The following is a 52475-nucleotide window of genomic DNA, read 5'->3' on the forward strand; positions in this document are numbered from 1 at the left end:
GGCCCACAAACTGATAGTGCACCCCGTCCTGCTCCCCCGGTCGCGGATCACGCGTGGTGGCGGAGACGGAGAGCCACACCTGCGGGTAGTTCTCGCGGATGTAGGCGGACACGGTGCCCTTGCCCACGGCCGTGGGGCCGGCAAGGACGGTGACGCGGTGCGGCGTGGTGGGCTGGTCAGACATACGGTGTGGGGCTCCTGGGCGGGAGGAGGCAACGGCGAAGGGGCCGATGCGACGGATTGATCCATCTTACCGGCCCCCGCCGTCCCGCGGTGCGCACGCGCGCCGCTGGTGGTGCGGCTCACGCCGCGGTTCGGTGCCAGAGCGGGCCGTTTTAGGCGGCCAGGTCCCGCGCGGCCTCCACCACACACTGCACGACGCCGCTTGGCCCGTTGTGCGCCAAGGAGCGGCTCGCCGGGACCAAGACCTGGTCCCACACCCCAGCGAAGTCCCGCCGCAGATCCGCGGCAGTGGCACCTTGCGCTCCATAGCCCGGGGTCAGCAGCGGCGGCCTTCCGGCACCCAAATCGATGCCAAGGTCCTTGGCCGCGGAGCCGGTGGTGGCACCCACCACCAGCCCCACCGAGCCCAGAGGAACATCCCCGTGCTCGCGGTTCCAGGCGGCCACATCAGCGACCACCCGCCCCGCAGCCGAGTCAGGGCCACCGGCGTGTTGCACGCGCTGGCCCTCCGGATTGGAGGTCAGCCCAAGCACCCACACGCCCCGGCCCGTCTGCTCCGCCAGCTCAAGGGCCGGCATCAGGGCACCCACGCCAAGGTACGGCGAGAGCGTGACCGAGTCCGCCCGCAACGGGGAATCCTCCCCCAACCAGGCCTGCGCGTAGCCGGCCATCGTGGAGCCAATGTCCCCGCGCTTGGCGTCCGCCACGCTCAGCACGCCCGCCTCGCGGGCCTGCTCAAGCAGCTCCTCCAGCACGGCAAGACCGCGCGAGCCGTGGCGCTCGTAGAGCGCCACCTGTGGCTTGATGGCGGCCGCGCGCCCCTCTGCCGCACCGAGCAACACGGAAGAGAAGCGCCGCAGCCCCTCCGCGTCGTCGGGCAGTCCCCAGGCCTGCAACAGGCCCGGGTGCGGGTCAATCCCGACGCACAGGTGACCGTGCGTGGAGATGGCCTGCGCCAGGCGGGCACCGAAGGGAACGGGAGTCACGCTCAGGCCTCTGCCTTGGCGCGCGCGATGCGCAGGCGCTCCGCGTGCTCCTGCAGGCTCGCCACATCCCACGGGTAGGCGCGCAGTGCCTCGATGGCCTGCACCGCCGCCGTGAACTCCGCCACCGTCGTGATGACCGGCGTGCCGACGCTGGTCGCGGAGGCGCGCAGTTCGTAGCCATCCGAGCGGGCGTCGCCGCCGGAGGGCGTGTTCATGATCATCGCGATCTCCCCGGATTCCACCATGTCAACGATGTTGGGGGTGTCCGTGCCGTCCTCGTGCACCTTGCGCACCAGGGTGGCAGGGATGTCATTGCGGCGCAGCACGTCCGCGGTGCCGCCCGTGGACACGATCTCAAAGCCCATGTCCTTGAGCACCTTCACCGGCATAATCATGGCGCGCTTATCGCGATTGGCCACGGAAACAAAGACCTTGCCGCTGGTGGGCAGCGGATTATTCGCCGCGGCCTGGCTCTTGGCGAAGGCCGTGTCAAAGTGCTTGTCAATTCCCATGACCTCGCCCGTGGAGCGCATCTCCGGGCCAAGCAGGGAGTCAACAACGCGACCCTCCGGGGTACGGAAGCGGGCAAAGGGCATGACCGCTTCCTTGACCGAGACCGGCGCGTCATCCGGCAGCGACGCGCCGTCGCCGGACAGGGGCAGGATGGTGCCGCGCAGCGAGGCAATCGTGGAGCCGACGCCGATGAGGGCGGCGGCCTTGGCCATCTGCACCCCGGTGGCCTTGGACACAAACGGGACGGTGCGCGAGGCGCGGGGGTTGGCCTCGATCACGTAGAGCACGTCAGAGGCCAGCGCGAACTGGATGTTGATCAGGCCGCGCACGCCCACCCCCTCGGCGATGGCTCGGGTGGCCTCCGCCACCCGAGCCAACGTGTCCCGGGCCAGCGTGATGGCGGGCAGCGTGCACGCCGAGTCGCCGGAGTGAATGCCGGCCTCCTCGATGTGCTCCATGATGCCGCCCACGTAGATGTCCGTGCCGTCAAAGAGCGCGTCCACGTCAATCTCCACCGCATCCTCAAGGAAGCGGTCCACGAGCATGGGATGCTCCGTGGTGATCTCCGTGGCAGTGGAGACGTAGCGGGCCAGGTTGGCCTCGTCGTAGACAATCTCCATGCCGCGCCCGCCCAGAACATAGGAGGGGCGAACCAGGACCGGGTAACCGATCTCGTCGGCAATCTTCTTGGCGTCCTCGAAGGACACGGCGGTGCCGTTCTTCGGGGAGATCAGCCCGGCCCGGTCAAGGACGCGGGAGAACTCCCCGCGATCCTCCGCCAGGTCAATCGCGGCGGGTGAGGTGCCAAGGATCGGCACGCCGGCGTCCTGGAGCTGCTGGGCCAGCTTGAGCGGGGTCTGGCCGCCCAGCTGCACAAACACACCCAGCACTCCGCCTGAAATCTCCTCCGCGTGAATGACCTCAAGCACGTCCTCCAAGGTCAGCGGCTCAAAGTACAGGCGCGTGGAGACGTCGTAGTCCGTGGAGACGGTCTCGGGATTGCAGTTGACCATCACGGTCTCGTACCCGGCCTCGCGCAGCGCCATGGTGGCGTGCACGCAGCTGTAGTCAAACTCGATGCCCTGGCCAATGCGGTTGGGCCCGGAGCCAAGGATCAGGATCGAGGGCTTCTCGTGCGGGGCAATCTCCGTCTCGAGGTCATAGGTGCTGTAGTGATAGGGCGTGAACGCCTCAAACTCAGCGGCGCAGGTATCCACGGTCTTATAGACCGGGCGGATCCCCATCGCGTGGCGAATGCCGCGCACCACGTCCTCTCGCTGATGAGAGAGCGTGGCGATCTGGGCGTCGGAGAAGCCGTGGCGCTTGGCCTCGCGCAGCGTCTCTGGGCGCAGGTCCCGATCAGCTGCGATGGCGGCGGCCGTCTCGTTGATGAGCACCAACTGATCCAGGTACCAGGGGTCAATGCCGCTGGCCTCGTAGAGCTGCTCAATCGTGGCACCGCCAAGCAGGGCGCGCTGGGCGTTGGCCAGGCGGGCGGTGGAGCCAAGGATCGTGGACTCCACGAGCGCGTCCACCTCCTCCGGCGCCGGCTTCACAAAGGAGAGCTCCGAGTCCTTCTGTTCCAGGGAGCGCAGGGCCTTTTGCAGCGCCTCGGTGAAGTTGCGGCCAATCGCCATGGCCTCTCCCACCGACTTCATGGTGGTGGTCAGCGTGGCGTCCGCTGCCGGGAACTTCTCAAAGGCAAAGCGAGGCACCTTCACGACCACGTAGTCAAGGGAGGGCTCAAAGGAGGCCGGCGTCTTCTGCGTGATGTCGTTCGGGATCTCGTCCAGGGTGTAGCCAAGGGAGAGCTTGGTCGCGATCTTGGCGATCGGGAAGCCGGTGGCCTTGGAGGCCAGGGCGGAGGAGCGGGAGACGCGGGGGTTCATCTCGATGACCACCACGCGGCCGGTGGCCGGCTCAATAGCGAATTGGATGTTGCAGCCGCCCGTATCAACGCCCACGTTGCGGATCACCGCGATGGAGATGTCACGCAGCTTCTGGTACTCGCGATCCGTCAGGGTCATGGCCGGGGCCACCGTCACGGAGTCGCCCGTGTGCACGCCCACCGGGTCAAAGTTCTCGATGGAGCAGACCACCACAACGTTGTCGTTGCGATCCCTCATCATCTCCAGCTCGTACTCCTTCCAACCAAGGATGGACTCCTCCAGGAGCACCTCCGTGGTGGGCGAATACTGCAGGCCAGCGCCGGCGATGCGGCGCAGATCCTTCTCGTTATAGGCCATGCCGGAGCCCAGGCCACCCATGGTGAAGGACGGACGCACCACACACGGGTAGTTGAGCACCTCCGCGGCGGCCAGCGCCTCATCCATGGTGTGCACAATGATGGACTTGGCTGACTCGGCGCCGGAACGCTCCACCACGCCCTTGAACTTCTCGCGGTCCTCGCCCAGCTCGATGGCCTCGATGTTGGCGCCGATCAGCTCCACGTTGTAACGCTCAAGCGCGCCGGACTTATCCAGGGCAATCGCGGTATTGAGGGCGGTCTGGCCGCCCAGCGTGGGAAGGATCGCGTCCGGGCGCTCCTTGGCGATGATCTTCTCCACCACCTCAGGGGTGATGGGCTCCACATAGGTGGCGTCCGCGAACTCGGGATCCGTCATGATCGTGGCCGGGTTGGAGTTCACGAGGATGACGCGCAGCCCCTCTTCCCGCAGCACTCGCAGGGCCTGGGTGCCGGAGTAGTCGAACTCGGCAGCCTGCCCAATGACGATGGGGCCCGATCCAATGACGAGGACGGACTTCAGGTCTTCACGCTTGGGCACGGTTCAGCCTTCCTGGGTGGTCGCGGAGGCGGCGGAGTGCGCTGCCATCACGTCAACAAAACGGTCAAAGAGATACGCGGCATCGTGCGGGCCGGCCGCGGCCTCGGGGTGGTACTGCACGGAGAAGGCCGGCAGGTCCAGGCAGCGCAAGCCCTCAACGACGTCGTCGTTCAGGCAAATGTGTGAGACCTCAACGCGGCCAAAGCGCGCCTCGGGTGCCGTCACCGGGCCATCCAGCGGCGCGTCCACGGCAAAACCGTGGTTCTGCGCCGTGATCTCCACCTTGCCTGTGGTGCGATCAAGGACCGGCTGATTGATGCCACGGTGGCCAAAGGGCAGCTTGTAGGTGCCAAAGCCCAGGGCCCGGCCCAGGATCTGGTTGCCAAAGCAGATGCCAAAGAAGGGCAGGCGGCGCTCCAGCACGTCCTGCGTCAGCTTGACCTGGACGTCCGCGGTCGCGGGATCACCGGGACCGTTGGAGAGGAACACGCCGTCCGGCTCCAGCTCAAGCAGCTGCTCCAGCGTGGAGTCCGCCGGCATCACGCGCACGCGGACGCCGCGCTCGGCCAGACGCTGCGGGGTCATGCCCTTGATGCCAAGGTCAAGCGCGGCCACGGTAAAGCGGGGCGCGGCGTCCCAGCCGTGCTGGGCGGGCTCCACCCAGTAGGCCTCCGTCGTGGAGACCTCTTCTGCCAGGCGGGAACCGGCCATGGGCTGCTGCTGGGCCACCTGCTTCACCAGCTCCGCGACGGGCTGCTCCGCGGCCTCGCCGGAGAAGATGCCGGAGCGCATGGCGCCCTTGTCCCGCACATGGCGGGTGATGGCGCGGGTGTCCACACCCTGGATGCCGACGATCCCGTCCTTGCGCAGCTCTTCATCCAGCGTGCCCTCGGAGCGCCAGTTGGACGGGCGGCGTGCCGCGTCCCTGACCACATAGCCGGCCACCCAGATCCGCACGGACTCCTCATCCTCAGCGTTCACGCCGGTGTTACCGATGTGCGGCGCGGTCTGCACCACGATCTGGCGCGCAAAGGAGGGATCCGTGAGGGTCTCCTGGTACCCGGTCATGCCGGTGGTGAAGACCAGCTCACCGAAGGTGGTTCCGGTCTGGCCATAGGCGCGGCCGGAGAAGACCTTCCCGTCCTCGAGGACAAGCAACGCCTCGGGGGTGTTGGTGATGCTCACTTGGCTTCCTTCCCGGTGGTGGCCCCGGCAGCGGCCGGGATCAACGTCTTGATGGCCTGGATGAGTCCGGCCTTGTCTGTGTGGTAGCGGGCGCGGAATCCGGTATCGAAGCCGAATCCGTCCTGGTGGTGGCGAAGCACAATGATTCCGTCCTTCTCCACCGCCTTGCCCACCATGTTGCTGGTGGTGTCCACGAGTTCAAGCGCGGACGCGGGGATGAAGAAGTTGGTGCCGCCCTCACGCAGCACTGCCACGCCGTCCTGGCCCACGGAGAGCAGCGCGTTGCCGCGCAGGCCAAGCCCGTGCACCGCGATGCGATCAAGGCGATCCCCTGCGGCGGTGGTCACCACGTAGGTGCCCTCCACCTCCGTGCGGGGCTCCGTCAGCGTGCCCGGGATGCTCGCGGGCGTCGGCACGTGGGACTGGCGTCGCTTGCGATTGCTCCAACCCACCAGGATCAGGACGATGACGCCAAGCACCACCAGGATGGTGATGATGACGGCGGGGACGTAATCGGGACTCATGCAGAAGCCTCTTCGTAGGGGGTGGCCAATTCGCCGTCCACGACGGTGGGGTGGCCGTGGTAAAACACGTGCATCACGCGGCCGGGCAGCTCCAAGCCGCGGAAGGGCGAGTTGCGGCCCTTGGTGGCGTGGGATTCCGGGTTCACGACGGTCTTGGCCGCCGGATCCACGAGGGTCAGGTGTGCGGGCTCCCCCGCACGGATGGGCCGCCCCTGGTCGGGGAGGCGCCCAATCAGCGCCGGGGTCGCGGACATGATGCGGGCCACGTCCTCCCACTGGATCAGGCCGGTATCCACCAGCGCGTGCTGCACCACCGGAAGGGCGGTCTCCAGCCCGGTCATGCCCATGGCTGCGGCCGCCCACTCGCATTCCTTGGCCTCAGTGGGGTGCGGGGCGTGGTCCGTGCCGATCACGTCGATGGTGCCATCCGCCACCGCCTCGCGCAGCGCCTGCACATCGGCGGCGGTGCGCAGGGGCGGGTTGACCTTAAAGACCGGGTCATAGTCCCTGGCCAACTCATCCGTGAGCAGCAGGTGGTGCGGGGTGACCTCCGCGGTCACGTCCACTCCGCGGGCCTTGGCCCAGCGCAGGATCTCCACGGAGCCCGCGGTGGAGACGTGGCACACGTGCAGGCGCGAGCCCACATGCTGGGCCAGCAGCACATCCCTGGCGATGATGGACTCCTCCGCCACGGCCGGCCAACCGGCCAGCCCCAGCTCGGCGGAGACCACGCCCTCGTTCATCTGAGCGCCCTCGGTGAGGCGCGGCTCCTGCGCGTGCTGAGCAATCACGCCGTCGAACGCCTTGACGTACTCCAACGCTCGGCGCATCAGCACCGGGTCGGAGACACAGATGCCGTCGTCTGAAAAGACGCGCACCCCGGCGCGGGACTCGGCCATGGCGCCCAGCTCCGCCAGGCGCTCACCCGCCAGGCCCACGGTCACGGCGCCCACCGGGCGCACGTCAACCCAGCCGGACTCGCGGCCCAGGCGCCAGACCTGCTCCACCACGCCAGCCGTATCTGCCACGGGAAGGGAGTTGGCCATGGCGTGCACGGCCGTGTAACCGCCCTTGGCCGCGGCGCGCGTGCCGGTCTCCACCGTCTCCGCGTCCTCGCGGCCCGGCTCACGCAGGTGCGTGTGCGGATCCACCAGGCCGGGCAGCAGCACCAGGCCCTGCGCCTCCACGACGGTGGCGCGCTCTGGGGCGCTCAGCGTGCCGCCGGGGCCAATCTCCTGGATGCGCCCCTTAGTGATCAAGAGGTCCTGCGGGTCGCCGCCGAGGATACGGGCGTTGCGGATCAGGGTAGATGCCGACATGTCAGGCTCCTTCGGGGGTGTTGGCTCCGGAGAGCACAAGGTAGAGGACGGCCATGCGCACGGAGACGCCGTTGGCGACCTGCGCCAGCACCCGTGAGCGCGGCGAATCCGCGGCGGCGGCACTGATTTCTAGGCCGCGGTTCATGGGCCCGGGATGCATCACGATGCTCTGTGGGGGCAGGACAGCCAGGCGCGGGGCGTCCAGGCCCCAGCGGCGCGAATACTCCGCGACGGACGGGAAGAAGGAGCTCTGCATGCGCTCCGCCTGCACCCGCAGCATCATGACGGCGTCCGGGCCGGCCGCGAGGGCGCGGTCAAGATCCAGTTCGACGTCGCAGGGCCAGCTCTCCACGCCCACGGGCAGCAGGGTGGGCGGGGCCACCAGGGTGACGCGCGCGCCGAGGCGGTGCATGAGCCACACATCGGAGCGGGCCACGCGCGAGTGCACCACGTCCCCCACGATGACCACCCGCGCGCCGTCGAGCCCGCGGCCGGTGGGAGAGACGCCGTCCCGTGCGGCCAACTCGCGGCGCAGCGTGAGGGCGTCCAGCAGCGCCTGGGTGGGGTGGGCGTGGGTGCCGTCCCCCGCGTTGACCACCGCCGCGTCAATCCAATCGGTGCGCGCCAACCGCTGGGCCGCGCCGGAGGCCGGGTGACGAATCACCACGGCGTCAGCGCCCATGGCCTGCAGGGTCTGCGCCGTGTCCTTCAGGGACTCCCCCTTGGACACGGAGGAGCCCTTAGCGGAGAAGTTGATGACGTCCGCTGAGAGGCGCTTGGCCGCTGCCTCGAAGGAGATGCGGGTACGCGTGGAGTCCTCAAAGAAGAGGTTCACCACGGTGCGGCCGCGCAGCGCGGGGAGCTTCTTGACCTCTCGCCCGGCCACATCCCCCATGGTCTCAGCGACATCCAGAATGCGAATGGCGTCCTCGCGGGACAGGTTCACGGTGTCTAGAAGATGCCTCACCGGATCACCACCCGGTCCACGCCGTCCATCTCGGTGAGCTCAACGTGCACCGACTCGCCCTTGGCGGTGGGCAGGTTCTTGCCCACGTGGTCCGCGCGAATGGGGAGTTCGCGGTGGCCGCGATCCACGAGCACGGCCAGGCGCACCACGGAGGGCCTGCCAAGGTCGTTGAGCGCGTCAAGCGCGGCGCGGATGGTGCGGCCGGAATAGAGCACATCATCCACCAGCACCACAGTGCGGGCGTCGATGCCTGCCGCGGGCACCACGGTGGGGGCCGGCGTGCGGGCTGCCTGGTGGCGAAGGTCGTCCCGATACATGGTCACGTCCAGGCTCCCGAGGAGATGATCAACGGGGCGGGAGGTGATCTGGGCCAGCTTGTCAGCCAGGCGGGCGGCGAGGTGAACGCCGCGGGTGGGGATGCCGAGCAGGACCAAGTCCTGTGCACCCTTGGTGTTTTCCACGATCTCGTGGGCGATCCGGGTCAACGCCCGATCGATTTCGGCTGCGGTCAGGACCTCACGGCCGCGCTCCTCTTCGGGAGTGCTTGCACCGGTGTTCTGGCTCATCTGCCGACCTCCTTCCCCGCCTCTCCGGACGGAATTTAAAGGGTGTCTGCCGCCCACGAATCTATCACGGGGCCCAGTTCCGACTTGAATCGGGACACCCGTGTGACCTGACGCCCGCGTCACACTCACGGCCCTAAGGTAGAGCCCATGAGCTACCCTCCTCCGCACGGCCACCAGGGCCCACCCGCGCAGTACTCCCACGCGCCCATGCCCGTTGCTCCGGTCCAGGTGGCCCCCGTGCGCACCACCGAGGCCGCAGTGCGTCGCGGCGGCGGCGTGATCACCGCCTGGATCCTGTTGGGCGTCGCCGCGTTGGTGATGGCGGGGTTCCTGCTGCTGGCCGTTGGCCCCGCCGCGACCGTGGTCTCCGGGCTGCTTGGCCTGATCCCGTTGGCCATCTGCCTGGTGGGCCTGCGCTGGGTGGATCGCTGGGATCCGGAGCCGGCGCGTTGGGTCATCCTCGCGCTGCTGTGGGGCGGCGGCGCGGCCACCTTTGGCTCTCTCATCATTGAGGGTCTGGTGGGCGCCGCGCTGAACCTGGGAGAGACGGCGTCCGCGGTGGTGTTGGCGCCCGTCGTGGAGGAGGTCATGAAGGGGCTGGGCGTCCTGTTGCTGGTCCTGGTGGCCCGGCGGTACTTCCACGGCCCGGTGGACGGGATTGTGTACGGCGGCCTGATCGGCGCGGGTCTGGCCTTTACCGAGAACATCCTCTACCTCTCCTCTGCCCTGCAGGACGGCTCGGTGTTGCAGACCTGGGTGGGCAGGGGTCTGCTTGGGCCCTTTGCGCACGTGCTCTTTACGGCATGGACCGGTGCCGCGGTGGGCTGGGCCACTGAACGACGCCGCGGGCTCATCTTCCCTGCCTGGCTGGGCGGCCTGGTGCTCGCGATCCTTGGACACGCGCTCTGGAACGGCCTGGCGTCAAATCTCTTGTTCGGCAACTTCCTGGTCGGTTACGCCGTACTCCAGGTCCCGTTCTTTGTGGGCGCCGTCATCACGTGTGTGCTGCTGGCCCGGCGCGAGCGCAGGCTCACTAAGGACTCGCTGCAGGCCTACACCCAGGCCGGTTGGTACCTTCCGCAGGAGGCGGTGGCGCTCTCCACCCCGGCCATGCGGCGAGAGAGCCTGCGGTGGGCGGCCAAGCGCGGCGCCCGCCCGCAGATGAAGTCGGTGATCCGCACCGCGGATGCCCTGGCGGCCGAGCACCAGCGCATCCGGGCACGCGGCCCGGAGCCGGAGCTGCTGAGCCACCAGGCGGAGCTGTTGCAGCGCAGCCTCAGTGCACGCGAGTCGCTGCGTGGCGCCGTGGCCCACGGGCCAGGTGGCTGGACGGCGTCCTAGCCCGGCCCCACAGAACACAGCAGCGGCCCCGCCTTCAGGCGGGGCCGCTGCTGTGTGCGGTTGATCAGATCAGGTGACCAGGTCAGGTGATTAGGCCAACAGGGAGGGCTTGAGCCGCTGCAGGCGCCCCAGCAGGCCGTTCACGAACTCCGGGGAGTCATCCGTGGAGAGCTCGCGGACCAGGCCAACGGCCTCTGACACGGCGACCGCGTCCGGGACCTCGTCGTTGTAGAGCAGCTCCCACAGACCAAGACGCAGGGCGGCACGGTCAACGGCCGGCATGCGATCAAGCGTCCAGCCCTGGGCGTAGGTGGAGAGGATCTCATCCAGGCGGTCCTGGTGATCAACGACCCCGCCCACGATCTCCCGCGTGTACGGGTTAATGAACTCATCCTCGTCAACGCGACGGATGAGCACCTCACCGGGGCGCACATCGCGTTGTTCGGCCTCAAAGAGCACCTCGAGGGCGCGCTTGCGGGCCTTGCTGCGGGCGCTCACTCGGAGACTCGGCCCAGGTAATCGCCGGTGCGGGTATCCACCTTGACCTTGGTGCCCTGCTCAACAAACAGCGGAACCTGGATCTCGTAGCCGGTCTCCAGGGTGGCCGGCTTGGTGCCTGCGGAGGAGCGATCTCCCTGCAGGCCGGGCTCGGTGTAGGTGATCTCCAGGATGACGGAGGAGGGCAGCTCGACGTAGAGGGGGGAACCCTCGTGCATCGCGATGACCACGTTGAGGTTCTCCAGCATGAAGTTGGAGGCATCCCCGACGGTCTCCGGGGCCACGGTCACCTGGTCGTAGTCGGCCAGATCCATGAACACGTAATCGGTGCCATCCAGGTACAGGTACTGATAATCGCGGCGATCTACCGTGGCGGTCTCGATCTTGGCGCCGGCGTTGTAGGTCTTATCAACCACCTTGCCGGAGACCACGTTGCGCATCTTGGTGCGAACGAAGGCGCCGCCCTTACCCGGCTTCACGTGCTGGAACTCGATGATGGACCAGAGCTGGCCATCGATCTTGAGCACGGTCCCGTTCTTGATGTCGCTACTGGTCGCCACTGATTCCTCTTTCGTGCGCTACCCCTGCCGGCACGCGCACAGCGCGGCGCAGGGTGGAGTGTTTTTGGGGTGTTGATCCGCAGGAGATTCTACCGCAGGGGCGAACCGCTCGGGTTCAGGCCGATTCCAGCTCCAGCTGGACCAGCTCATAACTGCGCCGCGAGCACTCGATCAGCCGCTCGTCCGCGCCAGCAGCTTCGCGGCCCTCCCAGGCGCCGCGGAAGCGGGTGGCCGCTGCCTTCATGTCTCCCTGGGTGTAGAAGTCCGCGCCCAACTGTTGGAGCACATCGGCCTCCGTGCTGGTGCCGGCAAACTCCTCCAGCAGGCGACGCAGGCGGTTGATGGCCCGCTCCGTGTCACCGTTCCAGCGCGTCACCTCCGTGTCCAGCAGGCGCAGCCGGGGGTTGGAGGGGTCCATCAGGCGGGACTCCGCCACCACCTCGGCCGCATCGGCAAAGCGCCCCATGGCAATGAGGACCACCACGCGGTGGCCGGCCTCCTGCTCCACCAGCACGCGGGCTGCCTGCTCCTGATCCACAATCACGGGGCGCAGGGAGGGCAGCTGGAAGCGGACGCCGGGCACGCCTGTGTCCATGAGCTGATCCACGACGTTCACGCGATCACCTCCTGGTAGGCGGTGAAGAGCAGGGCATCATCGGGGGCCTCAAGCACGCCCGGGCGTCCCTGGCCGTCCAGGACGATGAAGCGCAGGTGGTCCCCGCGCGCCTTCTTATCCCGGCGCATGGTCTCCAGCAGGCTCTTCCACCGATCCCCGCGGTACTCCACCGGAAGGCCAAGCGAGGACAGGATGGTGCGGTGACGATCCGCCGTCGCGTCGTCAAGGCGGCCCACCAGGCGGCCAAGCTCCGCGGCAAAAACCATGCCAACGGACACCGCGGCGCCGTGGCGCCACTGATACCGCTCAGCGTGCTCAATGGAGTGGGCCAAGGTATGCCCGTAATTCAGGATCTCCCGACGCCCGGACTCCCGCAGGTCCTCGGAGACCACCTCTGCCTTGACCTTGATGGTGCGCTCCACAATCTCGCGGAACGCAGCGGAGTGCGGGTCCGTCGCGGCGGCCACATCCTCCTCAAAAAGCTCCAGGATGCGCTCGTCAGCGATGAAGCCGGTCTTCACGGCCTCTGCCATGCCCGTGACCAGCTCGTTCTGGGGCAGAGTCTCTAGGGCGTCAAAGTCCACCAGCACGCCGACCGGCGGGTGGAAGGCTCCCACCAGGTTCTTGCCCTCTGCGGTATTGATCCCGGTCTTGCCGCCCACGGCGGCGTCCACCATGCCAAGGAAGGTGGTGGGGACGTGAACCACGCGAACGCCGCGCAGCCAGGTGGCCGCCACAAAGCCGGCCAGGTCGGTGACGGAGCCGCCGCCGACGGACACCACGGCGTCCGTGCGGGTGAAGTCCGACTGACCCATGATCTGCCAGCAGAACGCGGCGACCTCCACGCGCTTGCCCTCTTCGGCGTCCGGGATCTCTGCGGTGATGGCCTCCAGGCCGTCCGCAACCAGCTGTTCCCGGACGGCCTCTCCCGTGGCGCGCAGCGCGCGCGGGTGCACCACGAGGACGCGCTTGGCCTGCTCGCCGAGCAGCGGGCGCAGGCGGCCCATGAGGGAACGGCCCACGATCACGTCATAGCCGGGACCGTCAGGCGTGCCGACGTGGATGGTGCTGGGCTCGGTGGCCGTCATGGGGTTCTCCTTGTGACTGTGTTCTGGGGCAGGCGGGCGGCGATCGCCGAGGCGACCTCCGCGGCCGTGCCTGCCGCCGCGTCCACCGTGATGGTGGCAAGGCTGCTGTAGTGCTGTGCCCGGTCCGCCAGAACGGCGCTCCAGGCTGCGATGGGGTCCGGGCCGGCCAAGATGGGCCGGCTTGAGTCCTGACCAAGGCGGCGCTGGGCCGTCGCGGCGTCGATCTGGAGTTCCACCACGGTGGAGCCCGCCAGGTCCGCGCGGTTGCGCGGATCCAACACCACTCCGCCGCCCGTGGCGATCACGGCGGGCTCCCCGGCAAGCGCCGCCAGGAGCTCCCCGCGCTCCAGGGCCCGGAAGTGCTCCTCGCCGTGCCTGGCAAAGATCTGGGTAATGGCCCCGTGGCGCGCCACGATCCCCGCGTCGAGATCGCTGAGGGGCAGGCCCAAGAGGCCGGCCAGCTCCCGGCCCACGGCGCTCTTACCACTGGCCATGGGGCCCACGAGGACCACATGCGCGTTGACTGGGGTCATCACTGACCTGGGGTGAGATTCTGCGGAATCGAGTCGGTGAAGCTCGCGATGTTGGCCGCGGTCTGGCTGATGTTGTCCCCACCAAACTTCTCCAACACGGAATCCGCCAGCACCAACGCCACCATGGCCTCTGCCACCACGCCGGCCGCGGGCACGGCGCACACGTCTGAGCGCTGGTGGTGGGCGTGGGCGGCCTCTCCCGTGGACACGTCCACGGTCGCCAGCGCCTGCGGCACCGTCGCGATGGGCTTCATGGCGGCGCGGACCCGGATGGACCCGCCAATGCTCATGCCGCCCTCGATGCCGCCGGCCCGGTCGCTCTCACGCAGCAGGCGCCCCTGGGCGTCCGCCGTGATCTCGTCGTGGGCCACGCCTCCGCGGCGGCGCGCGGTCGCGAAACCGTCCCCTACCTCCACGCCCTTGATGGCCTGGATGCCCATGAGTGCCCCTGCCAGGCGCGCGTCAAGGCGGCGGTCCCAGTGCACAAAGGAGCCAAGGCCAACGGGCAGGCCGGTGGCGATGACCTCCACCACGCCGCCCAGCGTCTGGCCCTGGTCGTGGGCCTGGTCCACCTCTGCCACCATGGCGGCGGCAGTGGCGACGTCAAAGCAACGCAACGGATCTGCGTCCAGCGCCTCCACGTCATGCGGAGTGGGTCGCGGGGCGTCCGCCGGCGAGGCGATGGTGCCCACCTCAACGGTGTGGGAGACCAGGCGAATGCCGAGCTGCTCCAGGAAGGAGGAGGCCACGGCGCCGAGTGCCACGCGCGTTGCGGTCTCGCGGGCGGAGGCGCGCTCCAGCACGGGGCGGGCCTCGTCAAAGCCGTACTTCTGCATGCCAGCCAGGTCAGCGTGGCCGGGGCGCGGGCGGGTCAGCGGCGCATTGCGCGCCTTGCCGTCCAGGCTTCCGGGCTCCACCGGATCCGCGCTCATGACCTGGGACCACTTGGGCCACTCGGTATTGGCGACCTCGATGGCGACCGGCCCACCCAGGGTGAAGCCGTGCCGGACCCCACCCACGAGGGTGACCTGGTCCTGTTCAAACTTCATGCGGGCACCGCGCCCGTAGCCAAGGCGCCGTCGGGCCAGGGCAGCCTGCACGGTCCCGGTGGTGAGGGGGACGCCGGCGGGAAGTCCCTCAAGGATCCCGACGAGGGCGGGTCCATGGGATTCGCCAGAGGTGAGCCAACGCAACATAGGCCCTATCCTCCCACGGCGCCCCGCGGCTCCCCCCGCACAGTGATGTCGGCTGCGTCACACAAAGCGCCAAGAATCTGGGGCGATCGAGCGGCCTCTAGCCCAGTAAAGAGGGCGATCTGCTCCACCGCCTGGTGCACCAACATGGCCAACCCATGCACCACCACCCCGCCCCGCGCGGCCCACGCCGTGGCCAGCGCGCTGGGCCATGGAGCGTAAGCCACGTCCATCAGGAGGGAGCCTTGAGCGGCGCGCTGGGCGACGGCGTTCGCGAACGGATCTGCCGCGCGCGGCGGCAGGGTGGAGATCACCACCCGCGGCTCGGGCCCCGTCATGGTCGTGAGCGAGGTCACAGCGACCTTGACGCCGAGCGTCTGCCCTAGCGCGGCCAGGCCGGCCGCGCGCTGGGGTTCACGCACGGCCACGCTCACGTCGGTGCAACCAAGGAGCTGCACGCCGGCCAGCGCAGCGGCGGCCGTCCCGCCCCCACCAAGAATCAGACAGTGTTCCCCCTCCAAGGAGGCCACCCCGCCGCCTGCCACCGCTTGCTGCACGCCCACGACGTCGGTGTTGGCGCCATGTAAACGCACCCCACCGCCGTCGGGCAGGTGAGAGACCACCACGGTATTGAGCGCGCCAAGCGCGCGTGCCAACGGGTCAAGGGTGTCCATGTGCGCCAGCATGGCCGCCTTCATGGGCATGGTGACGGAGAGCCCCACCCAGCCCGGCTCGGTGCGCAGCCGCCCGGCCACCGTGGCGGCGTCCGCCTCCTGGGCGTCAAGGCGCCCGTAGTCGATCTGCGCCCCGAGCAGCGCATACGCCGTGGAGTGCAGCAACGGGGAACGCGAGTGATCAATCGGATGACCGATGACGGCGGCGCGGTTCACGAGGGTATGCTCACGCGATCACTTGCAGACGTCCGCGTTGGCATCACACCAGGTGCGGTACTCGGCCACGTTCTTCAGGTGGGCCGCGTACGTCGGGGCAAACTTGGTCTCGCCGGTCGTCAGGTTCACGGTGACCCAGTAGAAGTCATCGTTCTTGTCCGGCTTGGCCGCCGCCTCGATGGCCGAGTCCCCGGGGGAACCGATCGGCGTGGGCGGCAGGCCGGTGTGCTGGTAGCTGTTGTACTCGTTGTCCTTGTCCGCCTTCTGCGCCTTGGTCAGGTGGATGGAGGTCTGGCCCAGGCCGTAAGAGACCGAGGAATCCACCTCCAGGCGGCCGCCGGTCTCCTTGTTCTTCGGCGAGAGGCGGTTATCGATGATTCCGGCCACGTGCTTAAAGTCATTCTGGCGCGCCTCGGCAGCCACGATGGAGGCGATGTTCAGGATGCGGTACTGCTGCGTGGGATCGGTGACACCCTGGTCCTTGAGGGAGTCCTGGGTGGCCTTGACCAGCGCGGCGAGCACGGCCTTGGCGTCCGCCTCCTGCGGCAGGCGGTACTCCCCCGGGTGCAGGTAGCCCTCAAGGCTGGTCACTGCCGCGGGAAGCCCAAAGGCTGAGGGACGGTTCGCCAGGCTTTCCAGATCCTTGATGGGCAAACCGGTGCCCTCGGAAATGAGCTTGAGTGCCGCCGGCATGCGCGTATTGGCCGGGAGTGAGAAGTAGGAGACCTTAGCCCCGGACTTCCCGGTCAGGCTCGCCAAAACATCCGGGGAGGTCATCTCCCGCTTGAGGTCAAAGGTGCCAGGCTGGTACGCCGGGTCCTGATCCTTCGCGGCGGCCTCGAAGGCCGCAGCGCTCTTGACCACGCCCGCCTCTGCCAGCCCCTTCGCGATCTGCTTGGTGCCCCAGCCCTTCTTGACCTCAAAGGACACCGAGCCGGTGCCCGGTCCCGGATAGTCCTCCGGGGCGGCGGTGAGGTTGCGCAACACAAAGAAGCCCGCCAGCCCCAGCACCACAATGATGACGGTCACGACGGAGGTCACGGTGATGGCACGCTTGCGGCGGCGCCGGCGACGATCCGCCAGGTCAACCTCGAAATCCTCCTCGGCAAAAATGTCCTCAGCGGGCAGGTAGCCGGCCGGAACGGAGCCATGGCGGGCCATGGCATCGGCAAATCCGGAACGCACGTGCGGGGCGGCCTCCGCCTCCTGCTCAGCGTCCTGAAGCCAGTTCTCCTCCGGGTCCGTCAGCGACTCTGCTGCGACCCCCTCGCCCAACGGCGCGTTCTCCAATGACGGGTCCGGCGTGTCCGTCTGCGGCAGCGGCTGGTCAAATTCATCCACCGGCGCCACGGCGACGGGTGAGGGTTCCGCGGCTTCCTCCGCGACGGCCTGCGCCATCAGCACAGCCTCGTTATCGCCCATCCCGTGACGCCCGACGCCGTGGAAGCGGCGGGCTGGGGTCTGGCGACGGGCACGACGGCGACGGCGGGGGGTGCCCTCGTTCTCCTCGGGGCTCTCGCCTCCGGTCGGATACATCGTCACGGGTTTGTCCTTTGGATCGGGGTGGCTGACCGGGGGGACGGCCTGGGGATGGCCGGTGGGTCAGGAATGCGTGGTGCGCAGCGCCTGGCCGGCGCGCTTCTTGCGAGAGTGCTCCAACTCCAGCGCCTGCTGCAGGATCGACACGGCCGCGGCCTGGTCAATGATGGAGCGCGAGGACTTGGTGGTGTGCCCATTCTGATGCAACTGACGCTGAGCGGAAACGGTGCTGAGACGCTCATCCACCATGCGCACCTGCGCCGCAGACCCGGTCTCCTGCAAAGCCTGCACCAACTCCCCCGCGTAATCCAGGGCATCCTGAGTGGAGGGCGTGTGCTCGCCGGAGAGGTTCTTGGGAAGACCGACGTAGACGGTGGTCACGTCCTCCTCCAGGATCAGCTGGAGCAACACCCGCTGATCGGAGTGCTTCTTGAGATCCCGGGACAGGGTGCGCACCGGGGTGGCAATCATGCCGTCCGGGTCGGAGCGGGCCACGCCTACGCGGGCCTTGCCCACGTCGATCCCCAGCCGCACTCCACGGCCAAGGGAGGCCGTCTCCTCAGAGACAGCCCCCCTCAGATCCTGTGAATCAGGCACGCTCTGCCACCAGGCGGGTGACCTCGGTCAGCGCCTCGGCAACCTTGGCGGGGTCCTGACCGCCGCCCTGGGCCGTGTCATCCTTGCCGCCGCCACCGCCGCCAAGCACCTTGGCGCCTGCTCGCACCAGGGCGCCGGCCTTGACGCCAGCATCACGCGCGGTCTGCGTGGTGGCCACAAAGAGCACGGGCTTGCCGCCCACCACTCCGGTCACCGCAACCACCGCGGCGTTGGAGGCCAGGCGGTCACGCACCGGAAGCGCCAGCGTGCGCAGGTCATCAGCGGAGTCCACCACACCGGCGTCGTGAGCCACGAGGAGAACACCAGCCAGGTCCTTGGCGCTGGCGGCAAGGCCGGCGGAGGCCGCGATCAGCTTCTCGTGACGCAGGCGCTCCACCTCCTTCTCCGCCGCACGCAGCTTGGACACCGTGGACGTGATGCGCTCCCGCAACTCCCCAGAGGGGACGCGGAACATCTCCGTGAGTTCGTTCACCAGGGCACGCTCGGCGGCGTTGTGACGGAAGGCCTCCATACCCACCAACGCCTCAACGCGACGGTTGCCGGAGCCCACGGACTGCTCACCGAGCAACGTCAACGAGCCGACGTTGGCCGTCTTGGTGACGTGCGTGCCGCCGCAGAACTCACGCGACCAGGCGCCGTCGATCTCAACAACGCGCACCGTGTCGCCATACTTCTCGCCAAAGAGGCTCGTGGCGCCAAGGTCCTTGGCCTCGTCCTTCTTCATGACCCGGGTCAACACCTCAAAGTCGCGGTTGATCGCCTGATTGACGACCTCCTCAACCTCTGAGCGCGCGGAGGAGGACATGGCGTCCTGCCAGGTGAAGTCAAAGCGCAGGTAGCCGGCCTTGTTGAAGGAGCCGGACTGCAGGGCTTCCTGGCCAAGCACCTGGTGCAGCGCGGCGTGCACCAAGTGCGTCGCGGTGTGCGCCTCCTCGCCAGCACGGCGGCGGGCCCGGTCCACCTCAGCCAACACCGTGGCGTTGGCGGGCAACTCGCCCTCGCGGACAATGGCGCGGTGCACGGACAGGCCGCGCATGGGGGTCTGGACGTCCAGGACCTCCACCACAAAGCCGTCTCCGGTGATGAGACCCGTATCCGCGGCCTGACCGCCGGCCTCCGCATAGAACGGGGTGGCGTCCAGGACGACCTCCACCTCTTGGCCCTGCTCCGCCACGTCAATCCGGGCGCCGTCGCGGACCAGGCCGCGCACGCCGGACTGGGTGGTGAGCTCGTCGTAGCCCGTGAAGTGGGTGGCTCCTGCGCCGTGCAGCTCGCGGTAGACCGTCAGGTCGGCGTGGCCGCTCTTCTTGGCCTTGGCGTCCTGCTTGGCCCGCTGGCGCTGCTCCTCCATGAGGGCGGTGAACTGCTGGCGGTCCACGGAGAGGCCCGCCTCGCCGGCAATCTCCAACGTGAGGTCAATCGGGAAACCGAAGGTGTCGTGCAATTGGAAGGCGTCCTCGCCGGAGAGCGCGGTGCCCGCCTGCTTGGCACCGGCCAGCGCCTCGTCCAGGCGCGTGGTGCCAGAGGCGATGGTGCGCAGGAAGGAGCGCTCCTCCGCGTAGGCCACGCGGGAGATGCGAGCAAAGTCGGTCTCCACTACGGGGTAGACGCCCTTCATGGCGTCCCGTGAGACGGGGAGCAGCTCCGGCAGCACCGGATCCTGCACGCCGAGCAGGCGCATGCCGCGGACGGCACGGCGAATCAGGCGGCGCAGCACGTAGCCGCGGCCCTCGTTGGAGGGGGTCACGCCGTCGGAGATCAGCATGAGGGAGCTGCGCACGTGATCCGCCACCACACGCAGGCGCACATCGTCCGCGTGGTTGGGGTGGGCCGGATCGTCGGTGCCCGCGTAGGGCTTGCCGGAGAGCTCCGCGGCGCGATCAAGCACGGGACGGACCTGGTCCGTCTCATACATGTTCTCCACGCCCTGCAGGATCATGGCCAGGCGCTCCAGGCCAAGGCCCGTGTCGATGTTGCGCTGGGGCAGCTCGCCCGCCACGTCAAAGTCGGTCTTGGAGCGCACGGCGGAGAGCTGGTACTGCATGAACACGAGATTCCAGATCTCGATGTACCGCGTCTCGTCAACGGCGGGGCCGCCCTCGAGTCCATAGGCGGGGCCGCGGTCGTAGTAGATCTCCGAGCAGGGGCCGCCGGGGCCGGCCTGGCCGGTGCTCCAGTAGTTATCTTCCTTGCCGGTGCCCACCACGCGCTCGCGCGGGACGCCGATCTTGTTCTCCCAGATCTCCCGGGCCTCGTCGTCGCGCTCGTCCCCGTCCTGGTACACGGTGACCCACAGGCGCTCCGGGTCAAGCCCAAAGCCGCCCGCCTCCACGGAGCTGGTCAGCAGCTCCCACGCGAAGGTGATGGCGCCTTCCTTGAAGTAATCGCCAAAGGAGAAGTTGCCCGCCATCTGGAAGAAGGTGCCGTGGCGGGCCGTCTGGCCCACCTCCTCAATGTCCGCGGTACGGATGCACTTCTGCACGCTCGTGGCGCGCGCGTACGGCGCCTGCTCCACCGCGGTCAGGTACGGGATGAACGGGACCATGCCCGCGACCGTGAACAGCAACGAGGGATCGGAGGAGACCAGGGAGGCGCTGGGCACTGCGGTGTGACCACGGGCCACAAAGAAGTCGATCCAACGCTGGGCAATGTCCTGGGATTTCATGCTGCTGAGACGCTCCTTGGAGGAGAGGGATGGAGATTAAGAGCGGGGCTGGTCGGCGTGGCGCCCGCGGGGAGCGGTGTCGAGGCCCAAGGCCTCGCGCAGCTCCGACTCACGGGCGCTCATGCCGTCCTTGAAGGCGCCGCTGGCGCCCTCCACGATGGAGGCGACCCGGTCTAGGACGGAATCGCTGGCCCTCAGGGGGGTGGTGGATCGTGCCTTAGCCCATTGCTGCGCTGCCAACACGCCGATGCCAATGCCAAGGCCAACCCAGAACAACTTCTTCACGGAACAGACTCCTTGTTGAGTGCCGTCGCGACCGCGCTTAGCGGGTGCGGCGGTCCTTGGTGCGGGAGGACGAGGAGAACACGGCGCGGACGCCGGCGCTGAAAGAGGCAATCTTGATCAGCGGCTTGCCCAACACGGCGGCGGTCAGCGAGGACACGGCGGTCAGGTTGGCGGTGGCGTCCTGGACGTTGGAGGTGATGGCGTCCACGCGCTCCAACTGCTGGTGGCTGCTGGCCACGGTGGTGGAGACCTCGCCCAGGATGGGGGTAGTGGACTCGGTGACCTCACGCACGGCGCGCCGCAGCTCGTCGAAGACCTTCCCCAACTTCAGGATCGGTACGGCGAGCAAGAGCACGAGGAGAAGGAACACCCCGGCCGCGATGAGTCCGGCGATGTCTGCTCCACTCATAGTGACTCCTTGACTGATAAAGAATGCTTGGCGCCCGGGCACGTGAAAGACGCACGCGCAGGCCGTGTCCACCTTACCCGTATGGGCCATGCCGCTGTCGCATTCCCACCACGCCGGAGTCCGGGGAACCCAGTGGACTGGGCAAATGTTCCCCTGGATGCGGAAAAGCCCGCGATCCAGAAGGATCGCGGGCTTGACCTCGATTCGCGAGCGAATCGATGAAGATCAGCGGGCGTAGTACTCCACGACCAGGTTCTCTTCGCAGGTCACGGGGACCTCGGAGCGCTTGGGGCGACGAACCAGCTTGGCCTGAAGGGCCTCCAGCTTCACGTCCAGGTACGGCGGCAGCGTCGGGAGGACGTCGCGGTGCGAACCGTGGGCGGCCAGCTGGAACGGGACCATGGTCTCGCTGCGCTGGTGCACGTGGATCAACTGACCCTCCTTCACGCGGAAGGACGGACGGTCAACGCGGGCGCCATCAACCATGATGTGACGGTGCACAACCAGCTGGCGGGCCTGCTGGATGGTGCGGGCGAAACCGGCGCGCAGCACGAGGGCGTCAAGACGCATCTCCAGCAGCTCGATCAGGTTCTCACCGGTCAGACCCTTGGTGCGACGAGCCTCTTCGAAGACGATCGTCATCTGAGCCTCGCGGATGCCGTACTGGGCACGCAAACGCTGCTTTTCGCGCAGACGCACTGCGTAGTCGCTGTCCTGCTTCTTGCGGGCACGGCCGTGCTGGCCGGGACCGTACGGACGGCGCTCCATGTACTTCTCGGCCTTCGGCGTCAGTGCGATGCCGAGGGCACGGGACAGGCGCACGGTAGTGCGTGCGCGATTGCTGGCCACGATAGTGTCCTTTTCTGTCTGCGAGCTCGTGCGGTCTGGCCTCCGAACGGAGAGTGGGGGGAACTCGCTTCCCACCGATCTACAGCCCGTATCCCACCGTGAAGTGGGCAGGGCTTGCCAGCCAAGGATCAATCTTAGCAAAGGACTGCCGCGCACCGCGCACCCGGCTGGGGTGGCGCGCCTCACGTGGCGTGCGGGCCCAGGCGATGCGGAGTGTTAGTTTCCGCGACGGCCGCGGATGATCTCGCGCAGGCGCGCCAGGCGTTCGCGGATGCTGTGCTCCACACCGTTGCCGGTGGGCTGGTAGTAGTCCACCCCCACCAGGTCATCCGGCGGGTACTGCTGCTGAGCCACCGCGTGGGGTGCGTCGTGGGCGTAGACGTAGCCCTTGCCGTGGCCCAATTGCTGGGCGCCCTTGTAGTGCGCATCGCGCAGATGGGCCGGGATGCCGTTACCCTTTCCGGCCCGCACGTCTGAGATGGCCGCGTCGATGGCCAGGTAGGCGGCGTTTGACTTGGGGGCCGTGGCCAGGTGCACCACGGCCTGCGCCAGCACGATGCGCGCCTCCGGCATGCCGATCAGCTGCACGGCCTGGGCGGCGGCCATGGCGGTCTGCAGGGCGCTCGGATCCGCCATGCCCACATCTTCCGAGGCGGAGATGATGAGCCTCCGGGCCAAGAAGCGGGGGTCCTCCCCCGCCTCCATCATGGTGGCGGCGTAGTGCAGGGCGGCGTCCACATCGGAGCCGCGGATGGACTTGATCAGGGCGCTCACAGTGTCGTAGTGGTTATCCCCCTGCTTGTCGTAGCGGCGCACAGCCACGTCCATGGCGCGCTCGGCGTCCTCGGCCGTGATGATCGCCGCGCCCGCGTCAGGCTCCGCCGCCTGGGCCTGCCGATCCAGCGCTACGGCCGCCGCCGCCTCGAGACCGGTCAGCGCCTTGCGGGCGTCACCACCAGAGAGCTGGATCAGGTGCTCCAACACGCCCTCACCCGCAGCCACAGTGGAGCCCAGGCCGCGCTGGTCCTCGACGGCGCGCGTGAGGAGCTCCAACAGGTCCTGCTCGGTGAGCGAGTGCAGCGTGAGCATCAGCGACCGCGAGAGCAGCGGGGCCACGACGGAGAAGGAGGGGTTCTCGGTGGTGGCGGCGACCAACACCACCCAGCCGTTCTCCACTCCGGGCAGCAGCGCATCCTGCTGGGCCTTGTTGAAGCGGTGGATCTCGTCCATGAACAACACGGTGGTGACCCCGCGCAGGTCCCGGTCCTCCAACGCCTGGTCCATGACGCGGCGCACGTCCTTGACGCCGGAGGTGATGGCAGAGAGCTCAACAAAGCGGCGGTGCGGGCCCCTCGCAATCACGTGGGCCAGGGTGGTCTTGCCCGTCCCTGGTGGGCCCCACAGGATGACGGAGCTCAGGCCGGCCGGGCCGCCGGCCTCGGATTCTGCCAGCTGACGCAGCGGGGATCCGGGGCGCAATAGATGCTTTTGCCCCGCGATCTCCTCCAAACTCTTGGGCCGCATGCGCACCGCGAGGGGCGGGCGCGGGCGCGCGCCCGTGGAGGCACCACGCCGAAGGGACGTGGGCGTCTCGTCCAGCTCGTCGTCATCCTGGTTGAAGAGGTCACTCACTCCCCCAGGCTATCGCCAGAGCCTGACACCACGGCCCACTAGGCTGAGAGCCGGGTCCCGGAGAGGCCGTGACCCGAGGAGGAGAGCATGCGCGCGTTGATCCAGGTCGCAGATGGCGCCCACGTGGAGGTTGACGGGGACGTGGTGGGCGGATTCGACGACACCGGCCTGGTGGTGCTGCTGGGCGTGACCCACAGCGACGACGAGGCCATTGCCGCCAAGATCGCGACCAAGATTGCGCACCTGCGCATCCTCCCCGGCGAAGAATCCGTGCTGCAGGCCGGCGCTCCGGTCCTCCTGATCAGTCAATTCACCCTCTACGGGGATGTGCGCAAGGGGCGCCGCCCCGGTTGGACGGCCGCCGCTCCCGGCGCGGTTTCGGAGCCCCTCTACGAGGAAGTCGGCGCCGTGCTGCGCGGGCTCGGCGTGGACGTGAGCACCGGAGAGTTCGGCGCCCAGATGCGCGTGGGCCTCATCAACAACGGCCCGTTCACGATCTGGCTGGACTCGGCGGAGCTCCCGGCCTCTTGACGCCAGCACCGTAGCCCCTGCACGACGGCGTGCCGTCACCTTTCGCGAAAAAGGTGACGGCACGGCGTCGAGCAGTGTGTTGCCTAGTGGTTCGGGATCAGGCCTTGATCTCCTCAGCCGTGGGCTCCTTGGGGCCCTTGGCCGCGTCCGGCTTGGCGTCCACGCCGGCCTCCTTGCGCTGCTGCGCCGTGATGGGGGCAGGGGCCGCCGTCAGCGGGTCGTAGCCGGCGCCGGTCTTGGGGAAGGCGATGACCTCGCGGATGGAGTCCTCGCCGGCCAGCAGCGAGACCACGCGGTCCCAGCCAAGGGCGATGCCGCCGTGGGGAGGCGCACCAAACTTGAAGCCCTCTAGCAAGAAGCCAAACTGTTCTGCGGCCTGCTCGTCGCTGACGCCCATGACCTTAAACACGCGCTCCTGCACATCCGCGCGGTGAATACGGATGGAGCCGCCGCCAATCTCGTTGCCGTTGCAGACAATGTCGTAGGCGTAGGCCAGGGCCGAGCCGGGGTCGGTATCAAACGTGTCCACGAACTCGGGCTTGGGCGAGGTAAACGCGTGGTGCACCGCCGTCCACTTGCCGCCGCCCACGGCCACGTCGCCGGAGGCCACCGCGTCAGCGGCGGGCTCAAACATGGGCGCGTCAACCACCCACACAAACGCCCAGTCGCCGTCCTTGATCAGGCCGGTGCGCTTGGCGATCTCGTTGCGGGCCGCGCCGAGCAGGCCGCGGGTGGCCTTGGTCTCGCCCGCACCGAAGAAGATGCAGTCGCCAGGAGCGGCGCCGACGGTCGCGACCAGGTTCTCGCGCTCCCAGTCGGTGAGGTTCTTGGCCACCGGGCCGGTGAGCTCGCCGTCGGGCTGGACCAGGACGTATGCCAGGCCCTTTCCTCCGTGCTGCTTGGCCCATTCCTGCCAGCCATCCAGCTGGCGGCGGGGCTGCGAGGCGCCACCGGGCATCACCACGGCGCCCACGTACGGGGACTGGAACACGCGGAAGCTGGTGTCCTTGAAGAACTCCTTGAGCTCGGTGAGCTCCAGGCCAAAGCGCAGGTCCGGCTTGTCTGAGCCGTACTTGGTCATGGCCTCTGCGTAGGTCATGCGGCGGATCGGCGTCTGGATCTCCACGCCAATCAGGGACCACACGCGCTTCACCAGCGCCTCGCCCAGCTCGATGATGTCTTCCTGATCCACGAAGGACGCCTCAACGTCCAACTGCGTGAACTCCGGCTGACGATCCGCGCGGAAATCCTCATCGCGGTAGCAGCGCGCAATCTGGTAATACTTCTCCACGCCGCCCACCTGCAGCAGCTGCTTGAAGAGCTGCGGGGACTGCGGAAGGGCGTACCACTTGCCCGGCGCCAGGCGGGCCGGGACCACAAAGTCGCGGGCGCCCTCCGGGGTGGAGCGCGTCAGGGTCGGGGTCTCGATCTCGAGGAAGCCCTTCTCATGCAACAGCTCACGCGCCACGCGGTTGGCCTCGGAGCGCAGCACCAGGTTGGCGGCCGGCTTGGGGCGGCGCAGGTCGATGTAGCGGTACTTCAGGCGCGCTTCCTCGCCCACCTCCACGTGCTCATCCACCTGGAACGGCAGCGGCGCCGAGGTGTTGAGCACCTCGAGGCTGTCCGCATGCAGCTCAATCTGACCGGTGGGCAGCTCGGGGTTCTCGTTGCCCTCGGGGCGGGCCTTCACCACGCCCGTGACGGCAACCACAAACTCGTTGCGCAGCGGGGAGAACACCGCTTCGTCGTGCACCACCACCTGCGAGACGCCGGAGCGATCTCGCAGATCGAGGAAGGCGACGCCGCCGTGATCGCGGCGGCGGGCAACCCACCCGGCGAGGGTGACGATCTGCCCGATGTGCTCGGCGCGGAGGGAACCCGCGTCATGTGTGCGCAGCACGTTAGTCCTTTCGAGACAAGGTGAGAGTGTTTAAGATTCTACGCCGCGGCGGACGACGGCGTTGAGGTCCGACGCCGCTGGGGCCCAGTTGGAGGGGTCGGCGTCACGCTGCTCGCCGCTGCGGATGTCCTTGACCTGATCCGCTGCCTCCGCCTCCCCCAGGAACCACACGAACGGGATGCCGCGCCGATCCGCGTGGCGGATCTGCTTGCCAAACTTCTCCGCGGTTGCCATGACCTCGGTGGGGATGCCGCGGGAGCGCAGCTGGCGGGCCACATCCTGGGCGCGCAGCCATTCGCCGTCGTTGGGCAGGGCCACCAGCACGGCGGTGGGGACCTCGCGGTTGGGCACCAGCGTCTGTTCCGCCAGCAGGCGCGAGACCAGGCGGGAGACGCCGATGGAGAGGCCGACCCCGGGGTAGCTCTTGCTGCCCTTGGAGGCCAGGGACTCGTAGCGGCCGCCGGAGCAGATGGAGCCCAGCTTCTCGTGACCCACCAGGACCGTCTCGTAGACGGTGCCGGTGTAGTAGTCCAGGCCGCGGGCGATGGACAGGTCTGCCATCACGCGCCCGGGCGCGGCCACCGCAGCGGCCTCCACCACCTGTCGCAGCTCGTCCAGGCCCTCCTCCAGCAGGGGGTGCTGCACGCCAAGGGCGCGCACCTCGTCAACAAAGGAGCCATCGCTGGCCCGGATGGCGGCAAGGGCCAAGGCTTGAGTGGCCTGCTCGGGACTGAGCCCGGCGGCCTGGAGCTCCTCGGAGACCTTGGCGGCGCCCATCTTCTCCAGCTTGTCGATGGAACGCAGCACCGCGGCCGTGTCCGTGAGGCCAAGTCCCAGGTAGAAGCCCTCGGAGAGCTTGCGGTTATTCACGCGCAGCCGGAACTCTCCCAGGTCAAGGGCCGAGAGCGCCTCGGCGATGACCAGGGCCAGCTCCACGTCGTAGCGGAAGGGCAACGCGCCGTCCCCCACAATGTCCACGTCCGCCTGGGTGAACTCGCGAAAGCGCCCGTCCTGGGGCCGCTCGCCCCGCCAGACCTTCTGCATCTGATAGCGGCGGAACGGGAAGTGCAGATAACCGGCGTTCTCCACCACGTACCGGGCAAAGGGGACGGTGAGGTCAAAGTGCAGCGCCAGAGCGTTGGGGTCGTCCTTCAGCGCAGAGTCATCCTGCAGGCGGGAGACGCCGTACACCTCTTTGTCGATCTCCCCCTTGCGCAGCAGTTGGCCCACCGTCTCCACCGCGCGCGTCTCGATGTTAGAGAAGCCGTGCAGCTCAAACACCCGGCGCAGGGTGTCAAGGACGTGCTGCTCCACGATGCGCTCCGCGGGCAACCATTCGGGGAATCCGGTGAGCGAGGGCTTGCGTGCCATGAGGTGCGGCTACTCCTTCAGGAGGGGCGGGGGTCCACTAACCCGTCAATCCTAGGCCAAACGCCCCGTCATGACCTGCGCGCGGGGCACTTGCACCGGTAAGGTGAACAACGTACGTGTGTGTCTCGGGACCTTGCGCGCCAGAAATGGGGCGGTCCCCACCCCGAGACGGTCTTCTTCAGAAAGTGACACCGCGGTGAGCGAGCAGCAGTCCCCAGAGCAGACTCCGCAGGCCCCGGAGGTCCCCGTGACCCCCGCCGAGCAGCTAGCGGAACCCCAAGCCGAGCAGGCTACCCCGCAGGAACAGGCTGTCCCGGAGCCGGTGGCAGCCGAGGACGCGTCGTCGGGCAGTGCCCCGGCCCCCGCGCCCGTGGTCCCCGCGCCCGTGAAGCCGGCCGCACCGCGTCCCATGCCTACCCCGGCCGCCGCGCGCGTCACCGCCAAGCCGGCCCAGGCCAGCCCGGCACCCGCCGCGCCGAGCACCTCGCTGGAGGAGGCCCGCAAGTTTGCCCGCGTGACGGAGGACGGCCACGTCTTTGTGATCGTTGACGGCGCTGAGCAGCCCGTGGGGCAGTACCCGGACAAGACCCCGGATGAGGCGCTGGCGTACTTTGTGCGCAAGTACGACGATCTGGTGGCGCAGGTCGCGCTGCTGGAGCAGCGCGTGGTGGCCAAGGCCCCCGCTGGTGACATGCCCAAGACCCTGGACACGCTGGAGGCCCAGGTCAAGGAGCGCAAGGTCGTGGGAGACATCCCGGCCCTGGAGGCGCGCGTGGAGACGCTGCGCGTCGCGGTTGACCTGCTGCGCACCGAGGAGCGTCGCAACGCAGATCAGCTCCGAGAGAAGTCCCTGGCTGCCCGCGAGGCCATCGTGGCCGAGGCGGAGGAGCTCTCAGGCCGTCCGCCGGCCCAGGTGCAGTGGAAGCAGGCCAGCACCCGCATGGCTGAGCTGTTTGAGCTGTGGAAGGTGGAGCAGAAGTCCGGTCACCGGATTGGCCGCTCCACGGAGGATGCCCTGTGGAAGCGCTTCCGCGCCGCCCGCACGGTCTTTGATCGTCACCGCCGCACCTTCTTCTCCAAGCTGGATACCGACAACGCGGAGGCCAAGGGCCAGAAGGAGGCGCTGATCGCGCGCGCTGAGGCGCTGCAGACCAGCACCGACTGGGGAGACACGGCACGCGAGTACCGCCGCCTGATGGACGAGTGGAAGGCCTCTAAGCGGGCCTCCCGTCGCGATGACGACGCCCTGTGGACGCGCTTCCGCGCCGCTCAGGACGTGTTCTTCGAGGCTCGCAAGGCCGCCAATGACGAGATTGACGCGGAGTTTGGCGCCAACCTTGTGGTCAAGGAGGCGCTGCTCACCGAGGCGCGCGCTCTGATGCCGGTGAAGGATCTGGCCAGTGCACAGCGTGCCCTGAACAGCATCCGTGATCGCTGGGAGGCCGCGGGCAAGGTGCCCCGCGGAGACCTGCAGCGCGTCGAGGCCGGCCTGCGTCAGGTGGAGGACGCGGTGAAGTCCGCAGAGGATGAGCAGTGGCGCCGCAGCAACCCGGAGACCAAGGCCCGCTCCAACTCCATGCTGGCTCAGCTGGAGGACGCCATTGCGGATCTCGAGGCGGATCTTGCCAAGGCTCAGGCCAAGGGTGATGCCCGCCAGATCAGCAAGGCGCAGGACGCGCTTGATGCTCGTCGTCAGTGGCTGGAGACGGTGCGCCGCTCCGCCTCAGACCTGGGCTAACGTCCCTCACAGCACGCCGATTGGTGCCCGGTCATCCACAGGATGGCCGGGCACCGTCGTGTTCGAAGGCATTCTCGGGGACCATGAGGCATGAGCATGAACGCGCAGTCTCAACTGGTGGATCTGAGATCCCTTGGCTATACCGCCACGGAGCAGGCGCTGTTGTTGCAGCGCCTGGTGGTGCGCACCGTCCTTGGCCCGTGGGTGGTCGTTGGTGCGGCCACGGCCGGCTCCTCGGAGCGCTGGGAGGCGTTGGCGCGCGTGGTGGGAGAGGAGCTGCCCGCCCACGCGGTGATCAGCGATCACACGGCGGCCTGGGTGTGGGTGGGCGGTCCGGCGCCGGAGCGCGTGGAGTACCGGGTGCCGCGCATGCACCGCGAGAGCGTGCTGGCGCAGTTGCCCTGTTGGGGGCGGGATGGGGTGCCGCCGGATTCCTGCGTGGTGCGCCGCGGCCGCCTGGCCGTGACGGATCCGTTGCGCACGGCGGTGGACCTGATGGCCGACGCCGCGCGGCTGGCTCGCGCGGACGCCGTCACCTTGCACCGGCTGATTGAGCCCTGGGGTGGGCTGCACCGCGCGCTGCCGCCGGAGCGGACGCTCGAGGGCCTCTCCCCCCGCCGCCGCGGGTTGGCCGGGCGGGTGTGGAGGGAGCTGCCTCAGGCCTTTCGCTGACCGGCCACGGTCCTGTAGACGTCGTACACGCCGTCGATACGCCGCACCGCGGAGAGGATATGGCCAAGGAAGCGCGGATCCCCCATCTCAAAGGAGAAGCGAGAGAGCGCCGTGCGCTCCTTGGTGGTGCTCACCGAGGCGGAGAGGATGTTCACGTGGTTTTCCGAGAGCACCCGCGTCACGTCTGAGAGCAGCGCTGCGCGATCAAGGGCCTCCACCTGGATCTCCACCAAGAACACGCTCTTGGCGGTCGGCGCCCAATCGACGTCCACCAGCCGCTGGGCCTCCTCCCCCTCAAGGTGCATGATGTTGGGGCAATCAGAACGGTGGATGGTGACGCCGGAACCACGGGTCACGTAGCCGCGGATGGGGTCTGGGGGCACGGGCGTGCAGCAGCGCGCCAGCTTGGCCATCACGTCGCTGGTGCCCTGGACCATCACACCGGAATCCGAGGACGTGGGGGAAGCCGGCTGACCCTGATGGCTCAGGATCTCTGGCGTGTCATCCTCTTCATCCACCTCAGGCGTTCCCATGAGGGCCACGAGGTGCTCCAGCACGTTCTGGCTGGAGATGTGCCCGTCTCCCACGGCGGCGTACAGCCCAGCGACGTCCACGTGGTGTAGCTGCTGAGCCACCGCCGTGAGCGTCTCATGGGTCATGAGCTTTTGCAGGGGAAGGCCGTTCTTGCGCAGGGCGCGGGTGAGTTGCTCCTTGCCCTTCTCGATGGCCTCCTCGCGGCGTTCCTTGGTGAACCACTGGCGGATCTTGTTCCTGGCACGCGGGGACTTCACGAACTGCTGCCAGTCCTGGCTGGGCCCGGCTCCCTCTGCCTTGGACGTGAAGATCTCCACCCAGTCGCCGTTGTGCAGCTCCGAGTTCAGCGGGATCAACTTGCCGTTGACGCGCGCGCCGATGGTGCGGTGGCCCACCTCCGTGTGGACCGCGTAGGCAAAGTCCACGGGGGTGGAGCCGGCCGGCAGCGCCATGACCTCACCCTTGGGGGTGAACACAAAGACCTCCGCAGTGGCGATCTCGTAGCGCAACGAGTCGAGGAACTCCCCGGGATCGCGGGTCTCCTTCTGCCAATCCACGAGCGAGCGCAGCCAGCCCATGTCCTGGCCGTCCGCTGCCGTGTCCCCGCGATTGCTCGCCTTGTACTTCCAGTGTGCCGCCACGCCAAACTCGGCCCGGCGGTGCATGTCCCGCGTGCGGATCTGAATCTCCACGGGGCGCCCGCCCGGCCCAATCACGGAGGTGTGCAGTGACTGGTACATGTTGAACTTGGGCATGGCGATGTAGTCCTTGAACCGGCCCGGGAGCGGGTTCCATCGCGAGTGCACAATACCGAGCACGGCGTAGCAGTCCTTGACCGTGTCCACCAGCACGCGCACGCCCATCAGGTCGTGGATCTCGTCAAAGTCTTTTCCGCGCACCACCATCTTTTGATAGATGGAGTAGTAGTGCTTGGGGCGTCCTGTGATGGTGGCCTTGACCTTGGAGACTCGCAGATCCTCATCAATCGCGGTGCGAACCTGGCCAAGGTAGCGCTCCCGCTCTGGGGTGCGATCCCCCACCATGCGCACAATCTCCTCATACACCTTGGGGTGCAACACCGCGAAGGAGAGGTCCTCCAACTCCCACTTGACGTTGTTCATGCCAAGGCGGTGGGCTAGGGGTGCGTAGATCTCCAGGGTCTCGCGCGCCTTCTTGGCGGCGGACTCCGGGTTCACGTAGCGCCAGGTGCGCGCGTTGTGGGTGCGATCAGCCAGCTTGATCACCAACACGCGAATGTCCTGGGACATGGCGATGATCATCTTGCGCACGGTCTCCGCCTGAGCGGCCGCGCCGTACTTGACCTTGTCCAGCTTGGTGACGCCGTCCACCAGCAGGGCGATCTCCTCGCCGAAGTCAGCCTGCAGCTCCTCCACCGAATAATCGGTGTCCTCCACCGTGTCATGCAACAACGCGGCGGCCAGCGTGGAGCCGGTCATGCCCATCTCCGCCAGGATCGTCGCGACGGCGACGGGGTGGGTGATGTAGGGATCTCCCGACTTACGCTTCACGCCGTCGTGCAGGCGCTCTGCCGTGGCGTAGGCGCGCGTGATGAGGTCCAGGTCCTCCTTGGGGCTGTTGGCGCGCACAGTGCGCAGCAGCGGCTCCAGGATGGGGGGCGCGGAGGATTGGCTCGAACGGCCGGCAAAACGCACTAGCCGGGTGAACGAACGTCCCCCGCGTGCTCCGCTGGCATTGGGCTGATCCGACGCCATGGCACCCCCTTTTCCGTGACCCACGCACACACGTGGAGAACAAAAACGTCATCCGGCCCGCGATGGGACCGGATGACGTTTAATCCTAGGTCACTCCGAGGGGTGCTAGGTGCCGATGACGCTCAGGGCGTCCAGCGTGTCAGGCGTCGACGAGCTCTGCCTCGCGCTCCTCAAGGATTTTCCTGTCGTGTTCCTTGATGGCCGGCTCGTTATTGCGCAGTTGCGCGTAGAGCGGGGCCTGCACAAAGAGGGTGGACAGTGCGGAGACGATGATGCCAACAAAGATGGCCAGCGACAGGTCCTGCAGCGTGCCCGCACCCAAGATGATGGAGCCAAGGATCAGGATGGCGCCCACCGGGAGGATGGCCACAACCGAGGTGTTGATGGAACGCACCAGGGTCTGGTTCACCGCGCGGTTGACCTGCTCCGCGAAGGTGAGCGTGGCCTGTTGCGAGTGATCGTGCGTGTTCTCCCTGACCTTGTCAAAGACCACCACCGTGTCATAGAGCGAGTAGCTCAGGATGGTGAGGAAGCCGATGATGGCACTGGGAGTGACCTCAAAGTTGGTCGCGGAGTAGATGCCGGCGGTGACCACGACGACCACCAGGAGGCCGATGATGGCCGCAAGGGACATCTTCCACGTCCGGAAGTACACGGCCATCAGCAGCGCCACGAGGACGATGAAGACGACCAGCCCAATGGCGGCCTGACGGGAGACGTCAGCGCCCCAGGTGGGGCCAATGGAGCTGTCAGAGACCGTGCCAACCTCCGTGCCGTAGGCCTTGGCGAGGGCCTGCTTGACCTTGGTGGTCTCCTCGCCGCTGAGGACGTTGGTCTGCACGCGCATGGTGGTTCCCGCCTGGACCGTCACCTCTGGGTGCTTGTCCGGGACCACCTCATTCACGGCGTTCTTGCCCAGGTCAACGGCCTGCGAGCTGGAGCCAGGAACCTGGAACTCGCTGCCACCGCGGAAGTCGATGCCGAGGTTGAAGCCTCCCTTGATGACGGGCACCAGGATGGAGGCAATCACCAGGACCGCGGCAATGATGAACCAGATCTTGCGATGCGCGACAAAGCCGTAAGAACGCTTGCCGGTGTAGAGCTCGTTGCCCCACGTTGCGAGTTTAGGCACGGGAATCCTCCTGGGTGTTCTGCTCGTCCTCGTCGTGATCCAGCACGGCAGTAGATGACTTGCCCTTGCCCCCGCGCCGCTCCAGTTCCTCTGCGCGGCGACGCTCGGCGATGGTCAGGCGGCGCTGCGCCTCCTTGGAGGCACCACGCTCCTTGCCCTTGGGCGCCTCGTTGACGCGACGCTCGCGGAAGGTGCCCGCGCCGCGGTAAAGCGGCTCGGCACCCAACAGGGAAGGGTCAAGGCCGGAGGCCCGGTGACCCTCACCGAAGAAGCGCGTGCGTCCCAGGATTTGCATGATCGGGTGGGTGAAGAGGAACACGACCACGAGGTCGGCGATGGCGGTGAGGCCAAGCGTGAACGCAAAGCCCTTCACGCTGCCGACGGAGACGAAGTACAGCACCACGGCTGCCAGCAGGTTCACTGCCTTGGACGCCAGGATGGTGCGCTTGGCTCGCGCCCAGCCGTTCTCCACGGCCAGGGTGAGCGAGCGCCCGTCTCGTAGCTCGTCACGGATGCGTTCGAAGTAGACGATGAACGAGTCAGCGGTCAGACCGATGGCGACGATGATGCCCGCCACGCCGGCCAGCGACAAGCGATAGTTGGCGCTCCAGCCAAGCAAGGCGATGGCCAGGTAGGTCAGCGCGCCGGCGATGATCAGCGAGCTGATCGTCACCAGGCCAAGCAGGCGGTATTGGAAGAAGGAGTAGATGGCCACGAGCGCCAGGCCAATCAGGCCGGCGATGATGCCGACCCGAAGCTGGTCGGTACCGAGGGTGGCGGAGATCTGGTGGTCCGTCTGCACCTGGAAGCTCATGGGCAGCGCGCCGTACTTGAGCTGCTGTGCCAGTTCAGCGGCGGAGTCCTTGGTGAAGCTACCGGTGATCTGCGACTTGCCATCGGTGATGATGGCCTGCGAGACCGGCGCGGACACAATCAAGCCATCCAGCACAATGCCGAACTGGTTGCGGGGGCTCTCCAGGGCCGTGATGCGCGTGGTGACCTCCTTGAAGGCCTGCGCTCCCTCGCCATTGAAGGAGAGGTTCACGGCAAAACCGCCGGAGACATACCCCTGCGAGTTGGTGGCCTGGCTGCTCGTGGCGTCTGAGATCCAGTCGCCCTTCACCTCCACCGGGCCAAGGATGTACTTCATGCCCTGGCTGAAGTCACAGGCGATGGAAGGCTCATCCGCGGGGAAGCTTGCGCGGGGGGCCTTGGCCGCCTCCGCCATGCAGTCCCAGGCCTCAAAGCGCTTCTGTAGATCCGCAGTGATCCAGTTGGGATCCGAGCCATTGGCCGGCTTGGCCGTGGGCTTGGGCAGCTGGGCCGCCTTGGTGCGGTTGGCCTCCGGGATGGCCTCCACCGACTGGATGCCCGTGATCACCGGGCGGAACTGCATCTGTGCGGAGGAGGAGATGAGGCGCTTGGTCTCATCGCTTGGCACGCCGGGCATGGAGACCACGATGTTGCGACCGTTTTGAGTGGTCACCTCGGTCTCTGACACGCCCGCACCGGAGATGCGCTCGCGGATAATCTGCACGGCCTGATCAAGCTGCTCGGCAGGAATCTGCTGATCGGAACCGTTCTCAAGAACCGGCTCCAGCACCATCTCGGTGCCGCCCTGCAGGTCAAGGGCCAGCTTGGGGTTGAAGGACGCGGCGTCCTGTCCCATGGTGCCGTTGTTGCTCAGGACCACGCCTGAGGTCAGCACTGCAAACAGCACAAGGTGGATGATGCCCAGCCACAGCAGCGCTTTGCGCGCGTGGCGTACGGGGGCGGTGGATGCCATGGAGGTCCTCCGAAGGGATGGCTACGGGCTCCACCCGGGCTTAACGGGTGGCCGGGTGGAGCGGACGGTTGGTCAGGGGCGGGGCTGCTGGCCCTCGGGGCCATCCTCATCGCGTGCGGGGGTCTCGGTGGCGTCCGTGTCCTTGGACAGGTTCAGCTCACCGCGCGCGGCGGCGGCGTCCGCCGGGGAGTCTGCCACCACCGGGGCCGGCTCCTCCACGAACTGCGAGATGGCGCGAGCGTCGAAGGTCATCTGCGTGCCGGGGGAAACCTCGAGCACCACGCGGTTGGCCTCTGCGTCGATGGAGACCACGGTGGCAAAGAGCCCCGCGGTGGTCATGACCTCTGCGCCGGGCACCAGCTTGCTCTTCTTTTCCTCCTGCGCGGCCGCGGCCTTCTTGCGGTTGCGCATCATCATGAAGATCAAAAAGACGACCATGATGCCCAGGACAATCATGATGGGGTCGATGCCGCCGGCTGCTGCCTGCTCGCCCTCGGCGAGGATATTGCTCGTAGTCACGTGAAGTCCCGTACCTGTTCAAAGATTGAGTCTGCGCCCATATCCCAAAAAGACAGGGCACACGTGCCCACCAGCATAGCGGTGACGGGACGCATTTCACACGAACCCACCGCAGGGTGCACCTGCGAATCGGCTTAGAGAAGTGGCTCCTGAGCGGAATCGATGCCGGCCCATCCACCCGGCGCGCCCTCAGGGGCGCGCAATCCCAGGTGCTGCCACGCGGCGGCGGTCGCGATGCGCCCTCGCGGCGTGCGGCCAAGCAGGCCCTCGCGCACCAGGAACGGCTCCGCCACTTCCTCCACGGTCTCCGTCTCCTCTCCCACGGCAATGGCCAGCGTGGACAGGCCAACCGGCCCGCCGCCGAACTTGACGCAAAGGGCGTGAATCACCGCGCGGTCAAGGCGATCAAGGCCGCGCTCGTCCACCTCATACATGTCCAGGGCGGCGGAGGCGGACTCCGCGTCGATCAGTTCCTTGCGGTGCACCAGCGCCCAGTCACGCACACGGCGCAGCAGGCGGTTGGTGATGCGAGGGGTGCCACGGGAGCGCCGGGCAATCTCGGTGAATCCCGCGGAGGTCACGCGCAGGTCCATCAGCACGGCGGAGCGGCGCAACACCAGCTCCAGCTCCTCGCGGGCGTAAAAATCAAGGTGTCCGGTGAAGCCAAAGCGATCACGCAACGGGCCGGGCAGCAGGCCAGCGCGCGTGGTGGCACCCACGAGGGTGAATGGGGGCAGATCAAGCGGAATCGCGGTGGCGCCGGCGCCCTTGCCCACGATGATGTCCACCCGGAAGTCCTCCATGGCCAGGTAGAGCATCTCCTCCGCGGGGCGGGAGAGCCGGTGGATCTCGTCGAGGAAGAGCACCTCACCCTCCGTGAGGGAGGACAGGATGGCTGCCAGGTCCCCGGCGTTTTGGATGGCCGGGCCGGAACTGATGCGCAGCGGCGCCTGCATCTCCGCCGCGACGATCATGGCCAGCGTGGTCTTGCCCAGCCCTGGAGGGCCGGAGAGCAGCACGTGATCAGCCACGCGCCCGCGCATCTTGGATGCCTCCAGCACCAGGGAGAGCTGATTGCGCACGCGGTGCTGGCCCACAAACTCATCCAGGTTCTTGGGGCGCATGGCCGCCTCCATGGCGCGCTCCTCCGGCTCGGAGGTGGAGTCAACCAAGGTGCGTGACTCGTCCATCTCAGCGCACCGCCCTGGTGCCGACGCCGCGACCGATGCCGCTCAACACGCTGCGCAGCAACTCTGACACGCTGGCCTCCTCCAGGCTCGGGTCGTCCTTGAGGGCCGCGGCCACCGCCTTGCCCGCGTCCTTCTCGCTCCAGCCCAGGCCGGAGAGCCCCTCGATGACTTGCGCCACCCGCTCCTCGGCGCCGGCCAGCACGGGCGCGGCCGGTGCCGCGCTGCGCTCCCCCGTGGGGACCAGCTTGCCCTTGAGCTCAAGCACAATGCGCTGGGCCCCCTTGGGACCAATGCCAGAGACCTGCGTGAACGCCTTGGTGTCCTCCGTGGCCGCGGCCACCGCAATCTGCTCCGACTCATGCACGGACAGAATCGCCAGCGCCAGGCGCGGACCAATCCCCTGCACCGACACCAGGATCTCGAAGGTGTCGCGATCACGCGCGGAATCAAAACCAAAGAGCGTCATGGAGTCCTCGCGGACCACCAGCGCGGTAAAGACCGTGGCCGGCTCACCCACGCGCAATGAGGCCAGGGCCCGCGGAGTGGAGTTGACCAGGTAACCCACCCCTGCGACGTCGAGCACCAAGGAACTCAGCGTCGCGGAGGCGACGGTCCCGGTGAGTTGCGCGATCATGCGTGGCCCTTCCGCAGTGCGGCCCGCGGCGCGGGCCATCCGAACAAGTCTTCGAACAGCCTACCGCGCCGAACGCTTCACGAGCGCCCTCAGCCGCGCCTCCTCGGCGCGTTTCCCTGTACTACCGGCCTTGGCCTGTGCCTGCGCCCAGGCGCGCTGGGCGGCGGTCATGCCGCTTTGAGCGCCCGACGACGCGGCGGCAAGTGAGCCGGGAGCGGCACCTCTCCAGGCGTGCGCCAGGGCAATCGCGATGGCATCCGCCGCGTCCGCTGGCTTAGGCGGGGCGTCCAGCTTAAGGATGCGAGTGACCATGGCGGTGATGGTGGCCTTGTCCGCGCGCCCGTCTCCCGTCACCGCAGCCTTCACCTCGGTGGGTGTGTGCAGCGCGACCGGAATGTTCCTGCGTGCGGCGGCCGCAATCACCACGCCGGTGGCCTGGGCGGTGCCCATGACCGTGGAGACGTTGGTGTAGGTAAAGACCCGCTCGATCGCCACGGCGTCCGGGCGGTGCGTATCCAACCACTCGTCGATGGCATCAGCGATCGCCAGGATGCGCTGATCAAGCGGCTCACTCGAGGCGGTGCCTACCACCTTGACGGCCACCAGCTGTGCGGAGCGGTTGCGCTCCACGTCCACCGCGGAGAGGCCGCAGCGGGTCAGGCCGGGGTCCACCCCGACCACCCGCAGCGGCACGGCCTAGTCCTCCTCGAGCTGAGCCAGCACCTCAGCGGGGATCTCCACGTTGGAGTAGACGCTCTGCACGTCATCCAGCTCCTCCAGGGCCTCCTCCAGCTTGAGGAACTTACGTGCCCCGTCCAGGTCCAGCTCCACCTTCATGGAGGGGATGAACTCCACCTCGTCCGTCTCATAGTGGATACCGGCCGCGTCAAGGGCCTCTGCCACGGCGCGCAGATCGGTGGGCTCCGACTGGATCACGAAGTTTTCCCCCGCGTCCTGGATCTCCTCTGCGTCCGCGCCGCCCTCAAGGATGGCCTCCAGGAGGTCATCCTCGCTGCGCTCCTCCTTGGGCGCCACCACAATGCCCTTACGGGCAAAGAGGTACTGCACCGAACCCGGGTCCGCGATGGTGCCGCCGTTGCGGGTGATGGCCACGCGCGTCTCAGACGCGGCGCGGTTCTTGTTGTCCGTGAGGCACTCCACCAACAAGGCGGAGCCCTGGGGGCCGCGCGCCTCATAGATGATCTCGGTGTAGTCAACGACCTCACCGGTCAGGCCAGCGCCGCGCTTCACCGCGCGGTCAATGTTCATGATCGGCACGGAGTTCTTCTTGGCCTTAGAAACGGCCAGCTCCAGGCCCGGGTTGCCGGCCATGTCGGCGCCGCCGGCACGAGCCGCGACCTCGATCTTCTTGATGAACTGGGCGAAGGCCTTGGCGCGCTTGGCGTCGATAGCAGCCTTCTTGTGCTTAGTGGTGGCCCACTTGGAATGCCCGGACATCGCGCTCCTTGCTCACTGATCTACGAAAAAAGCTCACTGACCAACCAAAAAATCTTTGGCGTCTCAGTGAATCAGTCTAGCCCTTAGCACTGCGCGGCCGTGGATTTGGTGGCAGGGTGAGACGCATGACAACAGTGTTTTCTCAGCCAAGCACCTTGCCCTACGAGCTCCCGCCGTTGGATACCATCACCGCCCAGGACCTCATCGATGGCGTGCGTGAGGGGATCGAAGACCACTCCGCGCAGATCAGGGAGATTGCCGATAGCACCGAGCCGGCCACCTTCCAGAACACCTTCGTGGCACTTGAATTGGCCGGCCAGCCCCTGCGCCGGGCCGTGGCGACCGCGTGGAACATCATCCCCTCCCACGGCACGCCAGAGATGCAGGCCGCAGAGGTGGAGATCATGGCGATGATCACCGCGCACAACGACTCGGTGGAGATGGACCCAGCCCTGACGGCGCGCCTGGCGCAGGCGGACGTGTCCGCCCTCAGCGGCGAGGACGCGCGGCTCGTGGAGGTCGTGACGCTGCACCGGCGCCTGGCCGGCGCGGAGTTGGGCGAGCACGAGCGCACGCACCTGGCCGCGCTGAACGAGGAGATCTCCCGGCTCTCCACCGCCTTTGGGCAGCGCACCAGCGCAGATCTGAATGAGGCCGGAGTCCTGCTCAGCGAGGAAGAGGCCGCCGGGCTCTCCGCGTCCCAGCTGGCTGCCACCGCCGCAGCCGCGCGCGAGGCAGGCCACGAGAGCGGTCACCTGCTCACGCTGATTCTGCCCAGCTCCCAGCCGGCCCTGTCCGTGCTCGAGTCCTCGGAGGCGCGTCGCCGCCTTCACGAGTCCTCCGTCTCGCGCGGAAGCGCCGAGGAGGGCGGCACGCTCAGCCTTGCCCTACGGGTAGTGGCCCTGCGCGCCCAACGGGCCCAACTTCTCGGCTTTGCCGACCACGCCGCGCTGACGCTGGCGGAGCGCTCGGAGACGGACCTCAGCAAGGTCACCGCCTTGCTGGACGCCGCCGTGCCCGCCGCGCTGGTCAACGCGACCTTGGAGGATGAGCGGATCGCCGAGTTCCAGGGCGCGCCGACCCAGCCCTGGGACCGGGCGCGTGGCCTGGCCGGCATTGCCGCCAAGGAATATGGAGTGGACGGCGCGGCGTTGCGTGAGTGGTTTGAGCTGGATCGCGTCCTGGAAGACGGCGTCTTCCGCGCCGCCAAGTTGGTGTACGGCGTCACTCTCACCCCGCGCCCGGACCTTCCTGTGCACCACCCGGACGCCCGCGTCTGGGAGGTCTTTGACGAGGACGGCAGCGGACTGGGGCTGTTCATCGGCGACTTCTTCACCCGTCCCACCAAGCGGGGCGGGGCCTGGATGAACTCGCTACGCGACGGCGCATCCGCGCTGGATGAGCGCCCGGTGGTCATGAACAACCTCAACATTCCCGCTCCGGCGGAGGGCGAGCCGGCCCTGTGCACCCTGGATGACGTCCACACGCTCTTTCACGAGTTTGGCCACGCGCTGCACGCGCTCTTTTCCACCGCCCGCTACCCCTCACTGGCCGGCACCGCCGTGCCACGGGACATCGTGGAGTACCCCAGCCAGGTCAACGAGTTGTGGGCGGAGCACCCCCAGATCCTGCCGCACTACGCGGTGCACGTGCGCACCGGGGAGCCGCTGCCGGAGGGCACGCTTGACGCGCTGAAGGCAGCGGCGACGTGGGGCGAGGGCTTCGCCACGAGCGAGTACCTGGCCGCCGCGCTGCTTGACCTGGATTGGCACGGGTTGGCCGCCGGTGAGGAGGTGGAGGACGCCCTCGAGTTTGAGGAGCGCGCCCTGGCCTCTCACGGCTTTGACCCGGCCACGCTGCCCCCGCGCTACCGCACCGGCTACTTCCAGCACATCTTCGAATCCGGGTACTCAGCCGGGTACTACTCCTACTTCTGGGCAGAGGTCCTGGACGCAGACACAGTGGAGTGGTTCGAGGAGCAGCCGGATGTCCGCGCCGCAGGCCAGCGCTTCCGCGAGGAGTTCCTGGCCCGCGGCAACACCCGCGACGCCCTGGAGTCCTACAGGGCGTTCCGTGGGCGCGACGCAGGCACCGAGCCGTTGCTGCGCCGCCGGGGGCTGTTGGAGTCATAGCCCTGCGGAGCACGGCGGGTCAGAGGGTTCAGAGCTGCGCCACCAACGCGCGGTGAAAACGCAGCTCCCCCGCGGACTCCGGATGAAAGGCCGTGGCCAGCAAGGACCCCTGGCGTACGGCGACGGGGTGCTCGCCCACCGAGGCGAGCACCTCCACGCCGGGCCCCGCGCGCTCCACGCGTGGGGCCCGGATGAAGACGGCCCGCACCGGTCGCGGATCTTCCGCGATCAGCAGGTCCGCCTCGAAGCTCTCCACCTGACGTCCAAAGGCGTTGCGCCGCACCGCGACGTCCAGCCCTCCCAGGCTCTCCTGGGGCACGCCCTCGCCGTCCGCAGCCGGGTCCAGGATGGAGTCCGCGAGCAGGATCATGCCGGCGCAGGTGCCCAGCACCGGCAGCCCGGCGGCGATCCGCTGCTGCAGTGGCACAAAGAGGCCAAAGACGCGCGCCAGGCGCGCCATCACGGTGGACTCGCCACCGGGGATCACCAGCGCCGACACGGACTCCAACTCCGAGGCGCGCCGCACCAGCACTGCCTCCGCCCCCACGGCGCGCAGGGCCTCCACGTGCTCGCGCACGTCACCCTGCAACGCCAGGACACCGACGCGCGGTGCGCTCACCAGCCGCGCTCGGAGAGGCGGTGCGGCACGGGGATGTCCGGGACGTTGATGCCCACCATGGCCTCACCCAGCCCGCGTGAGACCTCCGCAATCACGGACGGGTCGTCGTAGAAGGTGGTGGCCTTCACGATCGCCGCGGCACGTTGGGCCGGGTTGCCGGACTTGAAGATGCCGGAACCAACAAACACGCCCTGCGCGCCCAACTGCATCATCATGGCCGCGTCCGCCGGGGTCGCGATGCCGCCGGCAGTGAAGAGCACCACGGGCAGCTCGCCGGTGCGCGCCACCTCCGCGACCAGCTCGTACGGGGCCTGCAGCTCCTTCGCGGCGACGTAGAGCTCATCCTCAGACAGGGTGGTCAAGCGGCCCATCTGCGAGCGGATCTTGCGCATGTGCGTGGTGGCGTTGGAGACGTCCCCCGTGCCGGCCTCACCCTTGGAGCGGATCATGGCCGCTCCCTCCGTCAGGCGCCGCAGCGCCTCCCCCAGATTCGTGGCACCGCAGACAAACGGCACCGTGAAGGCGTGCTTGTCGATGTGGTTCTCGTAGTCCGCAGGGCTGAGCACCTCGGACTCGTCGATGTAGTCAACGCCCAGGCTCTGCAAGACCTGCGCCTCCACAAAATGGCCGATGCGCGCCTTGGCCATGACCGGGATGGAGACCGTGTCGATGATGCCCTGAATCATGTCCGGATCAGACATGCGAGAGACGCCGCCTTGCGCGCGGATGTCCGCCGGCACGCGCTCCAGCGCCATGACGGCCACCGCTCCGGCGTCCTCCGCGATCCGGGCCTGCTCCGGCGTGACCACATCCATGATCACGCCGCCCTTGAGCATGGTGGCCATGCCGCGCTTGACTCGGGTGCCGCCAAAGCTGCGGTCAATGGGGTTCTGGGGCGTACTGCTCATGTCTTGCTCCTGTGGCTGACGTGCGCTTCCGGGGGGTTGTCCCACCACGCTAGGAACCCGGCCCGCCGCGGCCCCAAGGGTGCGCGTCATATGTGACGGGCCACCGGGGGTTGCGAGTTGACAGCGCAAGATGCCCCGCTCACCTTCCCTGTGGGGAAGGTGAGCGGGGCATCCTCGGTGACCACGCGGCGTCGGGCAGGGGATCTAATCCCTGGTCTGCGCCCGCACCAATCCGACGCGCTGGAAGATCGTGAACAGGCTGGCCAGGGCCAGCAGCCACAGCACGCCGTAAAGCACCCACGGGGAGAGGCCAAGGCCAACCAGGCCCGCGAAGAGCAGCACCGCGAGGATGCGTTCGCCGCGCTCGGCAATACCGACGTTGGCCTTCAGGCCCAGGGCCTCCGCCTTGGCGCGGGCGTACGAGACCACTGCGCCGAGGCAGAGGCACAGCAGGCACAGTGCCGCAATATCCACGCGCTGACCGCCCGTGAAGTACCAGAAGGCCAGCGAGCCGAAGATCGCAAAATCCACCACCCGATCCAGCGTGGAGTCGAGGAAGGCCCCCCACTGCTGGGCGCCCTCACTGCGGATCGGCGGGTTGCCGTCCGCATCCGGAAGCCGGGCAAGCACGCCATCCACGATGTCGGAAAAGATGAAGATCGTGATGACCAGCGTGCCCCAGAACAGCTGTCCAAGCGGATAACCCACCAGGGCACCAAGGCACGCGCCGAGGGAACCGATCAGGGTGACCATGTCCGGGGTGACGCCCATGCGCTGGAGCAGACGGGCCACCGGGGTGAAGATCGCAGAGAAAAGCTCGCGGGCGTATCTATCAAGCATGGCTCTACTCGACCTCTTCCCAACCGCGCTTGAGCAGACCGAGGGTCTCACCAAGCACCACGGGGATGGCTTTGGTCTTGGCAATGATCGGGAAAAAGTTGGCGTCGCCGTTCCAACGCGGAATCACATGCTGGTGCAAGTGCGCCGCGATGCCCGCTCCCCCGGCCTGGCCCTGATTCATCCCGAGGTTGAAGCCCGCGGGCGCAGAAACATGACGCAACACCCGCATGGCCTTCTGGGCCAGGGCGGCCATCTCCGCGGTCTCCTCCACGCTGATGTCCGTGTAGTCAGGCACATGACGGTAGGGCAGCACCATCATGTGGCCCGGGTTGTACGGGTACAGATTTAGGTTCACAAAGCAGTGCTTCCCACGGTGAACTATCAGGGCATCCTCGTCGCTGCGCTCGGGCGCGGCGCAGAACGGGCACGACGCCCGGTCCGTAACCTGGTCCTGTCCGGCCTTGATGTACGCCATGCGGTACGGGGTCCACAAGCGGCCAAAGGCGTCAGGGTCGGAGGGCAACTCAAAGCTGTCCGTCGCCGCGGCGTCAGCCGATTGCGTCGCGTCCGCTGCGGACTCAGACATGGTCGGAGTTCACCCGGTTGCGCACGTGAGCCACGATGCGCTCCACCGCCTCATCCACCGGAACCTGATTGTCCTGGCTGCCATCGCGATAGCGGAAGGAAACGGCGTCCGCCTCCGCGTCTTCGCCGCCAGCGATCAGGACAAAGGGAACCTTCTCCTTGGAGGCGTTGCGGATCTTCTTGGGGAAGCGATCAGTGGAGTCATCCAGTTCGGCGCGGATGCCCTTGGCCTTGAGCTTGGACACCACCTCCGCCAGGTAGTCGTTAAACGCCTCCGCCACCGGGATGGCGCGGACCTGCACCGGCGAGAGCCACGCCGGGAAGGCGCCGGCATAGTGCTCCACGAGCACGCCCATGAAGCGCTCAATGGAGCCAAACTTGGCGGCGTGGATCATCACCGGCTCCTGGCGGGTGCCATCCGCCGCCTGGTACTCCAGGCCAAAGCGGGCCGGCTGGTTGAAGTCGTACTGCACGGTGCCCATCTGCCAGGTGCGGCCAATCGCATCCTTGGCCTGCACGGAGATCTTGGGGCCGTAGAAGGCGGCGCCGCCGGGATCCGCCACCAGCACCACACCGGATTCGGTGGCCACGCGCTCCAGCACCTCCGTGGCTTCATCCCACTGTTCCTCGGAGCCGATGAACTTATCTGACTCCGGATCGCGGGTGGAGAGCTCCAGGTAGAAGTCATCCATGCCAAAGTCACGCAGCAGCGAGAGCATGAACTTGAGCAGGTGCTCCACCTCGGCAGGGGCCTGCTCCTTGGTGACGTAGGAGTGCGAGTCATCCTGGGCAAAGCCACGCACGCGGGTCAGGCCGTGGACCACACCGGACTTCTCGTAGCGGTACACGTGGCCAAACTCGAACATACGCAGGGGCAGCTCGCGGTAGGAACGCCCACGGCCGCGGAAGATCAGGTTGTGCATGGGGCAGTTCATGGCCTTGAGGCGGTAGTCCTGGCCAGGCTTGGTGACGTTGCCCTCTTCGTCATACTCCTCATCCACGCGCAGGGCGGGGAACATGGTGTCGGCGTAGTACGGCAGGTGACCCGAGGTGTGGAAGAGGCCGTCCTTGGAGATGTGCGGGGTCCCCACGTACTGGAAGCCCTCCTCCACGTGGCGGTCGCGGACGTAGTCCTCCATCTCACGCTTGATGATGCCGCCCTTGGGGTGGAACACCGGCAGACCGGAGCCCAGCTCATCCGGGAAGGAGAACAGGTCCAGCTCGGAGCCCAGCTTGCGGTGATCGCGGCGCTCGGCCTCCGCCAGGCGCTCCTGGTAGGCCTTCAGGTCAGCCTTGGTGGGCCAGGCGGTGCCGTAGATGCGCTGAAGCTGCTTGTTCTTCTCGCTGCCAAGCCAATAGGCGGCGGCGGAGCGGGTCAGCGCAAAGGCGTTGGAGATGATCTTGGTGTTTTGCAGGTGCGGGCCGCGGCACAGATCGCACCACACCATGTCCCCGCTCTTACGGTCCACGTTGGAGTAGATGGTTGTCTCCCCCGCGCCAACCTCAACGGAGACGCCCTCGCCGGATTCGTCATCCGCGGCGGCCTTGTCCAGCAGCACCAGCTTGTAGGGCTCATCCGCCATGGCCTCGCGGGCCTCTTCCGGGCTCACCACGCGGCGCTCAAACTTCTGGTTCTGGTTGACGATCTTGAGCATCATCTTCTCCAGCGTCTTGAGGTCCTCCGGAGTGAAGGGTTCCTCGACGTCGAAGTCGAAGTAGAAGCCGTCCTTGATATAAGGACCAATGCCCAGCTTGGCATCCGGGCGCAACTGCTGCACGGCCTGAGCCATAACGTGCGCGGTGGAGTGGCGCAGGACGTTGAGGCCGTCCTCCGAGTTGATGTTCACACCCTCGATGGTGGTGCCGGCGACCAACTCACGGGAGAGATCCTGCAGGGCGCCATCCACGCGCATCACGACGATCTCGCGGTTCTCGAAGAAGAGCTCGGCGCCGGTGCTTCCCTGGGTCACCTCCTGCTGGTTTCCGTCGACATTGAGCGTGATGTTCTGCGACACAGGAGGTCCTCTTTCGTGGATTCAGGCTTCAAGGCATGTGGCGTACTGTGGCCACGGCCAGCCGCAGTCAATCCTAGTGCAGGCGGGCCCGCCCCGGTTCCGGCACCGGTACCCCAGGAGCGCGCCAATGCCGACGATGAGGTTGCTCACGAAGAGCCTGAGGAGCGGGACGCCGATCAGCGCCAGCAACACCACCTGGGCATCATTGTTGAGGCAGAGCCATTGATTCTCACCATCGGCCCATTGATCCTGGCCCAAGACAACGCCATGCGCGGTCGTTTGACGTTGATCTCCAGCGTTCTCACGTGGCGGCTCCTGCCTCTGTGGGCGTGAGCAGTTCCACCCGATTCCCGAAGGGGTCCGTGGCGTGAAAGCGCAGGTAGCCAGGGAACGTGTCGCGCTCGGCCCAGGAAACGGTGCCGCCATGTGCCTCTAACCTCGCCGCCAACGCCTCCCACTCCGCTTGGCCCTCCACCACTAGGGCTGGGTGCGCCTTGGCAGCCGGGACAAACGGTTCCTCCACCCCAAGGTGGATCTCCGCGAGCACCTGACCCTGCGCCGTCGTGCGCCGGAACCAGCAGCCGCCCCGCCCGGCGAGGGCCGCTGGCTTGGCCACCTCCGTCAGTCCCAGCCCATCGCCGTAGAACCGCCTCGCGGCGACCTCGCCGCCGGCGGGGATGGAGACCTGAACATGGTGCAGATGCATCCTGTGTCCTTTCCGTGACTGTGCCAGAGGCTACCTTCAGCTCACACCACTTTCAGCCCATCCCACCGGCGCGTTTGCTCCGCGCCTGCCCCAGCGCGGCCTGGCCAAGTGAGCCCAGGCCCTCGCTCCCACCGCCGGTCACGTCAGAGCCGTCCCCCGGGCGCCATGGGACGGGTTGCGCCCGAGCGCCCACCGGCGCCAAAGACGCCGCCGTGGCGCCCTTGGTACCCGCGCGCACGATGCCCCGATACCAGCCCCCGCCCTCGTGCGGCACCGTGACCGAGTGATCCTGCGGCCTGCGCAGCGAGGCCCTCCACTCCCCCTCGGTGCGTTCCAGGTAGTCGGCTTCCGGGAGCACTGCCATGGGGTCTTGCAGATCCCAGGCCTTCAGCGCCTGCACGGAGACGGCGCGCGGCCCGGTCCGCCGAGTGACACCCTCCACCAGCATGAGATTGGAGGAGAAAAGCAACGGGCCGGTGTCGTGTTGCGCATGGGTAAAGAAGGCGATGTCCACACACCCGTGTCCATCGTCCAGGCTCAGGAACACCACCCGCTCCCCGGAGCGCATGGGTGGGGTCTGGGTGGCGACCCGAACCCCGGCCACCAGTACGCGCGAGCCGGAACGCAGGGAGAGCAGGCTGTCAGACGGCGTTGCGCCCACCTTGTCCAAGAACGGGTGATGCGCCTGCATCAGGTGCCCGCTCAGGTCAGCCGCGGTGAGATCCAGCTCGGTGCGGATCTGCTCCAAGGGGCTCTCTTGGCCAAACATGGGCACCAACGCGCTGGTCTCCAGGTCCACGCCCAACGGCAGCGGCATCTGCCCGTCCACCTGTTGGCGTGCGGTCTTCTTAGCCTTGCTTGGCCCCTCTGTGCGTGATGCTCCCACGCCGTTGGCGCCCCCGTCGCGTTGTGCGTCAAGGTGATGCACCAGATCGGTGCGACCCCCGGCGCCTGGCACTAGGAAGCTGTCCAGGGCGCCCAATTGCGCCAGTCGGCGCAGGTTGGTGCGGGTAGGGCGGGCGCGCTCGCGCACATCAGCCACCGAGTCATACGGCGCATGGGCCTCTAGCCGCATGGCCTCCGCCTCGCTTAGTCCAGTCATCAGGCTCAGGGCAAGGCGCACGCCCAGGCGTCCAGACGCGCGCACCCCAGGGACAGCCTCCACGCCCTGCGCGCCTGGGACCTGCTCCACCTTGAAGCGCAGGCCGGAACGGTTCACGTCCAAGGGCAGCAGGGGCACGCCAAGCCTGCGGGCCTCTGCGATCAGTAGTCGGCGCGGGTACATGCCCGGATCGTGCTCAAAGAGCCCGGCCAGGAAGGCCTCCGGGTGATGGGTCTTGAGCCAGGCCGAGTGATAGGTGGGCACGGCAAAGGCCGCGCCGTGGGCCTTGCAGAAGCCGAAGGATCCAAAGGCCGCCAGCGTGGACCAGACCTTGTCGATGATCGCCAGCGGGTAGCCGCGCTCGGTGGTCTTGGCTCGGAAGAAGCGTTCCACCGCCGGCTCCTTGACCGGATCCCCCAGCCGGCGGCGCAGTACATCCGCCTGAGCTAGGCCGCAGCCGGTCATGACATCCAGCATGCGCAACACCTGCTCGTGGAAGACCACCACACCATGGGTCTCGGCCAGGATGGGCGCCAGATCAGGGTGCGGGTAGGCCTCCTCGGCAAAGCCGTGGCGTTGCTCAAGGAACGGGCGCACCATATCGGATTGCATGGGGCCGGGCCGGAAGAGCGAGATGTCGATGATCAAGTCGTTGAACTCCACCGGGGCCAGCTTGCCAATCAGCTCCCGCTGCCCCGGGGACTCGATCTGGAAAACGCCCAAGGTATTGGTGGTGCGGATCATCTCGTAGGTTGCCTCGTCATCCAGCGGCACCCTCGCCAGGTCAATCACGCCGTCCTGGCCCAGCCAGCCCGGCAGCGCGCCGTCGCTGACCGGTTCCGGCACCGAGGCGGCGATCATCCCGTCCGGCGCCCCAGCGCCGTCGGGCACATGCCTCACCACCCCACTAAATTCCGAGCGCCCCTCATACCAACCGCGCATGGAGACGCGGTTGTGCTGGCCCTGCTCATAGACGGACTGGCCGGTGCCGTGGATGCGCGTAATCTCCTCCAGCGTGTAGGCGATGGTGGACTGCATCCGCACGCCAAGCACGTCCAGCTTGAGCAACCCCATGGGGTCCATGTCGTGCTTGTCGAACTGACTCATGGGCAGCCCAAGGCCGGAGGCCTGCACCGGGGTGCGGTGCAGCAGGCGCGCGTCGGAGAGGATCACGCCGCAGGGGTGCATCGAGATGTGGCGGGGCAGGCGGTCAAGGCGCTCCGTGAGGTCAACCAGCAGGTCCACCTGATTGCCGCCCTTGGCTCGGTCCGCTTCCAGGCGCGAGGCCAGGGGGCGCAGCTCCGGCATGGTGCCGATGGCGTCGCGGAAACTGGAGGCGGAAAAGCGCCACAGGCTCTTAGCGATCTGGTCCACCTCCTCGCCCTGGATGCCAAGCGCCATCCCCGCGTCCCGGACAGCACCGCGCGCACGGTACGCGTTTTGCATGCTCATCAGCGTGGTGCGTTCCTGTCCAAAGCGGCGGAAGAGCTCGCGGTAAACGCGGTGACGCTGGGCTGATTCCACGTCCACGTCAATGTCCGGTAGCGAGGTGCGATCGCGGGAGAGGAAGCGCTCAAAGATCAGGTCATGCGCCAGGGGGTTCACGTGGCTGATTCCGGTCAGGAACGCCACCAGGGAGGATGCGCCTGAGCCGCGCGCGGCCGAACGCACCCCGAGCCCCCGGATCAGGTCCGTGGCGGTGGAGACCGTGAGGAAGTAGCCCGCAAACCCCAGGTCGCCGATCACCCCCAGCTCGTGCTCCAGCCGGTCCCGTGCCCCGCCCCGGCCGGCCTTCCCAAAGGCCTCCGATCCCGCCTCCGGACCAAACCAGCGGCGCAGGCCGTCCTCGCACCGCGCGCGCAGCAGTTGCTGGGGGTCACCGTTCAGCCCCAGCACACTGGCCTCCGGGACCACCGGCTTGCCCCACCCCATGTCAGGAATCGGGTCAAGGGCGCAGGCCGCTGCCACCGCCTCGGTGTCGCCCAGGATCTGGGCTGCCTCCGAGGCATCGCCGATCTCCCGGGCTATCTCCGCGGCAAGGGAACGCATCTGCGCGCCGGATTTCAGCCAGCCCTGCCCGTTGACCTGCGCGCCGTCCACCCCCACCCGCTCCCCGCTCTCCGTCAGCGGGGAAAGCACCCGGACAGCGTCCAGCACATCCGCCGTGGCAGCGCCGTCCGGATTCACGTAGCGCACGGCGTTGCTGAGCACCGCCGGGACCCCGAGCTCGCGGGCCAGGCGCAGCATGCGCACCGCGTGGGCGGTGCTGTAGGGGGCGCCAGGGCGGGAGATATGGGTGATCAGTTCTATGACGCAGGCACCCTCTGGCAGCGCCTGTTTCCAGGCGCGCAGCAGCACGCGTGCGCCTCGATAGTCTCTGTGCAGCACCGCCCGCCCCACATCCGAATCGGGGCCAAGCAGAGTCAGCAGTGAAGGGCCGTTCCCGGCCGCGCTTTGCGTTTCCCTCGCCAACTCCTTCACTCGGATGCCCACCTGCTCTGCCGGGTCTGGTGACTGCCCGACGGCGGGTACTCGCCGCCCCGTGTGCCGCGCCTCAGGGCTCAGATCACGTAACGCGCCCAGGCCGGCATCTTGCGGCATGCCTCGATGGTGGGCCGCCGTGACCAGGTGGCACAGGGCCGAGTATCCGGCTCCGGGCGTGATGGCCCCCAGCCGGCTGCGCCAGCGCTTCTCTTCTTGCTCCAGCGCCGTGCCTCTGGCCAGGATCACCACGCGGCCGCTTGGACCCGGTGAGCCGGAGTTCCCTGCGCGGGCTTCCTTTCGCTTCCCGCTCTGGACGTCCAGGCTGACGCCGAGGATCGGCGCCAGCCCCTCGCTGAGGCAGGCACCCACGTGTTTCACCGCCCCAAAGAGGCCATCACGATCGGTGCAGGCCAGGGCCCATGCCCCATCCGCGGCTGCCGCCGACGCCAGGGTCTCTGGCCGGTCCACGCCGTGGTGGGCGCTGAAGGCGGTAGAGACGTGCAGGTGACTAAAGCCGTTCATGCTGTGGCTCTGATTTCGTTTGCCTGCTCCGGGACGTTGATGAGTCGCCACCGGCCGGTCTCCAGCTGATGCGAGACGTAGACGGTGCGCGGGGCGTCCCGCTCACCAAGGCGTATCTGGAGCTGCCAGATCTCGTGATCCACCAACCCCGGCCCATGTCCTTTCTCAGCGCGAGCCGATTCCGCCCACCAAGCGCGGCGCTCGTACCAACGCACCGGCTGGGCGCAGACGTGCCACTCCCTGCCCTGCCACCCCAAACGCAGCGGCAAATTGGCGGCGCTCAGCACCACCTGCACCGACTGGGTGAACAGCCCCATCCAGTCCCTCCAAAACGCGCGGTGTGAGTGCTCCGTGCGTGCTCGATCCCCGCCCTTCCTCCTGGGAAGCAGGAGAGGAGTGGCGCTGTCATGCCCAAGCCCATCTTCGAAGATGTGTTCGAACAAATCTAGACTAAGACTACCCCCGGACACCTCGCTCCAACACCGGCATCTCCCCCACCCCTGCGATCTGTGGATAAGTACTCCCAACAGCGTTACGGATCGTCTACTGTGTGTTCATTACGCACTTGGCTGACCTGGGATGGCTCATGGCCGCGTTGATGGGGAGCAAGCTGATGAGGGGCAAGCGGGGTGGGGCTGGCCTGCGGGCGTTGGGGCTTGGTGTCGCCGTCCTGCTGGGGGTCAGTGCGTGCTCCGGACCGCCCGAGACTCCCGCCCAAACCAGCATTCCGATGGGGACACCGACGCCGTTGGCGTCCTCGCCAACGGCGATTCCGAGCGGCAGCCCGACCGCCAGCTCCAGTCCGAGCAACGCGTACGTGCCGGCCACCAGCACGTCGCCGGCCAAGAACGTGCCCAAACCGGTGCTGCCCAAGCTGGCGAAGGAGAAGAGCTTTGAGGGGCAGAAGGCGTTCATCAAATACTGGTTTGAGACGTACAACTACGCCTTTGATACCGGCAACACTGCCCCGTTCAAAGATGCTTCAACGGCGGACTGTGCGGCATGCAAGATCATCAGTGAAGGCGCAATAACCATGTGGACCAAGGATCGGACGTGGCGAGATACATCTCGCACCGACGTCGACTTAGCCACTGCCAAGGAACAACCTCCCGCGAAGAGAACACACATAGTCGATGCCCGGGTAAACGAGAAACCTGGTCGCTTTTGGACGACAACCGGAGAGAGCAAGCTGTACCAGCGCGCGACAGGCGGCTCAGCCCAGATGCGGTTGTGGATCGAGTACGTCGATAAGCAATGGCGAACAGTCGACATGCGCAAGATAGGCAGGTAAGGGTCATGCCCCGGCAAAGTATCGCGACTGTAGCTGCTCTTGTTGTCGTCGCTTCACTCCTCACAGCGACGGCCGCAGGCGCCAGCGATGATGATGCTGATAGAAGATTCAACGGTGAAACCGTACACGACAAGTTCGGGATTCAAGGGGCAGATAAAAATCATCAGTCTCCCAAGCCGGGTCCGGTGACGGTCAAGGGTAAGAACCCCAAAGCGCCCGGGGCCGGATCCTCCTCGAACGGGACACGAGGGCCCAAGTTCATCTGGGACACCACCACCGTCTGCAACAACTCCCTCCCCAACTCCCGCATCAGCAAAGCGGTCAGCAA

General features: G+C 67.4%; 47 protein-coding genes (1 of these 47 running past the window's edge). 7 read left to right on the forward strand and 40 right to left on the reverse strand.

The window, feature by feature from the left end; genetic code table 11:
• The 8 genes from gmk to pyrR all read right to left on the reverse strand — a co-directional run.
• A protein-coding gene (gmk, locus tag DWQ67_RS05210) for a guanylate kinase (RefSeq protein WP_121484519.1) crosses the window boundary here: on the reverse strand, positions 1-184 show its start. The gene continues 404 nt to the left of window position 1, outside the view; the window shows 184 of its 588 coding nt (coding positions 1-184); its start codon is at positions 182-184; its stop codon lies beyond the left edge, outside the window.
• A 151-nt stretch (positions 185-335) separates the two neighbouring features.
• Entirely contained in the window at positions 336-1169 is an 834-nt protein-coding gene (pyrF, locus tag DWQ67_RS05215) for an orotidine-5'-phosphate decarboxylase (protein ID WP_233555913.1), read from the reverse strand.
• 2 nt (positions 1170-1171) lie between these two features.
• On the reverse strand, positions 1172-4468 hold the full coding sequence (gene carB, locus DWQ67_RS05220; RefSeq protein WP_121484520.1) for a carbamoyl-phosphate synthase large subunit: 3297 nt from the start codon (positions 4466-4468) through the stop codon (positions 1172-1174).
• Between the two features lie 3 nt (positions 4469-4471).
• A complete protein-coding gene (gene carA, locus DWQ67_RS05225; RefSeq protein WP_199712611.1) occupies positions 4472-5653 on the reverse strand; it encodes a glutamine-hydrolyzing carbamoyl-phosphate synthase small subunit in 1182 nt (393 codons plus the stop codon).
• A complete protein-coding gene (locus tag DWQ67_RS05230) occupies positions 5650-6177 on the reverse strand; it encodes a PH-like domain-containing protein (protein ID WP_121484522.1) in 528 nt (175 codons plus the stop codon). The genes carA and DWQ67_RS05230 overlap by 4 nt, the downstream gene beginning before the upstream one ends.
• Positions 6174-7496: a dihydroorotase gene (locus DWQ67_RS05235; RefSeq protein ID WP_121484523.1), complete on the reverse strand. Its 1323-nt coding sequence runs from the start codon at positions 7494-7496 to the stop codon at positions 6174-6176. The genes DWQ67_RS05230 and DWQ67_RS05235 overlap by 4 nt, the downstream gene beginning before the upstream one ends.
• A 1-nt stretch (position 7497) precedes the next feature.
• On the reverse strand, positions 7498-8463 hold the full coding sequence (locus DWQ67_RS05240) for an aspartate carbamoyltransferase catalytic subunit (RefSeq protein ID WP_121484524.1): 966 nt from the start codon (positions 8461-8463) through the stop codon (positions 7498-7500).
• Positions 8460-9029, reverse strand: a complete 570-nt coding sequence (pyrR, locus tag DWQ67_RS05245; protein ID WP_121484525.1) for a bifunctional pyr operon transcriptional regulator/uracil phosphoribosyltransferase PyrR — start codon at positions 9027-9029, stop codon at positions 8460-8462. The genes DWQ67_RS05240 and pyrR overlap by 4 nt, the downstream gene beginning before the upstream one ends.
• A 147-nt stretch (positions 9030-9176) precedes the next feature.
• Between pyrR and DWQ67_RS05250 the strand changes: the two genes are divergently transcribed.
• Positions 9177-10370, forward strand: a complete 1194-nt coding sequence (locus tag DWQ67_RS05250) for a PrsW family intramembrane metalloprotease (protein ID WP_121484526.1) — start codon at positions 9177-9179, stop codon at positions 10368-10370.
• Between the two features lie 90 nt (positions 10371-10460).
• Here DWQ67_RS05250 and nusB read toward each other — a convergent pair whose 3' ends face one another.
• The 14 genes from nusB to DWQ67_RS05320 form a co-directional block, all read right to left on the reverse strand.
• On the reverse strand, positions 10461-10868 hold the full coding sequence (gene nusB / locus DWQ67_RS05255; RefSeq protein WP_121484527.1) for a transcription antitermination factor NusB: 408 nt from the start codon (positions 10866-10868) through the stop codon (positions 10461-10463).
• Entirely contained in the window at positions 10865-11428 is a 564-nt protein-coding gene (gene efp / locus DWQ67_RS05260) for an elongation factor P (protein ID WP_121484528.1), read from the reverse strand. The genes nusB and efp overlap by 4 nt, the downstream gene beginning before the upstream one ends.
• A gap of 115 nt (positions 11429-11543) precedes the next feature.
• Positions 11544-12044: a tetratricopeptide repeat protein gene (locus tag DWQ67_RS05265; RefSeq protein WP_121484529.1), complete on the reverse strand. Its 501-nt coding sequence runs from the start codon at positions 12042-12044 to the stop codon at positions 11544-11546.
• Positions 12041-13132, reverse strand: coding sequence for a 3-dehydroquinate synthase (gene aroB, locus DWQ67_RS05270; RefSeq protein ID WP_121484530.1), 1092 nt, complete (start codon positions 13130-13132; stop codon positions 12041-12043). Before aroB ends, DWQ67_RS05265 begins: the two co-directional genes overlap by 4 nt.
• The gene (locus tag DWQ67_RS05275) at positions 13129-13665 is read right to left on the reverse strand and encodes a shikimate kinase (RefSeq protein ID WP_121484531.1); all 537 of its coding nucleotides are present in this window, start codon (positions 13663-13665) and stop codon (positions 13129-13131) included. The genes aroB and DWQ67_RS05275 overlap by 4 nt, the downstream gene beginning before the upstream one ends.
• Positions 13665-14861: a chorismate synthase gene (gene aroC, locus DWQ67_RS05280; protein WP_121484532.1), complete on the reverse strand. Its 1197-nt coding sequence runs from the start codon at positions 14859-14861 to the stop codon at positions 13665-13667. The genes DWQ67_RS05275 and aroC overlap by 1 nt, the downstream gene beginning before the upstream one ends.
• Before the next feature lie 5 nt (positions 14862-14866).
• Complete coding sequence (locus tag DWQ67_RS05285; RefSeq protein ID WP_121484533.1) at positions 14867-15748, reverse strand: shikimate dehydrogenase family protein; 882 nt, start codon at positions 15746-15748, stop codon at positions 14867-14869.
• Positions 15749-15766: 18 nt separating this feature from the next.
• Positions 15767-17284, reverse strand: coding sequence for an endolytic transglycosylase MltG (gene mltG / locus DWQ67_RS05290; protein WP_121484534.1), 1518 nt, complete (start codon positions 17282-17284; stop codon positions 15767-15769).
• A 66-nt stretch (positions 17285-17350) separates the two neighbouring features.
• Entirely contained in the window at positions 17351-17884 is a 534-nt protein-coding gene (gene ruvX, locus DWQ67_RS05295; RefSeq protein ID WP_233555914.1) for a Holliday junction resolvase RuvX, read from the reverse strand.
• Entirely contained in the window at positions 17877-20570 is a 2694-nt protein-coding gene (alaS, locus tag DWQ67_RS05300) for an alanine--tRNA ligase (protein ID WP_121484535.1), read from the reverse strand. The genes ruvX and alaS overlap by 8 nt, the downstream gene beginning before the upstream one ends.
• 36 nt (positions 20571-20606) lie before the next feature.
• Positions 20607-20855: a hypothetical protein gene (locus DWQ67_RS05305; RefSeq protein WP_121484536.1), complete on the reverse strand. Its 249-nt coding sequence runs from the start codon at positions 20853-20855 to the stop codon at positions 20607-20609.
• A 37-nt stretch (positions 20856-20892) separates the two neighbouring features.
• Positions 20893-21264, reverse strand: coding sequence for a DUF948 domain-containing protein (locus DWQ67_RS05310; RefSeq protein WP_121484537.1), 372 nt, complete (start codon positions 21262-21264; stop codon positions 20893-20895).
• A 225-nt stretch (positions 21265-21489) separates the two neighbouring features.
• Positions 21490-22113, reverse strand: coding sequence for a 30S ribosomal protein S4 (rpsD, locus tag DWQ67_RS05315; protein ID WP_121484538.1), 624 nt, complete (start codon positions 22111-22113; stop codon positions 21490-21492).
• 216 nt (positions 22114-22329) lie between these two features.
• Entirely contained in the window at positions 22330-23745 is a 1416-nt protein-coding gene (locus DWQ67_RS05320; protein ID WP_407645788.1) for a replication-associated recombination protein A, read from the reverse strand.
• An 87-nt stretch (positions 23746-23832) separates the two neighbouring features.
• Between DWQ67_RS05320 and dtd the strand changes: the two genes are divergently transcribed.
• On the forward strand, positions 23833-24276 hold the full coding sequence (gene dtd, locus DWQ67_RS05325) for a D-aminoacyl-tRNA deacylase (RefSeq protein WP_121484539.1): 444 nt from the start codon (positions 23833-23835) through the stop codon (positions 24274-24276).
• Between the two features lie 97 nt (positions 24277-24373).
• Here the strand turns inward: dtd and aspS are convergent, their stop codons facing one another.
• Together aspS and hisS are read right to left on the reverse strand one after the other, a co-directional pair.
• The gene (aspS, locus tag DWQ67_RS05330) at positions 24374-26176 is read right to left on the reverse strand and encodes an aspartate--tRNA ligase (RefSeq protein WP_121484540.1); all 1803 of its coding nucleotides are present in this window, start codon (positions 26174-26176) and stop codon (positions 24374-24376) included.
• 30 nt (positions 26177-26206) lie between these two features.
• Positions 26207-27547, reverse strand: a complete 1341-nt coding sequence (gene hisS / locus DWQ67_RS05335; protein WP_121484541.1) for a histidine--tRNA ligase — start codon at positions 27545-27547, stop codon at positions 26207-26209.
• 196 nt (positions 27548-27743) lie between these two features.
• On the opposite strand from hisS, the gene DWQ67_RS05340 reads away from it, so the two are divergent.
• Together DWQ67_RS05340 and DWQ67_RS05345 are read left to right on the forward strand one after the other, a co-directional pair.
• Entirely contained in the window at positions 27744-29285 is a 1542-nt protein-coding gene (locus tag DWQ67_RS05340) for a DUF349 domain-containing protein (protein ID WP_407645789.1), read from the forward strand.
• A gap of 96 nt (positions 29286-29381) precedes the next feature.
• On the forward strand, positions 29382-29957 hold the full coding sequence (locus DWQ67_RS05345; RefSeq protein ID WP_121484543.1) for a hypothetical protein: 576 nt from the start codon (positions 29382-29384) through the stop codon (positions 29955-29957).
• Here the strand turns inward: DWQ67_RS05345 and DWQ67_RS05350 are convergent.
• The 8 genes from DWQ67_RS05350 to DWQ67_RS05385 all read right to left on the reverse strand — a co-directional run bounded on the left by DWQ67_RS05350 (position 29942) and on the right by DWQ67_RS05385 (position 38943).
• Entirely contained in the window at positions 29942-32224 is a 2283-nt protein-coding gene (locus DWQ67_RS05350) for a RelA/SpoT family protein (RefSeq protein ID WP_121484544.1), read from the reverse strand. The two genes, DWQ67_RS05345 and DWQ67_RS05350, sit on opposite strands and share 16 nt — an antisense overlap.
• A gap of 139 nt (positions 32225-32363) precedes the next feature.
• Entirely contained in the window at positions 32364-33356 is a 993-nt protein-coding gene (gene secF / locus DWQ67_RS05355; RefSeq protein WP_121484545.1) for a protein translocase subunit SecF, read from the reverse strand.
• Positions 33349-35142, reverse strand: coding sequence for a protein translocase subunit SecD (secD, locus tag DWQ67_RS05360; RefSeq protein ID WP_121484546.1), 1794 nt, complete (start codon positions 35140-35142; stop codon positions 33349-33351). Before secD ends, secF begins: the two co-directional genes overlap by 8 nt.
• 72 nt (positions 35143-35214) lie before the next feature.
• Entirely contained in the window at positions 35215-35661 is a 447-nt protein-coding gene (gene yajC / locus DWQ67_RS05365) for a preprotein translocase subunit YajC (protein ID WP_121484547.1), read from the reverse strand.
• Positions 35662-35795: 134 nt separating this feature from the next.
• Positions 35796-36851: a Holliday junction branch migration DNA helicase RuvB gene (ruvB, locus tag DWQ67_RS05370; RefSeq protein ID WP_121484548.1), complete on the reverse strand. Its 1056-nt coding sequence runs from the start codon at positions 36849-36851 to the stop codon at positions 35796-35798.
• 1 nt (position 36852) lies between these two features.
• Positions 36853-37485, reverse strand: coding sequence for a Holliday junction branch migration protein RuvA (gene ruvA / locus DWQ67_RS05375; protein WP_121484596.1), 633 nt, complete (start codon positions 37483-37485; stop codon positions 36853-36855).
• Positions 37486-37545: 60 nt separating this feature from the next.
• Positions 37546-38178 (reverse strand): crossover junction endodeoxyribonuclease RuvC, encoded by a 633-nt coding sequence (gene ruvC / locus DWQ67_RS05380; protein WP_121484549.1) that lies wholly within the window; start codon positions 38176-38178, stop codon positions 37546-37548.
• 3 nt (positions 38179-38181) lie between these two features.
• The gene (locus tag DWQ67_RS05385; RefSeq protein ID WP_121484550.1) at positions 38182-38943 is read right to left on the reverse strand and encodes a YebC/PmpR family DNA-binding transcriptional regulator; all 762 of its coding nucleotides are present in this window, start codon (positions 38941-38943) and stop codon (positions 38182-38184) included.
• A gap of 125 nt (positions 38944-39068) precedes the next feature.
• On the opposite strand from DWQ67_RS05385, the gene DWQ67_RS05390 reads away from it, so the two are divergent.
• On the forward strand, positions 39069-41075 hold the full coding sequence (locus tag DWQ67_RS05390) for a M3 family metallopeptidase (RefSeq protein WP_121484551.1): 2007 nt from the start codon (positions 39069-39071) through the stop codon (positions 41073-41075).
• 28 nt (positions 41076-41103) lie between these two features.
• Here the strand turns inward: DWQ67_RS05390 and pdxT are convergent, their stop codons facing one another.
• The 8 genes from pdxT to DWQ67_RS05430 all read right to left on the reverse strand — a co-directional run bounded on the left by pdxT (position 41104) and on the right by DWQ67_RS05430 (position 51173).
• Positions 41104-41697, reverse strand: coding sequence for a pyridoxal 5'-phosphate synthase glutaminase subunit PdxT (gene pdxT, locus DWQ67_RS05395; RefSeq protein ID WP_199712621.1), 594 nt, complete (start codon positions 41695-41697; stop codon positions 41104-41106).
• Complete coding sequence (gene pdxS, locus DWQ67_RS05400; RefSeq protein WP_121484553.1) at positions 41691-42602, reverse strand: pyridoxal 5'-phosphate synthase lyase subunit PdxS; 912 nt, start codon at positions 42600-42602, stop codon at positions 41691-41693. The genes pdxT and pdxS overlap by 7 nt, the downstream gene beginning before the upstream one ends.
• A gap of 204 nt (positions 42603-42806) precedes the next feature.
• Positions 42807-43442 (reverse strand): phosphatidylinositol phosphate synthase, encoded by a 636-nt coding sequence (pgsA, locus tag DWQ67_RS05405; RefSeq protein ID WP_121484554.1) that lies wholly within the window; start codon positions 43440-43442, stop codon positions 42807-42809.
• 4 nt (positions 43443-43446) lie between these two features.
• A complete protein-coding gene (locus DWQ67_RS05410; protein ID WP_121484555.1) occupies positions 43447-44028 on the reverse strand; it encodes an HIT family protein in 582 nt (193 codons plus the stop codon).
• Complete coding sequence (gene thrS / locus DWQ67_RS05415; protein ID WP_121484556.1) at positions 44021-46042, reverse strand: threonine--tRNA ligase; 2022 nt, start codon at positions 46040-46042, stop codon at positions 44021-44023. The genes DWQ67_RS05410 and thrS overlap by 8 nt, the downstream gene beginning before the upstream one ends.
• 301 nt (positions 46043-46343) lie before the next feature.
• Positions 46344-46748 carry a VOC family protein gene (locus DWQ67_RS05420; RefSeq protein ID WP_121484557.1) on the reverse strand — a complete coding sequence of 135 codons (405 nt, stop codon included), beginning with the start codon at positions 46746-46748 and terminating at the stop codon, positions 46344-46346.
• Positions 46749-46800: 52 nt separating this feature from the next.
• A complete protein-coding gene (locus DWQ67_RS05425; RefSeq protein WP_121484558.1) occupies positions 46801-50856 on the reverse strand; it encodes a PHP domain-containing protein in 4056 nt (1351 codons plus the stop codon).
• Positions 50853-51173 carry a hypothetical protein gene (locus tag DWQ67_RS05430; protein WP_121484559.1) on the reverse strand — a complete coding sequence of 107 codons (321 nt, stop codon included), beginning with the start codon at positions 51171-51173 and terminating at the stop codon, positions 50853-50855. The genes DWQ67_RS05425 and DWQ67_RS05430 overlap by 4 nt, the downstream gene beginning before the upstream one ends.
• Before the next feature lie 269 nt (positions 51174-51442).
• Here DWQ67_RS05430 and DWQ67_RS05435 point away from each other — a divergent pair, with 269 nt between their 5' ends.
• Complete coding sequence (locus DWQ67_RS05435) at positions 51443-52147, forward strand: DUF6318 family protein (protein ID WP_147433624.1); 705 nt, start codon at positions 51443-51445, stop codon at positions 52145-52147.
• A 5-nt stretch (positions 52148-52152) separates the two neighbouring features.
• On the forward strand, positions 52153-52475 hold a 323-nt coding region (locus tag DWQ67_RS13980), incomplete at its 3' end, for a hypothetical protein (protein ID WP_233555915.1).

Source organism: Galactobacter caseinivorans, from assembly GCF_003640665.1.
Classification (GTDB): domain Bacteria; phylum Actinomycetota; class Actinomycetes; order Actinomycetales; family Micrococcaceae; genus Galactobacter; species Galactobacter caseinivorans.

Bases quoted from the DNA above. Each gene is read 5' to 3' on its own strand.
- DWQ67_RS05230 (WP_121484522.1), bottom strand. From the start codon at position 6,177: ATGAGTCCCGATTACGTCCCCGCCGTCATCATCACCATCCTGGTGGTG.
- DWQ67_RS05235 (WP_121484523.1), bottom strand. From the start codon at position 7,496: ATGTCGGCATCTACCCTGATCCGCAACGCCCGTATCCTCGGCGGCGAC.
- pyrR (WP_121484525.1), bottom strand. From the start codon at position 9,029: ATGAGCCAGAACACCGGTGCAAGCACTCCCGAAGAGGAGCGCGGCCGT.
- DWQ67_RS05250 (WP_121484526.1), top strand. From the start codon at position 9,177: ATGAGCTACCCTCCTCCGCACGGCCACCAGGGCCCACCCGCGCAGTAC.
- aroB (WP_121484530.1), bottom strand. From the start codon at position 13,132: ATGACGGCCACCGAGCCCAGCACCATCCACGTCGGCACGCCTGACGGT.
- DWQ67_RS05275 (WP_121484531.1), bottom strand. From the start codon at position 13,665: ATGACCCCAGTCAACGCGCATGTGGTCCTCGTGGGCCCCATGGCCAGT.
- aroC (WP_121484532.1), bottom strand. From the start codon at position 14,861: ATGTTGCGTTGGCTCACCTCTGGCGAATCCCATGGACCCGCCCTCGTC.
- mltG (WP_121484534.1), bottom strand. From the start codon at position 17,284: ATGTATCCGACCGGAGGCGAGAGCCCCGAGGAGAACGAGGGCACCCCC.
- alaS (WP_121484535.1), bottom strand. From the start codon at position 20,570: ATGAAATCCCAGGACATTGCCCAGCGTTGGATCGACTTCTTTGTGGCC.
- DWQ67_RS05310 (WP_121484537.1), bottom strand. From the start codon at position 21,264: ATGAGTGGAGCAGACATCGCCGGACTCATCGCGGCCGGGGTGTTCCTT.
- dtd (WP_121484539.1), top strand. From the start codon at position 23,833: ATGCGCGCGTTGATCCAGGTCGCAGATGGCGCCCACGTGGAGGTTGAC.
- hisS (WP_121484541.1), bottom strand. From the start codon at position 27,547: ATGGCACGCAAGCCCTCGCTCACCGGATTCCCCGAATGGTTGCCCGCG.
- DWQ67_RS05345 (WP_121484543.1), top strand. From the start codon at position 29,382: ATGAACGCGCAGTCTCAACTGGTGGATCTGAGATCCCTTGGCTATACC.
- DWQ67_RS05350 (WP_121484544.1), bottom strand. From the start codon at position 32,224: ATGGCGTCGGATCAGCCCAATGCCAGCGGAGCACGCGGGGGACGTTCG.
- secD (WP_121484546.1), bottom strand. From the start codon at position 35,142: ATGGCATCCACCGCCCCCGTACGCCACGCGCGCAAAGCGCTGCTGTGG.
- ruvB (WP_121484548.1), bottom strand. From the start codon at position 36,851: ATGGACGAGTCACGCACCTTGGTTGACTCCACCTCCGAGCCGGAGGAG.
- ruvA (WP_121484596.1), bottom strand. From the start codon at position 37,485: ATGATCGCGCAACTCACCGGGACCGTCGCCTCCGCGACGCTGAGTTCC.
- DWQ67_RS05385 (WP_121484550.1), bottom strand. From the start codon at position 38,943: ATGTCCGGGCATTCCAAGTGGGCCACCACTAAGCACAAGAAGGCTGCT.
- DWQ67_RS05390 (WP_121484551.1), top strand. From the start codon at position 39,069: ATGACAACAGTGTTTTCTCAGCCAAGCACCTTGCCCTACGAGCTCCCG.
- pdxS (WP_121484553.1), bottom strand. From the start codon at position 42,602: ATGAGCAGTACGCCCCAGAACCCCATTGACCGCAGCTTTGGCGGCACC.
- pgsA (WP_121484554.1), bottom strand. From the start codon at position 43,442: ATGCTTGATAGATACGCCCGCGAGCTTTTCTCTGCGATCTTCACCCCG.
- DWQ67_RS05410 (WP_121484555.1), bottom strand. From the start codon at position 44,028: ATGTCTGAGTCCGCAGCGGACGCGACGCAATCGGCTGACGCCGCGGCG.
- DWQ67_RS05420 (WP_121484557.1), bottom strand. From the start codon at position 46,748: ATGCATCTGCACCATGTTCAGGTCTCCATCCCCGCCGGCGGCGAGGTC.
- DWQ67_RS05425 (WP_121484558.1), bottom strand. From the start codon at position 50,856: ATGAACGGCTTTAGTCACCTGCACGTCTCTACCGCCTTCAGCGCCCAC.
- DWQ67_RS05430 (WP_121484559.1), bottom strand. From the start codon at position 51,173: ATGGGGCTGTTCACCCAGTCGGTGCAGGTGGTGCTGAGCGCCGCCAAT.
- DWQ67_RS05435 (WP_147433624.1), top strand. From the start codon at position 51,443: ATGGCCGCGTTGATGGGGAGCAAGCTGATGAGGGGCAAGCGGGGTGGG.